This is a genomic window from Gammaproteobacteria bacterium (assembly GCA_040183005.1).
Lineage (GTDB): Bacteria > Pseudomonadota > Gammaproteobacteria.
This window is the reverse complement of the sequence record JAMPIW010000007.1, coordinates 1152776-1210446: the sequence shown is the minus strand read 5'-3', so window position 1 is coordinate 1210446 and position 57671 is coordinate 1152776. Positions and strand designations below refer to the sequence as shown.

At 56.1% G+C, this 57671-nt stretch carries 47 protein-coding genes, 2 tRNA genes and 1 pseudogene (1 of these 50 cut by a window edge); 43 read left to right on the top strand and 7 right to left on the bottom strand.

Annotated features, from left to right (window positions below; genetic code table 11):
- The 20 genes from M3A44_11620 to pnp all read left to right on the top strand — a co-directional run.
- Positions 1-364 carry the end of a DegQ family serine endoprotease gene (locus M3A44_11620; protein ID MEQ6342272.1) on the top strand. It extends 1070 nt beyond the left edge of the window, so the window shows 364 of its 1434 coding nt (coding positions 1071-1434); the start codon falls outside the window, past its left edge; the stop codon is at positions 362-364.
- Positions 365-493: 129 nt separating this feature from the next.
- Positions 494-2290: a translation elongation factor 4 gene (lepA, locus tag M3A44_11615; GenBank protein ID MEQ6342271.1), complete on the top strand. Its 1797-nt coding sequence runs from the start codon at positions 494-496 to the stop codon at positions 2288-2290.
- Positions 2287-3195 (top strand): signal peptidase I, encoded by a 909-nt coding sequence (gene lepB / locus M3A44_11610; protein ID MEQ6342270.1) that lies wholly within the window; start codon positions 2287-2289, stop codon positions 3193-3195. The genes lepA and lepB overlap by 4 nt, the downstream gene beginning before the upstream one ends.
- Positions 3196-3219: 24 nt before the next feature.
- On the top strand, positions 3220-3600 hold the full coding sequence (locus M3A44_11605) for a DUF4845 domain-containing protein (protein MEQ6342269.1): 381 nt from the start codon (positions 3220-3222) through the stop codon (positions 3598-3600).
- Positions 3597-4307, top strand: a complete 711-nt coding sequence (gene rnc / locus M3A44_11600; GenBank protein MEQ6342268.1) for a ribonuclease III — start codon at positions 3597-3599, stop codon at positions 4305-4307. Before M3A44_11605 ends, rnc begins: the two co-directional genes overlap by 4 nt.
- Entirely contained in the window at positions 4307-5224 is a 918-nt protein-coding gene (gene era, locus M3A44_11595) for a GTPase Era (protein ID MEQ6342267.1), read from the top strand. The genes rnc and era overlap by 1 nt, the downstream gene beginning before the upstream one ends.
- A 279-nt stretch (positions 5225-5503) precedes the next feature.
- Complete coding sequence (gene recO, locus M3A44_11590) at positions 5504-6256, top strand: DNA repair protein RecO (GenBank protein ID MEQ6342266.1); 753 nt, start codon at positions 5504-5506, stop codon at positions 6254-6256.
- Positions 6253-6996, top strand: coding sequence for a pyridoxine 5'-phosphate synthase (gene pdxJ / locus M3A44_11585; protein MEQ6342265.1), 744 nt, complete (start codon positions 6253-6255; stop codon positions 6994-6996). Before recO ends, pdxJ begins: the two co-directional genes overlap by 4 nt.
- On the top strand, positions 6993-7403 hold the full coding sequence (gene acpS, locus M3A44_11580) for a holo-ACP synthase (GenBank protein ID MEQ6342264.1): 411 nt from the start codon (positions 6993-6995) through the stop codon (positions 7401-7403). Before pdxJ ends, acpS begins: the two co-directional genes overlap by 4 nt.
- 238 nt (positions 7404-7641) lie before the next feature.
- Entirely contained in the window at positions 7642-8667 is a 1026-nt protein-coding gene (locus tag M3A44_11575) for a hypothetical protein (GenBank protein MEQ6342263.1), read from the top strand.
- A complete protein-coding gene (locus tag M3A44_11570; GenBank protein MEQ6342262.1) occupies positions 8664-9128 on the top strand; it encodes a hypothetical protein in 465 nt (154 codons plus the stop codon). Before M3A44_11575 ends, M3A44_11570 begins: the two co-directional genes overlap by 4 nt.
- Positions 9107-10987 carry an EAL domain-containing protein gene (locus tag M3A44_11565; protein ID MEQ6342261.1) on the top strand — a complete coding sequence of 627 codons (1881 nt, stop codon included), beginning with the start codon at positions 9107-9109 and terminating at the stop codon, positions 10985-10987. Before M3A44_11570 ends, M3A44_11565 begins: the two co-directional genes overlap by 22 nt.
- A 111-nt stretch (positions 10988-11098) precedes the next feature.
- A tRNA-Met gene (locus M3A44_11560) sits at positions 11099-11175 on the top strand.
- A gap of 221 nt (positions 11176-11396) precedes the next feature.
- Entirely contained in the window at positions 11397-11858 is a 462-nt protein-coding gene (gene rimP, locus M3A44_11555; protein MEQ6342260.1) for a ribosome maturation factor RimP, read from the top strand.
- Positions 11859-11918: 60 nt separating this feature from the next.
- Entirely contained in the window at positions 11919-13409 is a 1491-nt protein-coding gene (gene nusA / locus M3A44_11550) for a transcription termination factor NusA (GenBank protein ID MEQ6342259.1), read from the top strand.
- A 27-nt stretch (positions 13410-13436) separates the two neighbouring features.
- Entirely contained in the window at positions 13437-16001 is a 2565-nt protein-coding gene (infB, locus tag M3A44_11545; protein MEQ6342258.1) for a translation initiation factor IF-2, read from the top strand.
- A 67-nt stretch (positions 16002-16068) separates the two neighbouring features.
- The gene (gene rbfA, locus M3A44_11540; protein MEQ6342257.1) at positions 16069-16446 is read left to right on the top strand and encodes a 30S ribosome-binding factor RbfA; all 378 of its coding nucleotides are present in this window, start codon (positions 16069-16071) and stop codon (positions 16444-16446) included.
- A 57-nt stretch (positions 16447-16503) separates the two neighbouring features.
- Positions 16504-17427, top strand: coding sequence for a tRNA pseudouridine(55) synthase TruB (gene truB, locus M3A44_11535; protein MEQ6342256.1), 924 nt, complete (start codon positions 16504-16506; stop codon positions 17425-17427).
- A gap of 163 nt (positions 17428-17590) precedes the next feature.
- Positions 17591-17860 carry a 30S ribosomal protein S15 gene (gene rpsO / locus M3A44_11530; protein ID MEQ6342255.1) on the top strand — a complete coding sequence of 90 codons (270 nt, stop codon included), beginning with the start codon at positions 17591-17593 and terminating at the stop codon, positions 17858-17860.
- Positions 17861-18016: 156 nt separating this feature from the next.
- Positions 18017-20110 carry a polyribonucleotide nucleotidyltransferase gene (gene pnp / locus M3A44_11525; protein MEQ6342254.1) on the top strand — a complete coding sequence of 698 codons (2094 nt, stop codon included), beginning with the start codon at positions 18017-18019 and terminating at the stop codon, positions 20108-20110.
- A 98-nt stretch (positions 20111-20208) separates the two neighbouring features.
- On the opposite strand, the gene M3A44_11520 is transcribed toward pnp, so the two are convergent.
- The 3 genes from M3A44_11520 to M3A44_11510 all read right to left on the bottom strand — a co-directional run bounded on the left by M3A44_11520 (position 20209) and on the right by M3A44_11510 (position 22368).
- Positions 20209-20538, bottom strand: a complete 330-nt coding sequence (locus M3A44_11520) for a 4a-hydroxytetrahydrobiopterin dehydratase (GenBank protein ID MEQ6342253.1) — start codon at positions 20536-20538, stop codon at positions 20209-20211.
- A 4-nt stretch (positions 20539-20542) separates the two neighbouring features.
- Positions 20543-20836 carry a cytochrome c gene (locus M3A44_11515; protein MEQ6342252.1) on the bottom strand — a complete coding sequence of 98 codons (294 nt, stop codon included), beginning with the start codon at positions 20834-20836 and terminating at the stop codon, positions 20543-20545.
- A 278-nt stretch (positions 20837-21114) separates the two neighbouring features.
- Positions 21115-22368 carry a M48 family metallopeptidase gene (locus M3A44_11510; protein MEQ6342251.1) on the bottom strand — a complete coding sequence of 418 codons (1254 nt, stop codon included), beginning with the start codon at positions 22366-22368 and terminating at the stop codon, positions 21115-21117.
- A gap of 91 nt (positions 22369-22459) precedes the next feature.
- On the opposite strand from M3A44_11510, the gene orn reads away from it, so the two are divergent.
- Entirely contained in the window at positions 22460-23020 is a 561-nt protein-coding gene (orn, locus tag M3A44_11505) for an oligoribonuclease (GenBank protein MEQ6342250.1), read from the top strand.
- A gap of 75 nt (positions 23021-23095) precedes the next feature.
- On the opposite strand, the gene M3A44_11500 is transcribed toward orn, so the two are convergent.
- Positions 23096-23278 (bottom strand): hypothetical protein, encoded by a 183-nt coding sequence (locus M3A44_11500; protein MEQ6342249.1) that lies wholly within the window; start codon positions 23276-23278, stop codon positions 23096-23098.
- Positions 23279-23677: 399 nt separating this feature from the next.
- Here M3A44_11500 and M3A44_11495 point away from each other — a divergent pair, with 399 nt between their 5' ends.
- The 22 genes from M3A44_11495 to M3A44_11390 all read left to right on the top strand — a co-directional run bounded on the left by M3A44_11495 (position 23678) and on the right by M3A44_11390 (position 52969).
- Positions 23678-24619, top strand: a complete 942-nt coding sequence (locus tag M3A44_11495) for a hypothetical protein (protein ID MEQ6342248.1) — start codon at positions 23678-23680, stop codon at positions 24617-24619.
- A gap of 39 nt (positions 24620-24658) precedes the next feature.
- A complete protein-coding gene (locus M3A44_11490) occupies positions 24659-31723 on the top strand; it encodes a calcium-binding protein (GenBank protein MEQ6342247.1) in 7065 nt (2354 codons plus the stop codon).
- 211 nt (positions 31724-31934) lie between these two features.
- Entirely contained in the window at positions 31935-34007 is a 2073-nt protein-coding gene (locus tag M3A44_11485) for a type I secretion system permease/ATPase (protein MEQ6342246.1), read from the top strand.
- 159 nt (positions 34008-34166) lie between these two features.
- The gene (locus tag M3A44_11480) at positions 34167-35591 is read left to right on the top strand and encodes an HlyD family type I secretion periplasmic adaptor subunit (GenBank protein ID MEQ6342245.1); all 1425 of its coding nucleotides are present in this window, start codon (positions 34167-34169) and stop codon (positions 35589-35591) included.
- A gap of 154 nt (positions 35592-35745) precedes the next feature.
- Positions 35746-36501, top strand: coding sequence for a triose-phosphate isomerase (gene tpiA / locus M3A44_11475; GenBank protein MEQ6342244.1), 756 nt, complete (start codon positions 35746-35748; stop codon positions 36499-36501).
- Between the two features lie 47 nt (positions 36502-36548).
- On the top strand, positions 36549-36926 hold the full coding sequence (secG, locus tag M3A44_11470; GenBank protein MEQ6342243.1) for a preprotein translocase subunit SecG: 378 nt from the start codon (positions 36549-36551) through the stop codon (positions 36924-36926).
- A 39-nt stretch (positions 36927-36965) separates the two neighbouring features.
- Positions 36966-37050, top strand: a tRNA-Leu gene (locus M3A44_11465).
- Between the two features lie 401 nt (positions 37051-37451).
- The gene (locus M3A44_11460; GenBank protein ID MEQ6342242.1) at positions 37452-37808 is read left to right on the top strand and encodes an NADH-quinone oxidoreductase subunit A; all 357 of its coding nucleotides are present in this window, start codon (positions 37452-37454) and stop codon (positions 37806-37808) included.
- On the top strand, positions 37799-38278 hold the full coding sequence (locus tag M3A44_11455) for an NADH-quinone oxidoreductase subunit B (GenBank protein MEQ6342241.1): 480 nt from the start codon (positions 37799-37801) through the stop codon (positions 38276-38278). The genes M3A44_11460 and M3A44_11455 overlap by 10 nt, the downstream gene beginning before the upstream one ends.
- Before the next feature lie 14 nt (positions 38279-38292).
- Entirely contained in the window at positions 38293-38910 is a 618-nt protein-coding gene (locus M3A44_11450; GenBank protein ID MEQ6342240.1) for an NADH-quinone oxidoreductase subunit C, read from the top strand.
- The gene (locus tag M3A44_11445; GenBank protein ID MEQ6342239.1) at positions 38903-40156 is read left to right on the top strand and encodes an NADH-quinone oxidoreductase subunit D; all 1254 of its coding nucleotides are present in this window, start codon (positions 38903-38905) and stop codon (positions 40154-40156) included. The genes M3A44_11450 and M3A44_11445 overlap by 8 nt, the downstream gene beginning before the upstream one ends.
- Positions 40156-40650 carry an NADH-quinone oxidoreductase subunit NuoE gene (gene nuoE / locus M3A44_11440; GenBank protein MEQ6342238.1) on the top strand — a complete coding sequence of 165 codons (495 nt, stop codon included), beginning with the start codon at positions 40156-40158 and terminating at the stop codon, positions 40648-40650. The genes M3A44_11445 and nuoE overlap by 1 nt, the downstream gene beginning before the upstream one ends.
- Positions 40651-40655: 5 nt before the next feature.
- On the top strand, positions 40656-41948 hold the full coding sequence (nuoF, locus tag M3A44_11435; protein ID MEQ6342237.1) for an NADH-quinone oxidoreductase subunit NuoF: 1293 nt from the start codon (positions 40656-40658) through the stop codon (positions 41946-41948).
- 21 nt (positions 41949-41969) lie between these two features.
- The gene (gene nuoG, locus M3A44_11430; protein MEQ6342236.1) at positions 41970-44225 is read left to right on the top strand and encodes an NADH-quinone oxidoreductase subunit NuoG; all 2256 of its coding nucleotides are present in this window, start codon (positions 41970-41972) and stop codon (positions 44223-44225) included.
- On the top strand, positions 44218-45264 hold the full coding sequence (gene nuoH / locus M3A44_11425) for an NADH-quinone oxidoreductase subunit NuoH (protein MEQ6342235.1): 1047 nt from the start codon (positions 44218-44220) through the stop codon (positions 45262-45264). Before nuoG ends, nuoH begins: the two co-directional genes overlap by 8 nt.
- Before the next feature lie 47 nt (positions 45265-45311).
- Positions 45312-45800: an NADH-quinone oxidoreductase subunit NuoI gene (nuoI, locus tag M3A44_11420; protein MEQ6342234.1), complete on the top strand. Its 489-nt coding sequence runs from the start codon at positions 45312-45314 to the stop codon at positions 45798-45800.
- Positions 45801-45983: 183 nt separating this feature from the next.
- The gene (locus tag M3A44_11415) at positions 45984-46586 is read left to right on the top strand and encodes an NADH-quinone oxidoreductase subunit J (GenBank protein MEQ6342233.1); all 603 of its coding nucleotides are present in this window, start codon (positions 45984-45986) and stop codon (positions 46584-46586) included.
- Positions 46587-46652: 66 nt separating this feature from the next.
- Positions 46653-46958, top strand: a complete 306-nt coding sequence (nuoK, locus tag M3A44_11410; GenBank protein ID MEQ6342232.1) for an NADH-quinone oxidoreductase subunit NuoK — start codon at positions 46653-46655, stop codon at positions 46956-46958.
- A gap of 13 nt (positions 46959-46971) precedes the next feature.
- Positions 46972-48921 (top strand): NADH-quinone oxidoreductase subunit L, encoded by a 1950-nt coding sequence (gene nuoL, locus M3A44_11405; GenBank protein ID MEQ6342231.1) that lies wholly within the window; start codon positions 46972-46974, stop codon positions 48919-48921.
- 24 nt (positions 48922-48945) lie between these two features.
- Complete coding sequence (locus M3A44_11400) at positions 48946-50457, top strand: NADH-quinone oxidoreductase subunit M (GenBank protein MEQ6342230.1); 1512 nt, start codon at positions 48946-48948, stop codon at positions 50455-50457.
- Between the two features lie 124 nt (positions 50458-50581).
- A complete protein-coding gene (nuoN, locus tag M3A44_11395) occupies positions 50582-52018 on the top strand; it encodes an NADH-quinone oxidoreductase subunit NuoN (GenBank protein MEQ6342229.1) in 1437 nt (478 codons plus the stop codon).
- Positions 52019-52213: 195 nt separating this feature from the next.
- The gene (locus M3A44_11390; GenBank protein MEQ6342228.1) at positions 52214-52969 is read left to right on the top strand and encodes an IS5 family transposase; all 756 of its coding nucleotides are present in this window, start codon (positions 52214-52216) and stop codon (positions 52967-52969) included.
- Between the two features lie 377 nt (positions 52970-53346).
- On the opposite strand, the gene M3A44_11385 is transcribed toward M3A44_11390, so the two are convergent.
- The 3 genes and pseudogenes from M3A44_11385 to M3A44_11375 form a co-directional block, all read right to left on the bottom strand.
- Positions 53347-54057 carry a PEP-CTERM sorting domain-containing protein gene (locus tag M3A44_11385; GenBank protein MEQ6342227.1) on the bottom strand — a complete coding sequence of 237 codons (711 nt, stop codon included), beginning with the start codon at positions 54055-54057 and terminating at the stop codon, positions 53347-53349.
- A gap of 423 nt (positions 54058-54480) precedes the next feature.
- Positions 54481-56250, bottom strand: a complete 1770-nt coding sequence (locus tag M3A44_11380; protein ID MEQ6342226.1) for a S8 family serine peptidase — start codon at positions 56248-56250, stop codon at positions 54481-54483.
- A gap of 216 nt (positions 56251-56466) precedes the next feature.
- Positions 56467-57547: pseudogene (locus tag M3A44_11375) on the bottom strand (IS66 family transposase).
- Positions 57548-57671 lie beyond the last annotated feature (124 nt).

The following is a 57671-nucleotide window of genomic DNA, read 5'->3' as shown; positions in this document are numbered from 1 at the left end:
CGGCGAACTTCCGGCGGAGGAAGAAGAGGCCAAAGCCTTCGGCGAGCCCGCATCTGAAGGGGGTGTGCTTGACAAGCGGCTGGCGATTGCGGTGGCCGACCTTACCCCAGAGCAGCGTAAGGAAATGGAAGGTGAGGCCAAGGGCGGCGTGGTGGTGCAGCGTATCAAGGACGGTCCGGCGCAGAAGGCGGGCGTGCGTAGCGGTGACATTATTCTCATGCTGAATGGTGTCAAGGTGGAAAACCCGGCGCATTTCAAGAAACTGTCCGCTGAACTGCCGGTGGGTAAGGCCGTCCCGTTGCTAGTGCAGCGCCGTGGCGATCCGATATGGCTGGCGCTGAAGATTCCCGAGGCTAAAAAATAAGAAATGCGGGGGCGGGTTTAACCCCGCCCCCGCAATCAATTTTTGCCATGGGGATGTAAGCGCACCCAAAAAAAGTATAAAATCCGGGGGTAACAACCGTTTTTCTTCCTCCTTCCCGGTTCCCACTACATGAAGTATATCCGCAACTTTTCAATTATCGCCCACATTGATCACGGCAAATCTACCCTTTCCGATCGCCTGATTCAGATATGCGGTGGCCTGAGCCAGCGTGAGATGTCCGCCCAAGTGCTGGATTCCATGGATCTGGAGCGGGAGCGTGGCATCACTATCAAGGCCCAGAGTGTTTCCCTCAACTACAAGGCGAAAGATGGTCACACCTATCACCTGAATTTCATCGACACGCCAGGGCATGTCGACTTCTCCTATGAGGTGTCGCGTTCATTGGCCGCCTGCGAGGGCGCATTGCTGGTGGTCGATGCCGCGCAGGGTGTTGAGGCGCAGAGCGTCGCCAATTGCTATACAGCGATTGAGCAGGGATTGGAGGTTGTCCCGGTTCTGAATAAGATCGACCTCCCCTCGGCAGAACCCGAGCGTGTGATCAAGGAAATCGAGGAAATTATTGGCATCGAGGCCGGTGACGCCGTGCTGATCAGTGCCAAAACCGGCGTCGGAATTCCAGATCTGCTGGAGGAAATTGTCACCCGCATCCCTGCGCCGCAGGGCGATCCCGAAGCCCCCTTGCAGGCGCTGATCATCGACTCCTGGTTTGACAATTTTCTGGGTGTTGTCTCGCTGGTACGCATCAGGAATGGCACGCTTTTGCCCAAACAGAAGATCAAGGTGATGTCCACGGGCAAGATCTTTCAGGTTGAGAAGGTGGGTGTTTTTACGCCCAAGCGCAAGGAAACGGACGGGCTTCATGCGGGCGAGGTGGGCTATATCATCGCCGGCATCAAGGACATCAACGGCGCGCCAGTGGGCGATACGCTCACCCATGCTGACCGGCCTGCCAGCGAGCCTTTACCCGGTTTCAAGGCGATCCAATCCCAGGTGTTTGCTGGCCTGTTTCCGATCTCGCCGGAAGATTACGAGGCCTTCCGCGACGCGCTATCCAAGCTGCGTCTGAACGATGCCTCGCTATTTTACGAGCCCGAAACCTCCCAAGCGCTGGGGCTCGGATTCCGCTGCGGCTTTCTCGGCATGTTGCACATGGAGATCGTGCAGGAACGGCTCGAACGCGAATACAATTTGAATTTGATCTCCACCGCCCCCACCGTGGTGTATGAAGTGGTCACCAAAAAGGGCGAAGTGCTGCGTGTGGACAATCCGTCCAAGCTGCCGGATATCGGGCAGATCGCCGAAACGCGCGAACCGATCATTTTGGCTAACATACTGGTCCCGCAGCAATACCTCGGCGCCGTGATTACACTGTGTGTTGAGAAGCGCGGCGCACAAAAGAGCTTGCAGTACCTCGGCAATCAGGCAGTGCTCTCATATGAGCTGCCGATGAACGAAGTGGTGATGGACTTCTTCGACCGCCTGAAATCGGTGAGCCGTGGCTATGCCTCGCTGGATTATGCTTTCGCGCGCTATCAGACTGCTGACCTGGTGAAGCTGGACGTGCTTATCAATGGCGAAAAAGTGGATGCGTTGTCGATCATCGTGCATCGTGAGCAAAGCCAGTATCGTGGTCGGGAGCTGGTGGAGAAAATGAAAGACGTGATCCCGCGCCAGATGTTCGAGGTCGCCATCCAGGCGGCGATAGGCGGGCATGTCATCGCGCGCCAGACCGTCAAGGCTATGCGCAAGAACGTCATAGCCAAGTGCTATGGCGGCGATACGTCGCGTAAAAAGAAGCTATTGGAAAAACAAAAGGAAGGCAAGAAACGGATGAAGCAGTTGGGTTCCGTGGAGATTCCGCAGGAGGCATTTTTGGCCGTGTTGCAGACAGGTAAGGGTAAATGAACTTCGATTTTCCAGCCATTATGACGCTGGCGGTATTTGTGACTGGCGCGATTTGGGCGTTGGATGCCGTCACGGGAGCGCCCAAGCGGCGGCGGGCATTGGCGCAATATCTGGAATCCACTGGCGCACCGATGGATGAGAAGGCTGTGAAGCGCATCGCCACTGAGCCGGCCTATCTCGATGAGGTAATTAAAGCGTCGGAAGGCAAATTGACGAAAGATGCGATTAATGGCGTCGCCAAAGAGCCTGTGCTGGTGGAATACGCGCGCTCCTTCTTTCCAATCATCCTGATTGTGCTGCTGCTGCGCTCGTTCCTTGTAGAGCCATTCCGTATTCCGTCGGGATCCATGATGCCGACCCTGTTGGTGGGCGATTTTATTTTGGTGAACAAGCACACCTATGGTATTCGGTTGCCGGTGCTTAACAAGAAAGTTGTCGGGATCGGAGAGCCGCAGCGCGGTGATGTTGTGGTGTTTCGCTACCCCAAGGACCCTTCCGTGGATTACATCAAACGTGTGATCGGGTTGCCGGGTGACAAGATAGGTTATTACCAGAAGAAGCTCTATGTTAATGGACAGCCTGTCGAGCAGACCTTGACGGGGGCGTATACCGGCGTGGGTTCCGGCCTGTCCATGTCAGGCGCCAACTTGCGTGTGGAACAGTTGGGCAACGTGAAGCATGATATTCTCATTGTCCCCAACCAGCCTTCGATGGAAGGTGATGTTGAAGTCCCCGCAGGGCATTATTTCGTGATGGGCGACAATCGCGACAACAGTAATGACAGCCGGTTCTGGGGTTTTGTGCCGGAAGAAAATCTGGTCGGCAAGGCCTTTATGATATGGATGAACTGGGATTCAGCGAACGGTGGCGTAGCCTGGAGCCGGATTGGCTCGAAAGTTGAGTAAGGCTTTAATAAGCTGGAGCATGTGATGAGAATAAACAACAAGAAACAGCATGGAATGACGGCGATAGGCTTTGTGATGCTGCTGGGCATGATCGCCTTTTTTACCGCTATCGCCCTGAAATTGACGCCTTTGTACCTGGAGCATTTCGAGGTGTCCTCCGTTTTGAAATCCCTTGCCCAGGAGCCGGGTATTGCGAACAAAAGCGCAGCGGAAATCGAAGACATTATAATGAAAAGATTGGGTATTAACGATGTGACCCACGTTACCAAGGACGATATCAACATTTCCAAAGAGGATGGAAAAGTAACCATTGCTATCAGCTATGAAGCTCGCGTGCCTATGCTTGCCAATATTGATATTGTCGCCAATTTCAAGAATGACAAGGTTGAGGTGGCACCACGTTGAGTGATCAAGGATATGGCTTTGCAGCGGGCGCTGTTCATGCCTCCCCGGATAGCCTGAGCCGCAAACTGGGCTACCAATTTTCACGTCCCGATTTGTTGGAGTGCGCGCTCACGCATCGCAGTGCCGGCAGCAACAATAATGAGCGGCTTGAATTTCTTGGTGACGCGATATTGAATTTTCTGATCGCCGACGAGCTTTACCAGCGTTTCCCCGGCGCAAGCGAAGGCGAGTTGAGCCGCGCCAGGGCCAATCTGGTGAGAGGCAGCACACTCGCGATACTGGCGTCGGCATTCGAGCTTGGCAATTTCCTCAGGCTGGGTCCGGGGGAGTTGAAAAGCGGCGGTTTTCGCCGTGAATCCATTCTTGCGGGTACATTGGAATCCGTGATCGGTGCGGTTTATCTGGATGGCGGATTTGATGCCTGCCGCACACTGGTGCTTGCCATCTACAAGGAACGCCTTGCCGTCATTTCTCCGGAAACCCATCCCAAGGACCCAAAAACCCGTTTGCAGGAATATCTCCAGGCGCAAAAGAGGCCTTTGCCATTTTATAATGTATTAGACGTTGAAGGTGAGGCGCACAAACAGATGTTCAAGGTCGAGTGCATTGTAGATGGCATTTCTCCCTGCCAGGGGCGCGGCGCGAGCCGCCGCCTGGCGGAGCAGAATGCGGCGCAACAGGCGCTGCAACTTTTGGGTTGCGAATAATGGATAAAACTTCAGGCAATGCGCCCGCAATCCGTTGCGGTCATGTCGCGATTATAGGTCGCCCCAACGTCGGCAAATCCACCTTGCTTAACCGTATTCTCGGCCAGAAGATCAGCATCACCTCGAACCGCCCCCAAACCACTCGGCACCGCATTCTCGGTATCAAGACAACCCAGGATGCGCAAGTTGTTTATGTGGATACGCCGGGCCTGCATCGAGCGGCTGGGCGCCCTATGAACCGCTATATGAACCGTGTTGCCGGTGCGACAATCCAGGGTGTTGATGTCATCATTCTGGTCGTCGAAGGCCTACGCTGGGCTGATGAAGATCAGGATATTCTTGAGCGCCTGAAAGCCGTATCCACGCCGGTGGTGCTGGTGGTCAACAAACTGGACAAGGTGACGGATAAAGGGGCGCTGCTGCCGCACTTTCAGAAATTGGCGGAGATCCGGGAGTTTGCGCATATTATCCCGGTGTCCGCGAAATCCGGCAAAAATATCGAAACTCTGGAAAAAGAAATCATCGCCCTGCTGCCCATCGCGCCGCTGATCTATCCTGAAGACCAGGTGACCGACCGCAGCGAACGTTTTCTTGCCGCCGAGTTGATCCGGGAAAAGCTGATGCGCCGCCTGGGCCAGGAATTGCCTCATGCCGCAGCCGTGGAGATCGAAAAATTTTCCATGCAGAATGAGGTCGCGCATATCAATGCACTCATTTGGGTGGAGCGCTCAGGACAGAAGGCTATAGTCATAGGCAAAGATGGTGCGGTGCTGAAAGAGATAGGCACGCAGGCCCGGCAGGATATGGAAAAGATCTTCGGGTGTAAGGTTTTCCTGCGATTGTGGGTCAAGATCAAGGAAGGATGGTCCGAGGATGCGCGGGCGTTGCGCAGCCTGGGTTATGATGAAAATTTGTAATCACCGTAAATCCCCGTGATCACCGTAAAGGTGACAATGAGGGGACAATGGGTGGCAATGCCACCGTAAATCCCCGTGAACCTGGAAAAAGCTATTGAACCGCAGAGAACGCGGAGGACGCAAAGGAATTCAGAGGGTTAGCGTAACATGCGCCCTCACCCAGCGGGTGGTTTGGTACATCTTGCCAAGCCCTTGTTTTTCCTCTGTGTTCTCTGCGTCCTCTGCGGTGAATCGCCGTTTTAGGGTGAAGGGGGCAATGGGTGGTTCACGTTCTGACTTATGACGCTTTCTAAAAGCCAAATCACCCTGCAACCAGCCTATGTGTTGCATAGCAAACCTTATCGTGACACCAGCCTGCTGATCGAGGCGTTCACGCCCGAGTTTGGCAGGATTGGTCTGGTGGCGCGCGGTGCTAGGGCGGCTAAATCGCGCATGCGGGGGCTACTGCAACTGTTTCGTCCGCTGCTGATCTCATGGGTTGGCCAGGGCGATCTCGTCACTCTGGTCGCGGCTGAAGAGCATGGGCGGACTCCCTCCTTGAGCGGCCCCGCGCTATTGAGCGGTTTTTATCTCAATGAGTTGCTGTTGCGCCTGTTGCATCGTCATGATCCGCATCCGGCCATGTTTCACATATATCACGCCGCGTTGTGTGGCTTGGCCGGGCAGGTGGATGGCGGCGTTCATCTGCAGCAGACATTACGCACTTTTGAAAAACACCTGCTTCAAGAGATCGGTTACGGGCTGGTGCTGGATCATGATGTAATTACAGGCTCATCCATCGAGGTGGACGGGAAATACCGCTATCATTTAGAGAAAGGGCCGATACAACTTGCCGGGCCGGAAGTGGAAAAAGGTGTGGGCATATCGATTCAAGGGAGAAGTTTGATTGCCCTGGCGCAAAATGATTTGGGTGATGCGTCTGTCTTGCGTGAGACCAAGCGTTTGTTGCGGGAGGCGTTAGCGGTTCATTTGGGACCTAAACCTCTGCGCAGCCGTGAGCTATATGGTGAGTTAAAAGGTGGATTGACATGAATCAATATCGGGACATTTTGCTGGGGGTCAATATCGACCATGTCGCCACGCTGCGCCAGGCGCGCGGCACCCGTTACCCCGAGCCCATTCAGGCAGCTATTGAGGCCGAGCAGGCAGGTGCGGACAGCATTACGCTCCACCTGCGGGAGGATCGCCGCCACATCCAGGAGCGCGACGTTGAGTTGCTCAAGGGGATACTGCTCACCCGCATGAATCTGGAAATGGCGGTTACCGACGCCATGCTAGGAATCGCCGAGCGTATCAAGCCTGAAGACTGCTGTCTTGTGCCCGAGCGCCGTGAAGAATTGACGACGGAAGGCGGGCTGGATGTGGCCGGGCAACTGCCGCGCATCACCGATGCCTGTGCGCGGCTGCGCGAAGCAGGCTGCCGCGTCTCGCTGTTTATCGACGCCGATGCCTGCCAGGTGGATGCCGCCGCGCGTGCAGGTGCCCCTGCGATTGAGATTCACACCGGCCATTATGCCGATGCCACGGATCACATTGCGCGCGAGCGGGAATTGCAACGCATCGGCGCGGCGGTAGAGCAGGGTATCAAGGCTGGCCTGCAAGTCAACGCCGGGCATGGTCTGAACTATCAGAACATTTCCCCAATTGCCGCACTGCAAGGCGTCCGTGAGTTGAATATCGGCCATGCCATTATCGCCCGCGCCCTGTTTACCGGCCTGCAAGATGCTGTTAGAGAGATGAAGCGACTGATGATGGAGGCGCGTCGGCCGTGATCTTTGGTATCGGCACGGACATCGTCCGCGTTGACAGGATGCGCGGCAATTTGGAACGCTATGGCGACAAATTTGCGCGCCGCATATTGACCGACGATGAGTTTCGGGAGTTTTCCGCAGCCGGCCGCCCCGCTCATTTTCTCGCCAAACGTTTCGCCGCCAAAGAGGCCGCCGCCAAGGCCATGGGTACCGGCTTCAGCGATGGGATGAGCTTGCGCCATATCGGGGTGGCCCACGATGGAAAGGGCAGGCCGTTGCTTGTATATAGCGGCCGGGCGGAACAGCTAAGATATGAAATGGGTATAGGCGAGGGGCATCTTAGTCTTGCAGATGAGCAAGACTACGCCATCGCATTCGTTACCTTGCTTGTTGCTCGCCACCAGAAGAGCATTGCGGATTTAACCTAAAAACGGTAAGGCCGATGGTGATTCCCTTCACACTGCTACTGCTCATTCTAACGGGAGCATGGCTTATCCAATCATTTGATGTTGCCGATAGCCATTCAGCGGTTTTCTAAACGAAGTACTATAGACCGTTGTGCTATGCCGGGATGTGATACCTGGTATGGGGGTTTTTCTATTTTGTTGGACCTGTAAGTGGAGTGTTCGGGTGAGAGGAAAAGCGCAAAATATCCTATCTGTTTTTATGTTGTTTGCCGTTGTGCATGCAGCGCCGACCAGTGCCGCTAACGAATTTATCCTCTTCCCTGAAGTCCGTCTGTCCAGCCAATCCCCCCATTCCTCAACTAATGACACGAGCAGCAAGGTTATTGCCGGGGTAGACCTCTTTTATGCGCATGACAGCGGCAAGCTGCGGCTTCTGGGTGAAGCGGTTTTATATAAGCATGAGCAGGAGGTGGAACGTCTCCAAGCGGGTTGGCGGCTGCAGCCGGAAACTACCCTCTGGCTGGGGCGCTACCATAACCTGCTGGGCAACTGGAATTCGCATTTCCATCATGGGGCATATTTCCAGACTTCGATAAGCCGGCCGGGGATCGCCGAATTCGAAGGAGAAGGCGGGGCGCTGCAAACCCATATTACAGGCGCTCTGCTGGAGGGGGTGGTGGCCACCGGCGCAGGCGGGTTGAGCTATGCTGTGGCTGTGGGCGCGGGTTCGGGCTTCAGTGTGGGTCGGGGTCTGGAACCGTTGGACGTGCTGCGTCCCGGTGTCGGCCAGCACAGGCTTAGCGTGGCTGCGCGAGCTGCATATCGCGCTGATGCCGATGGTATGGATGAGGCCGGGGTATTCGCCAGCCATGCGCGCATCCCCTCTGACGGTATTGCGCCGCTGGATATTGAGCAGGTCGTGGGAGGTGGCTATCTCAACTGGGAATGGGAGCGGCTGCGGTTGCTCTCCGCCGCGTATTGGGTACGCAATACACTGGGTTTCCCAAGCGGGCGCAATTCTGATGCGTTCAGAAACGGCTATGCTCAACTGGAACACGAGGGATGGGTGGACTGGACGTTCTACGGTCGGCTGGAGGGTACACAGGGTGGTGGCCATGACGCCTATCTGACCTTGTTTCCCGATTTTGTCCGTGCGCGCAATCTGGGTGGCGTGCGTTTTGACTTCATGCGCCGGCAATCCCTAAAACTTGAAATCTCCAACGTTCACCTGCAAGGCCGTACTTACCGCCCCATTGTCCTGCAATGGAGTGCGAGGTTCCCATGAGGCGTGTCCGGCAGTTGATCGGATTGTGCTGTGTGTGGTGGCTGTGCTGCGCCGTGGGGAATGCCTGGTCATCCGAAGAACAGATAGTGGTGCTGGTGACCAGCGCCAATACTATAGTGCCGCAGCTCTCCCCCATTGAGGTGCGCAAGCTGTTTCTGGGTATTCCGGTGATCAAGAACGGCCAGCGCATCGAGCCGTTGCTCAATCAGAGCGATCCTTTGCTGTATGAAGTGTTTCTGCAGAAAGTTATGTTCATGTCGGCGTCTGGTTACGAGCGGCGTTTGCTTTCCCGGACGTTCCAGCATGGCGATGCACCTCTGCTCGAATTTTCGGATTTGGCGGCATTAAGCAATGCTCTACGCAACAGGCCGGGCACGGTTAGTTTTATGTGGGAACAAGTTACACGCGCCAGGCCAGGGTTGAGGGTGGTACAGGAATTATGTCGCAATCCAGCGGAATAGCGCACCTCTTCCGCAGTCTGACGGGGCGTTTGGTGACGGGTGTCCTGGTGGCTCACGCAATCCTGATTCCGCTGCTGTTCGGCGGCGTTCTTTATATTGTGAAGGAAGGGTATCAAACCCAGTTTATTGATCAGGCACGTTCCTATTCCCACCTGCTTGCCATTCTGGCGAGCAAAGACATACGCATGGTGCCTTTGCAGGCATTGATCGATGAAGTCCTGTTGAGCGGCAATATCGCGTTTGTAGAGGTGATAGATGATTCTGGCAAGGTGGTTTCCAGAGGGGCTGCCGGAGTGATTGCGAATTTTCGCGAGGATTTTTTCTTTAACCAGCATGACGATTCAGTTTATTTTATTTCGCTCCCGATCCGTGATGCCACTGGAACGAGTGCCGCGTTGCGAATCGGGTACGACGAGATACCAACCCAGCAGCAGATTGATCTCGCCGAGCAGCGGGCTTTATATCTGGCTGCGGGATATCTCTCTTTAGTTTTGTTCCTGGTGTTCTTTGGGGGTAGAGCCCTCAATCTTATGCGCCGGAAATTGGTCAGCCAAGCCAGCGTTCTGGAGCATCAGGCATTGCATGACGCCTTGAGTGGCCTACCTAATCGTGCCTTAATGCATGACCGCTTGCACCAGATGATTCTCACCGCTCAGCGTGATATGACGACGTTTTCCATATTGTTGATGGATCTGGATCATTTCAAGGAGGTGAATGATACGTTGGGACACCATGCAGGGGATATTATCTTGCAACAGACCGCTTCCCGCCTGCGCGATGCGGTCCGGGAGTCTGATACTGTCGCACGGCTGGGGGGCGATGAATTCGCCATAGTGCTGCCTAGGGTGGATGCGAGAGACGCCACTGCAATCGCAGAAAAGATTCTGAAGGCGCTCCAGGAACCTTTTGATCTGGATGGCAGGATTCTGCATATTGGGGCTAGTTTGGGAATTGTCTTGTTTCCTGCGCATGGCGGTGACGTTGTCAATCTGCTGCGGCGCGCGGACGTGGCCATGTATGCCGCCAAAAGGGCGGGCGGCGGTCTGATCCTTTACGATGCCAGTCTGGATCAGCACAGTCTGGACCGGCTGACACTGGCCACTGAGTTGCGTCAAGGGGTCGGGCAGGGCGAAATTGAGGTGTATTATCAGCCTAAGGTGGACCTGCGCAGTGGTCAAGTTTGTGGTGTCGAAGCGCTGGCGCGATGGCAGCATCCGCGGCGAGGGCTCGTCCTGCCAGAGGAGTTCATTCCGGTGGCGGAACGCACGGGAATCATCAATACGCTGACGCTGCATGTTCTCGAGGCGGCGGTACGCCAGTGTGATCTTTGGCATCGCAGCGGCTGGCAAATAAGCATGGCCGTAAATCTCTCGCCCTTGAGCTTGCTGGATGCGCAGTTCGCGGAGAGGGTGCGTGAAATTCTACATGGCGCTGATCTACCTCCTTCCTTCTTGATTCTGGAGATTACAGAAGAAGCTATCATGGCGGAGGGGCTACAGTCGCAGGAAACACTGACGCGCTTGGCTGCCATAGGGGTGGGGATTACGATTGATGATTTCGGCACAGGTTATTCTTCACTGGGGCGCTTGAAAAAACTGCCAGTGTCGGAAATCAAGATCGACAAATCTTTTGTCATCGATATGCTGGTCGATGGCAACGATGCCGCCATCGTTCAAGCCACCATTGATTTGGCGCGTAATTTGGGGCTTAGAGTTGTGGGGGAGGGTGTAGAGACGCAGCAACACCAGGAGAAGCTGTCAGCTTTTGGGTGCGACATGGCGCAAGGTTACTATATCAGCCGTCCGTTGCCGGCGCTTGAAATCCAGCATCTGTTCATGACAGGCAAAGCGGGGGGGTAGCTCGCGGACGATATATATGGAACTTTCCGCGAGCCCCCCATTATTTTTGTTGAAGACTGATATAAGACTTGAATGAACCTCCCCTGCTCGTGTACTATATGCACATGTTGATGCGGGGTGGAGCAGTCTGGCAGCTCGTCGGGCTCATAACCCGAAGGTCGCAGGTTCAAATCCTGCCCCCGCTACCAAAATAACAACAAAAAGCCCCGTTATTCGGGGCTTTGTTTTTTGTCGGCCTGTGGCGTGTTGCTGAAAAAAGCGGAGACGGTTTGTTTTCGGTAACTGGTTGGGGTGAGTGCCTTGGTCGTTGGTTTCCCGGCGACAAACCGTTATAATCGCCCCTGAAAGAGCGCTGGTTTTTTGGAGTGGGCCGTTGGCCCTTTTTTTGTTTTAGCGGGTCGTTCAAGAGATGATACGTCAGGCACCGTTAGGCTTGCAGAAGCTGATTGAACCGGCGGTAACCGTACTTGGGTACGAGCTCGTCGGCATAGAATACTTGCCGCAGGGGCGGCATTCCCTGTTGCGCATATATATTGACGCCCCAGATGGCGTTACTGTTGATGATTGCCAGCGCGTCAGTCATCAGGTGGACGGTTTGCTGGACGTGGAAGATCCAATCTCCGGCCAGTACTCTCTGGAAGTGTCGTCGCCTGGGGCGGATCGATTGTTGTTCAATGTTGAACACTTTATCCGCTTTACGGGAAGGCGGATAAAGCTGCGTTTGGACTCTTTGCTTGAGGGGCGGCGCAACTTCACTGGCGTGCTGCAGGGCGTGCAGGATGGCAATGTGCTGATTGAAGAGGATGGCAAGGTTGCGTCTTTGCCGCTGGACAAGATAGAAGTGGCGCGTTTGGTGCCCGAATTTGATTAGACCGGGATGCGTTAAAGCCCGGTTGCTGTATTGTGAGCGAATGATCCAAGGGCGGGAGTCATGAACAAAGAAATTTTGCTGGTTGTTGATGCGGTGTCCAACGAGAAGGGCGTCGGCAAAGAAGTGATTTTCGGTGCCATCGAGGCTGCGCTTGCGATGGCGACCAAGAAGCGCTATGAGAGTGAAGTCGACGTGCGCGTTGCGATTGATCGTGCGACGGGTGATTACGAGACATTCCGCCGCTGGCTGGTGATCGATGATGCCGCGGAGATCGAGTATCCTGAAAAAGAGATTGCCCTGAGCGAGGCGCGCAAGAAAGATCCCGCGGCGGTTGTTGGCGGATACATCGAAGAGTCGATGGAATCTATCTCCTTTGGCCGCATAGCCGCACAAACTGCCAAACAGGTGATTGTGCAAAAAGTGCGCGAGGCAGAGCGCTCGCAGGTCGTGGATGCCTATAAAAGCCGCATAGGCCAGTTGGTGACGGGTGTAGTTAAGCGCGCGGATCGCAGCGGTATCACCCTTGATCTGGGCGGCAATGCCGAGGCGCTCATCAACCGCGAAGACATGATTCCTCGCGAGGCTGTGCGGGCCGGCGACCGCCTGCGCGGCTATCTGCGCGAAGTACGTTCAGAGAGCCGTGGTCCCCAGATTTTCATAAGCCGCACAGCGCCCGAATTTCTCATCGAACTGTTCAAGCTCGAAGTACCCGAGGCGGGCGAGGGGTTGATTGATATCATGGGTGCGGCCCGTGATCCCGGCTTGCGGGCGAAGATCGCGGTAAGGTCGAATGACCCGCGTATTGACCCGGTGGGTGCCTGTGTCGGTATGCGCGGTTCGCGTGTGCAGGCGGTTTCCAATGAGCTGGCGGGTGAGCGCATTGATATCGTGCTGTGGAACGAAAACCCTGCGCAGTTTGTGATTAATGCCATGTCGCCAGCGGAGGTCACGTCCATCGTGGTGGATGAAGATGCGCACAGCATGGATGTTGCGGTAGCGGAGGACAATCTTTCGCAGGCGATAGGCCGTGGCGGACAGAATGTACGTCTGGCCAGCTATCTGACGGGCTGGGAGCTGAATGTCATGACCGAAGGCCAGGCGGAGGCCAAGAGCGAGGCCGAGGCTCAGTCGACACTGGCGATATTCGTGGAACAGCTTGATGTTGACGAGGAAGTGGCGGCTATCCTGGTGCAGGAGGGATTTTCCAGCATCGAAGAGGTTGCGTATGTTCCCGTCCACGAGATGTTGCAGATTGAAGAGTTTGATGAGGATATTGTCAATGAGCTGCGCAACCGAGCGCGGGATGTGTTGTTAACCCGCGCCATTGCCAGTGAAGAGAATCTGGAAAAGGCCGCCCCCGCCCCTGATTTGCTTGAGGTGGAGGGCATGGATCCGCGTTTGGCCTACCTCCTCGCCGAGCGTGGCGTGGTGACGCGGGAAGATCTGGCGGAACAGTCGGTGGATGAGCTGACGGCGATTGAAGATGTGGACGCGGCTCTTGCAGGCAAGTTAATCATGGCCGCGCGTGCACATTGGTTTGCGGCTCAGTAACCGAATTGTAAAGGGCAGGAGATAGGAATGTCGCAAGTAACAGTTGAGCAGTTTGCCAATGCCGTAGGCATCCCTGTTGATCGCCTGCTGACTCAGCTAGGGGCGGCAGGATTGCCGGTAAAAGGCGCAGATGAACCGATCAGCGACAAGGAAAAGCTGCTGCTGTTGGGCTACTTGCGCCAGGCGCATGGGGCAGACGAGTCTCTCGCCGTGGCGGAACCCAAGAAGGTGACGCTGAAGCGCAAGATTGTCAGTGAATTAAAGCAGGCCGGCGCACCGGGCAAGGCGAAAACGGTTAACGTCGAGGTGCGTGGCAAGCGTACCTATGTCAAGCGCAGTGTTGTTGCCGCTGAAGAGATGGCGCGCATTGAAAGTCAGGCCGCCGAGCGCGGGGAAGTTGCGGGTCGGAGCTTGCAGGAAGAGGCTCAGCAGCAAAGAGAGCTGGAAGAAAAACAAAAGGCCGAGGCGCTTGCAAGGCAGGAGCAGGATGCGAAACTCCAGGCTGAGCAGGAAGCGAAGCTCAAGGCGGAGCAGGAGGCCAAGCTCAAGACCGAGCAAGAGACGCGTTTAAAGGCTGAACAAGAGACAAAGCGTGTCGCTGAGCAAGCAGTAAAGCCAGCGGTGGTGAAGCCTAAAACAGAGACTGCCGAGCGTGAGCAGGCGGCCAAAAAAGTCAAGCATCGTGACGAGAAGGACGAGCGATCGACCAAATATGGCCGCAGTGAGTTACACGTATCAGCGGATAAGTCCGGCCATCGCAAAAAGAAAGTCAGGGGCAGGCCTGCCACGTTTGGCGCCCCCACCGCCAAGCACGGTTTTGAAAGGCCCACCGCGCCCGTTGTGCGCGAGGTCAGCGTGCCGGAGACCATCACGGTTGCCGAACTCGCTCAAAAGATGTCTGTCAAGGCAGTTGAAGTGATCAAGCTCATGATGAAAATGGGCAGTATGGTCACGATCAACCAGGTGATTGATCAGGAGACGGCGGCGGTTGTTGTCGAGGAGCTGGGGCATGTCCCCAAGCTGTTGCGTGAGAGTGCGCTGGAAGAGGATCTGGCCAAGAGCGAGACCGTGACGGGAGAGCAGGCGACACGCGCCCCGGTGGTGACCATAATGGGCCATGTCGATCACGGCAAGACCTCATTGCTTGATTACATTCGCCGCGCCAAAGTCGCTGCAGGCGAAGCAGGTGGCATTACCCAGCATGTCGGCGCCTACCATGTGGAAACCGACAAGGGAATGATCACTTTCCTGGATACGCCGGGTCATGAGGCGTTTACCGCGATGCGTGCCCGTGGCGCAAAGGTCACCGATATCGTGGTGCTGGTGGTGGCCGCCGATGATGGGGTCATGCCGCAGACTATCGAGGCCATCGAGCATGCCAAGGCGGCAGGCGTTGCGCTGGTAGTGGCTGTGAACAAGATCGACAAGCCGGGCGTCGACCCGGAGCGCGTCAAGCAGGAGCTGGTGCAGCGCGGAGTGGTCCCCGAGGAATGGGGCGGCGATACGATCTTCACCAATGTGTCTGCCAAGACCGGTGAAGGGGTTGATACCTTGCTGGATAATATCCTGGTTCAGTCGGAAGTGATGGAGTTGACCGCAGTAAGGGATTGCCCCGCATCGGGTGTAGTGATCGAATCCAGTCTTGACAAGGGGCGCGGCCCGGTAGCCACCGTCTTGGTGAAGAACGGTACGCTGCGTAAGGGAGATATCCTGCTGAGTGGTCAGGAATATGGGCGAGTGCGCGCCATGTTCGATGAAAACGGCAATAACATCGATGAGGCCGGGCCGTCTGTTCCGGTAGTGGTGCTCGGTTTGTCCGGCACCCCCAATGCGGGTGATCATGCCATGGTAGTGGCTGAAGAACGCAAGGCACGTGAGATCGCATTGTTCCGCCAAGGCAAGTTCCGCGATGTGAAGCTTGCCCGCCAGCAGGCGACCAAGCTGGAAGATGTTTTCTCGCAAATGGAGAAGGGCAAGGTCAATGCGCTGAATCTGGTTATCAAGGCGGATGTGCAGGGTAGCGCCGAGGCGCTCAGAGAATCACTGACACGGCTTTCCAGTGACGAGGTGCAGGTAAGGGTTCTCGCCAGTGGTGTGGGTGGCATTAACGAATCGGATGTCAATCTGGCGATTGCCTCGCAGGCGATCCTGATCGGTTTCAATGTGCGCGCCGATGCCTCAGCGCGCCGCTTGACTGCAGATTCGGGAGTTGACCTGCATTATTACAGCGTGATTTATGATGTTATAGACGAGGTCAAGCGCTCTATCTCTGGCATGCTTGCGCCCGAGATCAGGGAGCAGATCGTCGGCCTTGCCGAAGTGCGTGATGTGTTCAAGTCACCGAAGCTGGGAGCGATTGCGGGCTGTCTGGTAGTGGATGGTTCTGTGCGACGCAATAACCCGATACGCGTATTGCGCAACAATGTGGTGATTTTCGAAGGGCAGTTGGAATCGTTGCGCCGCTTTAAAGACGATGTAAACGAGGTTCGAGCCGGCACGGAATGCGGTATCGGCGTCAAGGATTACAACGACGTCAGGCCGGGCGATCAAATCGAGGTATATGAAAGGGTGCAGGTTGCCAGAACGTTGTAAAGCAGGAGTCGGTGCAAGGGGGAGGCGGGGATCGGTTGTCCGCCGCTGACCCCGACATTTAAAATTTATGGCAAAAGAATACAGTCGTACCCGGAGAGTTGCCACCCTGTTGCAGCGGGAGCTGGCGATATTGATTCAACAGGAGATCAATGATCCTGGGCTCGGTATGGTAACCGTGTCAGGCGTGGATCTTGCCTCGGACATGAAGCACGCCAAAGTATATGTGACCGTGTTCGGCAACACCCGCCCTGTTGATGAAGTGCTGGAAGTGCTGAAGGGGGCGGCGGGCTTTTTGCGCCATGAGGTGGCGCAACGGGTGCTAATGAGGGTAAATCCAGCGCTATCTTTTATCTATGATGCTTCTGTGGAAAAGGGGGCTAATCTGAGCGCCCTGATTGATGAGGCGGTAGCTAAGGGGCGGAATCCGTCTGACAAGCCCGAGTAATGATGTTTGCCGATTGTACATTACCTGCCATCCTGATTTATTGAGCCTGACATACGCATGAACCATCCCCGTCAGCCGCGCCGTGATGTTCATGGCATTATTCTGCTTGACAAGCCCTACGGCGTTAGCTCCAACTCCGCTTTGCAGCGAGTAAAACGTCTTTTCCAGGCGCGCAAAGCCGGGCACACGGGCAGTTTGGATCCACTAGCTACCGGCCTGCTGCCGGTTTGCCTGGGGGATGCCACCAAGATGTCGGGCTTCCTGTTGGATGCCGATAAATCCTATCGTGTCCGAATCAAGCTCGGCATCAAGACCGCCACCGGCGATGCCGAAGGTGCGGCAGTGGCCATTCGTCCTGTTGCTGATATCGACGAGCCGCGCCTGCTGCGCGTGCTGGCGGATTTTACCGGGCAGATTGAGCAGGTGCCGCCAATGCACTCCGCGATCAAACAGAATGGCCAGCCTTTATACAAGCTGGCGCATCAGGGTATCGTCGTTGAGCGCCAACCACGTAGTGTGATCATTCACAAGATCTCCCTGTTACAGTTTGATGGTGATCTGGTGGAGGTCGAGGTTGACTGCTCCAAGGGGACTTACATCCGTGTCTTGGCAGAAGATATCGGCGAGGCACTGGGGTGCGGCGCCCATGTGGCAGAATTGCGTCGCACCAGGGCGGGTCCGTTTGATGGCGTGCAGATGCTGACCCTGGATGCGCTGGAAGAACGCGCGAAAGAAGATTTGTCGTGTCTGGATGGCTTGTTGCTGCCGATGGATAGCGCATTGGCGCACTGGCCGGATGTTTTGCTGCCCGACGACGCAGCCTATTTTTTGCGTCAGGGACAGGCGGTGCGGGCCTCCCAGGCTCCGCTTAGTGGTTGGGTGAAGCTTTACACCCGCCAGCGACGCTTTCTGGGCGTGGGCTGTATGCTTGAGGATGGTCGGGTTGCCCCCAAGCGGCTTGTTGGCAGCATGGATGGTTAATCAGGGGGGGCAGTTAGAGTGGCTTTAAATAGACTTCTAAATTGCTGTTCTATTTTTTTTGGTGCAAATCTCATAAGGTTTGACCAAGTTTGTCTTGTAACCCGACATGCTGCGCGGGTACAATATTCGTTTTCGATTTTGTGAGCATAATAGAGGAGTTACCATGCCACTGAGCGCTGAAGGTAAGAGCGGAGTTGTAAAGCAGTACCAACGCACGGCCACTGACACAGGGTCGCCGGAAGTCCAGGTAGCGCTGCTGTCCGCGCGCATCGACCAGTTGTCGGGTCATTTTAAGGCCCATAGCAAAGATCACCATTCTCGTCAGGGTCTGTTGCGCATGGTGAGCCAGCGCAGAAAGCTGCTGGACTATGTCAAGAAAATCGATCTTGGTCGTTATCGCGATCTGATTGCGCGCCTTGGTTTGCGCCGATAACGTCTGCTACCCCCCCTTGAAAAAAGGGGTTTTTTATATCTGTGTTCTCTTCCGGGGCGCATGGGTGGGCTTTAAGCCCGTCCCTGTGCTTGCAGCAAGCGCGGGAGGTACCTGTGATTGCTGATGTCTCCTGGCGGTTATTTTAAGGAATTGGATGTGACCCTCATCAAAAAAGTTTTCCAGTACGGCGCTCACGACGTTACGATTGAAACAGGCGAAATTGCCCGCCAAGCCACAGGTGCCGTGATGTGCAGCATGGGCGACACGGTGGTTATGGTGACCTGTGTTGGAGTTAAAACAGCCGTGCCAGGCCGGGACTTCTTTCCGTTGACGGTCAACTACCAGGAGCGCACTTACTCCGCTGGCAAGATCCCTGGAGGATTTTTCAAGCGCGAAGGACGCCCCACCGAAAAAGAAACCCTCACTTCCCGCCTGATTGACCGCCCGCTCCGCCCCCTCTTCCCTGAAGGGTTTATCAACGAAGTCCAGATTATCGCCACGGTAGTTTCGCTGGACACCAATATCGACCCTGATATCCCCGCTATGCTAGGTGCGTCTGCGGCGGTTGCGATCTCCGGCATCCCCTTCGCTGGCCCGGTGGGCGCCGCCCGTGTGGGTTATAAGAATGGTCAATACATTCTCAACCCTGGCAAAGATCAGCTCAATGATTCCGAACTGGATCTGGTAGTGGCCGGTACGGAAAGCGCGGTGTTGATGGTGGAGTCCGAGGCCCGCGAACTGTCCGAGACAGTGATGCTGGATGCCGTGATGTTCGGCCATGAGCAATTGCAGATCGCGGTTAATGCAATACGCGAACTGGCCGCCGAGGTGGGTACGCCTGCCTGGGATTGGCAGCCTCCGGCAGCGGATCTTGATTTGCAGGAAGCGGTCAAGAGCGCCTGCGGTGGAGCGATTGCCGAGGCCTACCAGATTAAAGAGAAGCGTGTCCGTCAGCAGCGCCTTGCAGAGATTCGTAAAGATGTGGTTGCCAAGCTGTGCACCGAAGGCGCTCAGCCTGTTTGGGCTTCTGATGCCGTCAAAGGCGCCGTCGAGTCACTGGAAAGCGGTTTGGTGCGCAATAGTATTCTGGAAGGTGCGCCGCGTATCGATGGGCGTGACACCCGCTCTATCCGCCCTATCACCATCCGCACTGGCGTATTGCCTCGTGCCCATGGCTCCGCGTTGTTTACTCGTGGTGAGACCCAGGCTCTGGTAGTAGCTACGCTCGGCACTGCGCGTGATGCCCAAGTGATCGACGCGATTGAGGGTGAGCGCAAAGAGCCTTTCATGCTGCACTACAACTTCCCGCCGTCATGCACAGGCGAGACCGGCATGGTCGGCAGCCCGAAGCGCCGCGAGATCGGCCATGGCCGCCTTGCCAAGCGGGGTGTTATAGCGGTGATGCCGAACATGACCGATTATCCTTACGCAATCCGCGTGGTCTCCGAAATCACCGAGTCCAACGGTTCCAGCTCGATGGCTTCGGTGTGCGGCAGCAGCTTGGCGCTGATGGACGCTGGCGTGCCGATCAAAGCGCCGGTGGCTGGTATTGCTATGGGGCTGATCAAAGAGGGCGAGCGCTTCGCGGTGCTCAGCGACATTCTGGGTGATGAAGATCATCTGGGCGACATGGATTTCAAGGTTGCCGGGACCACGGGGGGCGTTACCGCCCTGCAAATGGACATCAAGATCGATGGCATTACTCGTGAGATCATGTCGGTTGCCTTGGATCAGGCCAAAGAGGGGCGTCTGCACATCCTGGGCAAGATGAATGCAGTGCTTTCCCAGCCGCGCGGCGAACTGTCTGAATACGCGCCGCGTTATGTCACCTTCAAGATCAATCCCGAGCGCATCCGTGATGTGATCGGCAAGGGCGGCGCCACCATTCGCGCGTTAACCGAAGAAACCGGCACCAGTATCGACATCACTGATGACGGCACGGTGAAAATCGCCTCTGTAGACAAGGCCGCCGGATTGGAGGCGCGTCGCCGCATCGAGGAGATCACTGCCGATGTGGAAGTGGGCAGGGTCTATGAGGGCAAGGTGTCAAAACTGATGGATTTCGGTGCCTTCGTAACCATACTTCCTGGTAAGGATGGCTTGGTGCATATCTCCCAGATCTCAGATGACCGCGTTGAGAACGTTAGTGATAAGCTGACCGAAGGCGAAGTAATCAAGGTCAAGGTGCTGGAGATAGACAAGCAGGGACGTATCCGTCTGAGCATGAAAGCTGTTGGTAAAGACGGCTAACAAAGCCGTATAAGTATCAAAATAAGTATCAAAAAAGGCCGGGGCGAGATATCGCCCCGGCCTTTTTTGTGGGTCGCGCGTAGCGCGCCATTTCCAGGTTAAAGCAAGGCGTCAATCTTCGCCGCGCAGATAAAATCATTTTTCGACAATCCATTGATTGTGTGGGTGCTGTAGCGCACCTCGCAGTTGCTGTAATGCACGGTGAGGGTGGGGTGGTGATCTTCCTGGTGGGCTATCCACGCCAAGGCATTCACGAACGCAATAGTTTGGTAATAGTTCTTGAAGTTAAAGATCCGGCTGATTTCGGTGCCAGTATCGTTGATCTCCCAGTTATTCAAATGCTTGAGCAGCGCCAGCGCTGCCGCCTTGGCAAGCGGCGCTTCACCGGCTTGGCAGGGGCGGCAATGCCTGGCGATAAGGTCTGTCATGGTGTTATTTAAATTTGTAAAAGGTCGCGTTCAAGTAGGCAACGACATCCCCTTTTTGTGCGTCAGACCAGCCCAGCTTGTTCATGCTTTCGCAGAATTGCACGCGTTTTTTCAGTGCGGATAGCGAGTGAATAATGCTGTTCGGTCGCGTATGTATGCTGGAATCGTGACAGGAAAAGCAGTTGGCTTTGTAGAGTTTCTCACCTTGATTGAGGTCTGTGGCCTTGGCATGGCCCGCATAAAACATCAGCGCGGCCAGAATCAGGGTGGTGTTCAGTATCAAACGAGGTTGGTCCATGGCGATCTCCTTATATGTGCCGGTTTAGAGCCTGCCTGTGAATAAATCATCCCTGCGTTGCCGCCCCAAAACACGCCAAGCAAGGCGCGAGACGCGAAGTTTGGTGATTCCAAATGAGCGGCGAGCAACGCCGCATGGCGTGTTTTGGGGCGCAACCCGGAGGGACGGGGCTGGTTTTGCGCAGTGCGGCGTCACGCTTCGCTCATGTGCAACAAGCACACTGCGCTCAGTGTTCCTTGTCCTGCGCAAAACCAGCCTCCGTCGCAGGGATGATTTATTCACAGACAGGCTCTTAATTTAGCAGATAAGTTCGCAATTCGCACGGGGGCCGGAGGGTGAGAGTCGTGGTACGCCGAATAGAGCGGATCGGGCGTTAGCGTGGCGGCGTTCTCCTTATAGAGCTTGACCAGTGCGCGGATCAAATCGTTTGGGTCGGTTTGCGCAGCGGCAAAGTCGTCGGCCTCGAATTCATGTTTACGCATGAAATAGGCCGTCACCGGCTGCATGAAAAAATTGAATACCGGCGCCACCAGTAAAAACAGCATTAATCCCATGTAAGGGGAGGGCTGTGTTACTCCCAGTCCGGCATAAAACCACGCCTGATCCAGCAGCCAGCCGAGCAGGGCAAGCCCGGCCAGCGCCGCCACCGCAGCCAGGGCGATGCGTTTGTGGATGTGGTGGCGCTTGAAGTGGCCCAGTTCGTGGGCCAGCACCGCCTCGATCTCATCGGCACTCAGCGCGTTAATCAGGGTGTCGAAAAAGACAATGCGCTTATTTGTACCCAATCCCGTGAAATAGGCGTTGCCATGCCCGGAGCGGCGCGAGCCGTCCATGACAAAGATGCCCTGGCTGGCGAAGCCGTTGCGGTTCAGCAAGGTCATCACGCGATCCCGCAGCGCGCCGTCCTGCAAGGGCTTGAATTTATTGAACAACGGCGCGACTACTGCAGGATAGGCCCACATCATCAGCAGTATAAATCCCATCCACACCGCCCAGGTGTACAGCCACCATAAACTGCCGCTATTTCCCAGCAGCCATAGAACAAGCCACGCCAGTGGCGCGCCCAGCACTAGCAGCAGGACGCTTTGCTTGATGAGGTCGATGATGAACAGCTTGGGCGTGGTGTGATTGAATCCAAAGCGTTGTTCAAGCCTGAATGTCTGGTAGACAGACATCGGCAAATCAAGCAATTGTGTCAGTATAAATACGCTGGTCAGCACGCCCACACCAGTTGCGAGCGGGGTGAAATGCAGGTTGCGCCAGACATGGTCCATGAGGTCCAGCCCGCCACCAAGCGTCCATCCCACTAATAAGAGGGTGCCGATGCAGATTTCTGCCGTCTCCAGCCGCGTTTTGGCGACCGTATAATCCGCAGCGCGCTGATGGGCGGGTTCGGGGATCGTATCGCGGAAGGCGTCAGGCACGTGCTTGCGGTGGGTCAGGACATGGGCCTGTTGGCGGTGCGCCAGCCACAGGCGTATAACGGCGCTGAGCGTCAGCATAGTGAGAAATATCAGGGTAAAAACAGTCATGGGCTAAAATAATCTCCGGTTTTTTTCCGCGCAGGGGAATCTGTCTCTGATAGAATGCGGAACATTGAAATTGCTATGACGAGAAGGCTTTATGGCGCAAAACCCCAGCAACCTTATCTGGATCGACCTGGAGATGACAGGCCTGGATACAGAGCAGGATTATATCATCGAGATTGCCACGATCATTACCGATGCTCATCTAAATGTTCTAGACGAAGGTCCCGTGCTGGCGATACACCAGAATGCGGCGGTGCTTAATAGCATGGATGCCTGGAACCGCACGCAGCACGGCAAATCCGGTTTGATCGACAGGGTGCGCGCCAGCCCCTTGACGGAAATCGACGCCGAACAGCAGACGCTGGAATTCCTGAAAAAATATGTTCCGCCCAACAAATCCCCCATGTGCGGTAACAGCATATGCCAGGACCGGCGCTTCCTGCATCGCGCCATGCCCGACCTGGAAAAATATTTCCACTACCGCCACCTCGATGTCAGCACGGTCAAGGAGCTAGCATTGCGCTGGGCACCCACCGTCGCCGCCGGTTTTGCCAAGAACAAGGAAGCAAGCCATCTGGCGCTGCAGGATATACGCGACTCCATTAGTGAGCTGAAATACTACCGGGAGCATCTTTTCAAACTGCCGCAGAGTTGATTGACTGGAAGATGGCGTGAGATTCCGTTCGGGGTAATACTGTTAGCGACACTTTGAACGGAATGAACCGCGATCTCAGCGCCACCCGCACCCCACCGCGACCTGAGCCAGGATGCGGCGCGCCAAGCGAATGAACCGTTCACGCTGAACACGTTCGGCATTATTTCGCTTGATCTGGGCTATACCTCGCCCAATACCAACCTTGGCAACGGTAACTCGATTGCTTGCTGTTGCGTGCGCGATTTTCATTATTGACATGGCTATCTGGTCATGCTAATTTTCGGAAAAAAACGGGGTAATAAATAATGAAAATAAAAAACGCAACCTCGCAACCTCGCAACCTCGCAACCTCGCAACCTCGCAACCTCGCAACCTCGCAACCTCGCAACCTCGCAACCTCGCAACCTCGCAACCTCGCAACCTCGCAACCTCGCAACCTCGCGGGTGCGGTGTCATGATGTTTCCTGGAATGGTTCGAAATGCACGATCCTTTTTTCACCATCTTGAGATAATTGCCGCATGAGACTGAGCCATTTTTGGCAAGGATGGGGCATCTGGCATGGAAAGCTAAAAGAATTCTGGTCGTGCGAGCGGCACACATTGTGCTGGCTTTGTTTCAGTGCTCTGATCTCCTATTCCCTCATTGGATGTACCTATATGGACTCACAGAAAGATCGTCTTAAAGTGAATTCTCCGGATTTTTCACCGGATAACAAAACGCTCCTGTTGGCCTATTGCCCCCCGCGATCAAACTGTACCTTGGCTTTGTATGAGCTCGGTTCTGGACGGTTATCGGTTTTTCAGCCTCCGCAAGGAGAAGAGTGGGGGATGGGAAAGTTTTCGGCGGATGGTAAAAAGATCGTGTTCGTTGTTGGTCTAGGTAACGATGCGGTCACGCAGATTGCGACCGTAAATCTAGACGGCACAGGCTATCGCGCACTGACAACCACAAAAGATCGTAAGGACACTCCGGACTTTTCCCCCGACGGCAAGCGCGTCATATTCGCTAAGGCGAGACGGGAGAGAGAATCAGGAAGGACGCGCTTTTCCGATAGCGATATCTATGAGCTTGATATTGCCAGCAAGCAAGAGACGCGACTTACGGAGTTTGAATTTTTTTCGGCTAACCCCCCGGCATATCTCCCCGATGGGAGGCATTTCATCTTTTCTGCGGAGCCGCTAAGTAATTTCCGGGACTACAAGGAAAAATTCCAAGATAACACCATCTTCATCATGAGCAAGACGGATCACACCCTGCAACCGGCCTTTACGCGAGGAGATCACTCTTACGATCCAAGTGTTAGCACTGATGGGTCAAAGATCCTGTTCAATTCCATATCAAATGACCTGGATGGGGTAAAGGGTAATTACAATTATGATCTTTTCCTGAAAACACCCGGGGGAATAGCGCGCCTAACCAAGCTTGAGTCGATGATAACGCAAGGGAACATTTCTCCCGATGGGCGCCGTGTGGTGTTTTTGTCTGATAAGGAACGCAACCACAGGGAGGACCTCATGGTGATGAATAGCGATGGCACGGGGTTGCAGAAAATCGAGTTGTCGGTACCGGATCGGGTAATTACCGTGAGAAGCGATTGAAAGTCTTACACATCATTTTAACCAAGAAAGGGGGAAGCTATGCCATTTGTATCTGGGTTGCCAACATATGGAGACTGGGGCGGGCCGGGATGGAGCGCCGGCATCGAAACCAATGGCGAGCAGCTTACACCTGCACAAAAGGCGGCTCCATGGCAAGACCCTCTCGATAAGCTGTTCAAGACCCATGACTTGGCCTATGAGGATGCGATGAAATTGCCGACTCGATACGACCAAAGCATGGCCATCACGCGCGCCGACCGCGAGTTGATCATGACGATGCTTCAAATGGATATCTCCGGATTGTCGGTCTATGGGTTGCAGTACCGGAAAAACGCGATAGTAGCTTTTACGCTCAAGCTTGCATACGACGAATGGTCCGTCATGGGTAACGGCGTGATGAAGAACATGTCCGACCGTTTCAACGCCGCCAAAGCCCCACCACCGCGCCGCGACCCCCTGGCCCTCGATCTCGACGGCGACGGCATAGAAACCGTAGCAGAGAACGGCTACCAGGGCGTGTTGTTCGACCATAACGGCGATGGCGTGAAGACCGCCACGGGCTGGGTGGGGGCGGATGATGGGTTGCTGGTGTGGGACCGCAACGGCAATGGCATGATCGACAACGGCGCCGAGCTGTTCGGCGACAACACGTTGCAGAGTACGAGCACTGCTGCCAGTGGCTTTAACGCGCTCAGGGATCTGAATACTAACGGGGACGGCAGGATTGATGCCGCCGATGCCCAGTTTGCGAATCTGCGTGTCTGGCGCGACCTCAACCAGGATGGCGCGAGCCAGGCGAATGAACTGTTCACGTTAGGCACGTTTGGCATCACTTCGCTGGATGTTGGCTACACATCACCCAACACCGCTCTTGGCAACGGTAACTCGATTGCCCGCCAGGGGAGTTTTACCCGGGCGGATGGTTCGACGGGAACAATGGGTGACATGGTTCTGCGCGAGAGCACGCTGGAGCGGGAGTTTGTCACGCCGGTGGCAATAACGGCCCCGGCGGCAGCGTTGCCGGAACTGCAGGGCGCGGGCATGGTGCGGGATTTGCGGGAAGCCGTGAGTCTGGACAGTACAGGCCGGCTTGTACCGGCTTTAACGGCTTACTCTTCCGCTACGACGCGTAGCGGGCAGCTCGCACTGATTGATGATGTGATCAAGGCTTGGGGCGAGACGAGCACGATGAAAACGAGTCTCGCTAATGCAAGAGAGCCATTCAGGTTTGTTTTAGACCCGTCCAATCCTGATTGGACTCCGACGCTGGCTACTTTTGGGGGCAGCCCTCCTTTGGTGGCTATTGTGGGATTTAAAGTATCTCATCCCGAGATGTATCAGCGAATTATCGCGTTGGAACAGTTTAACGGGACTACTCTTTTGGAGCATTGGATAATACAAGTTCCGACGGGTAGTGGTAACATGATCGGGGCGCCTATGTCTGTGCTTATTTACACTCCAGAGCAGGAGGCCCTTGCGCAAAATAGTTACAACTTGTTGCGCGATTATGTCTATCAGGGGTTGCTGTTCCAAACCCGCCTGAAACCCTATGCCGACGCCATCGGCGTCGTCGTGAGCAACGGCCAGTTTGCGCTGGATTTTTCCCCCGTCGAGGCGATGTTTGCGCAAAAATTGACCGGCGACTCCGTCAACGGACTTACTGACATTATCGAGTTCGTGAAGTATGGGCAAGGTATGTTCACCGGTAGCAGTTGGGACGGTTACGGTTATCTGCTGAACACGTTGCGCTCCGTTCCCATGACGGATGCAGTGCAAGGTGTGTTGGCCGAATTCAATGTGCGAATGGACGGCGCTGCCGGTACTGTTATCAACGGTACTGCCAAAGATGACATCACCCTGGGCGGTGGAGGTAACGACAATCTTTCCGGGCAGCAAGGCAATGACCTGCTTTTTGGTGAGGCTGGCAATGACTATTTGTTCGGAGGGGAGGGTAATGATGCCTTGCTCGGTAGTGCCGGCAATGACGCGCTTTACGGTGGTGCCGGTAACGACATTCTGGAGGGTGGGTCAGGTAATGACTCTCTCATGGGAGACGCAGGCGCCGACACCTACCTGTTCGGCAAGGGCTCGGGCCAGGATACGATCTACAACTACGATAGTGACGCGCTGGGCACCAACACCGACACCGTGCTGCTGGGCGCGGGTATCACCACCACGGACGTGACGCTGACCCGCTTGAACGACAGCCTTTATATCGGCATCAACGGCACGGACGACCGGCTGGAAGTGCAGAGCTACTTCTCCCAGGACGGCGTGTCCAGTTATGGGCTGGAGGCCATTAAGTTTGCCGATGGCACGACGTGGGACGTGGCCGCCGTCAAGGCCAAGGTGCTGATCCCCACCACGGGCAACGATATGCTGACCGGCTACGCCAGCAACGACACCATCAGCGGTGGCGACGGCAACGACACGCTCAGTGGTCAGGCGGGCGATGATGTGCTCGACGGCGGCACGGGGGCGGACAGCGTGCAAGGCGGTGACGGCAACGACACCATCAAAGGCGGCAGCGGGGTCGACTATCTGTCTGGCGGTAACGGCAACGACACGCTGCAGGGCAACGAGCACAACGACACCCTGTACGGAGACGCGGGCAACGACACGCTGGATGGCGGCAGCGGCAACGATTACCTCGGTGGTGGCACGGGTGCCGACACCTACCTGTTCGGCAAGGGCTCGGGCCAGGATACGATCTACAACTACGATAGTGACGCGCTGGGCACCAACACCGACACCGTGCTGCTGGGCGCGGGTATCACCACCACGGACGTGACGCTGACCCGCTTGAACGACAGCCTTTATATCGGCATCAACGGCACGGACGACCGGCTGGAAGTGCAGAGCTACTTCTCCCAGGACGGCGTGTCCAGTTATGGGCTGGAGGCCATTAAGTTTGCCGATGGCACGACGTGGGACGTGGCCGCCGTCAAGGCCAAGGTGCTGATCCCCACCACGGGCAACGATATGCTGACCGGCTACGCCAGCAACGACACCATCAGCGGTGGCGACGGCAACGACACGCTCAGTGGTCAGGCGGGCGATGATGTGCTCGACGGCGGCACGGGGGCGGACAGCGTGCAAGGCGGTGACGGCAACGACACCATCAAAGGCGGCAGCGGGGTCGACTATCTGTCTGGCGGTAACGGCAACGACACGCTGCAGGGCAACGAGCACAACGACACCCTGTACGGAGACGCGGGCAACGACACGCTGGATGGCGGCAGCGGCAACGATTACCTCGGCGGTGGCACGGGCGCCGACACCTACCTGTTCGGCAAGGGCTCGGGCCAGGATACGATCTACAACTACGATAGTGACGCGCTGGGCACCAACACCGACACCGTGCTGCTGGGCGCGGGTATCACCACCACGGACGTGACGCTGACCCGCTTGAACGACAGCCTTTATATCGGCATCAACGGCACGGACGACCGGCTGGAAGTGCAGAGCTACTTCTCCCAGGACGGCGTGTCCAGTTATGGGCTGGAGGCCATTAAGTTTGCCGATGGCACGACGTGGGACGTGGCCGCCGTCAAGGCCAAGGTGCTGATCCCCACCACGGGCAACGATATGCTGACCGGCTACGCCAGCAACGACACCATCAGCGGTGGCGACGGCAACGACACGCTCAGTGGTCAGGCGGGCGATGATGTGCTCGACGGCGGCACGGGGGCGGACAGCGTGCAAGGCGGTGACGGCAACGACACCATCAAAGGCGGCAGCGGGGTCGACTATCTGTCTGGCGGTAACGGCAACGACACGCTGCAGGGCAACGAGCACAACGACACCCTGTACGGAGACGCGGGCAACGACACGCTGGATGGCGGCAGCGGCAACGATTACCTCGGTGGTGGCACGGGTGCCGACACCTACCTGTTCGGCAAGGGCTCGGGCCAGGATACGATCTACAACTACGATAGTGACGCGCTGGGCACCAACACCGACACCGTGCTGCTGGGCGCGGGTATCACCACCACGGACGTGACGCTGACCCGCTTGAACGACAGCCTTTATATCGGCATCAACGGCACGGACGACCGGCTGGAAGTGCAGAGCTACTTCTCCCAGGACGGCGTGTCCAGTTATGGGCTGGAGGCCATTAAGTTTGCCGATGGCACGACGTGGAATTACGTCACCGCCAAGAGCAAACTCTCAACAGCCACAACGCCTGCGAGTGTGACGGTCTCTGGTACTGCCGCCAGTGAGGTTCTCACGGGCGGTCTTGGGAAAGACACATTGTATGGTCAAGTTGGCAACGACACGCTGGACGGTGGCGCCGGCGACGACATGCTTGATGGTGGTGCGGGCAACGACACTTACCTGTTCGGCAAGGGTTCGGGCAAGGACACCATCAGCGCCAACGACGGCACAGTGGGCAAGCTCGACGTGATCCAGCTTGGTGCCGACGTGCTGACCACCGACGTGGCGCTCAAGCGTGACAGTGATGCGCTGGTGCTGTCGATCAATGGCACTGCGGATGCCCTGCGGGTCAACAACTACTTCTACAACGACGCCACCTACGGCTTCCAGGTCGAACAGGTCAAGTTTGCCGATGGCACGGTGTGGGACGTGGCAGCGATCAAGTCGAGAGTGGCGACTGGCAGCGGTGAGAGCGACATGTTGTACGGCTACGCCACGGCGGACACGCTTTCGGGTCTGGCCGGCGACGACACCCTCTATGCCAAGGCGGGCAACGACACGCTCGACGGCGGCGCGGGCGAAGACCGGCTGTTCGGTGAAGACGGCGACGATATCCTCAAGGGCGGCACGCAAAACGACACCCTGTACGGCGGCAATGGCGCGGACAGCCTTCAGGGTCAAGAGGGCAATGACCCCCTTTCTGGGGACGCGGGCAACGACACGCTGGACGGTGGCGCCGGCGACGACATGCTTGATGGTGGTGCGGGCAACGACACTTACCTGTTCGGCAAGGGTTCGGGCAAGGACACCATCAGCGCCAACGACGGCACAGTGGGCAAGCTCGACGTGATCCAGCTTGGTGCCGACGTGCTGACCACCGACGTGGCGCTCAAGCGTGACAGTGATGCGCTGGTGCTGTCGATCAATGGCACTGCGGATGCCCTGCGGGTCAACAACTACTTCTACAACGACGCCACCTACGGCTTCCAGGTCGAACAGGTCAAGTTTGCCGATGGCACGGTGTGGGACGTGGCAGCGATCAAGTCGAGAGTGGCGACTGGCAGCGGTGAGAGCGACATGTTGTACGGCTACGCCACGGCGGACACGCTTTCGGGTCTGGCCGGCGACGACACCCTCTATGCCAAGGCGGGCAACGACACGCTCGACGGCGGCGCGGGCGAAGACCGGCTGTTCGGTGAAGACGGCGACGATATCCTCAAGGGCGGCACGCAAAACGACACCCTGTACGGCGGCAATGGCGCGGACAGCCTTCAGGGTCAAGAGGGCAATGACCCCCTTTCTGGGGACGCGGGCAACGACACGCTGGACGGTGGCGCCGGCGACGACATGCTTGATGGTGGTGCGGGCAACGACACTTACCTGTTCGGCAAGGGTTCGGGCAAGGACACCATCAGCGCCAACGACGGCACAGTGGGCAAGCTCGACGTGATCCAGCTTGGTGCCGACGTGCTGACCACCGACGTGGCGCTCAAGCGTGACAGTGATGCGCTGGTGCTGTCGATCAATGGCACTGCGGATGCCCTGCGGGTCAACAACTACTTCTACAACGACGCCACCTACGGCTTCCAGGTCGAACAGGTCAAGTTTGCCGATGGCACGGTGTGGGACGTGGCAGCGATCAAGTCGAGAGTGGCGACTGGCAGCGGTGAGAACGACATGTTGTACGGCTACGCCACGGCGGACACGCTTTCGGGTCTGGCCGGCGACGACACCCTCTATGCCAAGGCGGGCAACGACACGCTCGACGGCGGCGCGGGCGAAGACCGGCTGTTCGGTGAAGACGGCGACGATATCCTCAAGGGCGGCACGCAAAACGACACCCTGTACGGCGGCAATGGCGCGGACAGCCTTCAGGGTCAAGAGGGCAATGACCCCCTTTCTGGGGACGCGGGCAACGACACGCTGGACGGTGGCGCCGGCGACGACATGCTTGATGGTGGTGCGGGCAACGACACTTACCTGTTCGGCAAGGGTTCGGGCAAGGACACCATCAGCGCCAACGACGGCACAGTGGGCAAGCTCGACGTGATCCAGCTTGGTGCCGACGTGCTGACCACCGACGTGGCGCTCAAGCGCGACAGTGATGCGCTGGTGCTGTCGATCAATGGCACTGCGGATGCCCTGCGGGTCAACAACTACTTCTACAACGACGCCACCTACGGCTTCCAGGTCGAACAGGTCAAGTTTGCCGATGGCACGGTGTGGGACGTGGCAGCGATCAAGTCGAGAGTGGCGACTGGCAGCGGTGAGAACGACATGTTGTACGGCTACGCCACGGCGGACACGCTTTCGGGTCTGGCCGGCGACGACACCCTCTATGCCAAGGCGGGCAACGACACGCTCGACGGCGGCGCGGGCGAAGATCGGCTGTTCGGTGAAGACGGCGACGATATCCTCAAGGGCGGCACGCAAAACGACACCCTGTACGGCGGCAATGGCGCGGACAGCCTTCAGGGTCAAGAGGGCAATGACACCCTTTCTGGGGACGCGGGCAACGACACGCTGGATGGCGGCGCTGGAAACGACACCCTCAACGGCGGGTTGGGCAACGATAGCTACCTGTTTGGCCGTGGCTTGGGACAGGATACAATCAACGACTACGACAGCACCACGGGAAGTGCCGACCTATTACAGTTTGGTGCGGGTATCTCCAGTGATCAGCTTTGGTTCCGCCGCGTTGGTTCGAGTCTCGAAATAAGCGTCATAGGGACTGACGACAGGACTACGATTCAAAGCTGGTACAGTGGTAACGCTTATCACGTCGAACAGTTCAAAACGGCGGACGGAAAGATGCTGCTCGATGGGCAAGTTGAATCCCTGATTTCGGCGATGGCAGCCTTTGAGCCACCGGTCTCCGGTCAGGCCACCTTGCCACCGTCCTACCAGGCAACGCTCACCCCGGTTATTGCGGCGAACTGGCAGTAATCCCGATCGTAGTCTTTTGCCCCTCATCCTCCAGGAAGGCGGATGAGGGGTTTATTTTGGAATGCATAACATGACGGAGCCCACTCCGCAACTGACACTCATTGCGTCGGGGGAACCCCCGGCTGAACAAACAGAACATACCCCACACGCACCCTTTCAGGATGAGGCAGAACCTGCCAAAGCCATCGACACTGGCTTGGCCTGTCTGGTTATGCTGGCCCGCTTTCACGGGCTGGCGGCCGATCCGGATCAGATTGCCCATGAGTTCAGGGAAAGCGGCACGCGCTTCGGCACGGCTGATATCCTGCTGGCGGCGAAGAAGCTGGAATTAAAGGCCAAGGTCGTCAAGCCGTCGTTGGCACGGTTGGCCCATACGCCGTTGCCCGCCATCGCTGTAGATAGGGACGGCCGTTATTTCATCCTTGCCCGCATCGAGAGCGACAAGGTGTTGATTCAAGACCCGCAATCGGAGCGGCCCGAGATCATCGCCATTGATGCCTTTCAGGCGCGCTGGTCGGGCGAGTTGATCCTCTTTACATCGCGCGCCTCACTGGCTGGTGATCTGGCCAAATTCGATTTCACCTGGTTCATCCCGGCGGTCGTCAAATACCGCAAGCTGCTGGGTGAAGTGCTGCTGGTGTCGTTCGTCTTGCAGTTTTTCGCCCTCATCACGCCCCTGTTCTTCCAGGTGGTGATGGACAAGGTGCTGGTGCACCGGGGATTCACCACGCTGGACGTGATCGCCGTGGGCCTGTTGGCCGTGGTGACCTTCGAGGTCATGCTGACCACGCTGCGCAGCTATGTGTTTGCCCATACCACCAGCCGCATCGACGTGGAACTGGGTGCGAGGTTGTTCCGGCATCTGTTGAATCTGCCGCTGGCCTACTTTCAGGCGCGCCGTGTGGGCGACTCGGTGGCGCGGGTGCGGGAGCTGGAGAACATCCGCTCCTTTCTCACCGGCAACGCGATTACATTGGTGCTGGATCTGGTTTTCTCCGTGGTGTTCCTGGCGGTGATGTTTTACTACAGCGGCTGGCTGACGCTGATCGTGGTGTTGTCGCTGCCGTGCTATGTCCTGGTGTCGGTTCTTTCCACGCCGCTGCTGCGCGCGCGGCTGAACGAGAAGTTCAATCGTGGCGCGGAGAATCAGGCATTCCTGGTGGAGACCCTTGGCGGCATCGACACCGTGAAGAGTATGGCGGTTGAGCCGCAATGGACGCGCACCTGGGACAACCAGCTGGCGGCCTACGTCTCGGCCAGCTTTCGCACTGCGACCATTGGCACACTGGCTGGTGGCGGCGTGTCGTTGATCAGCAAGCTGGTGACGGTGGCGACCTTGTGGGTCGGTGCCCGGCTGGTCATCGATGGTCAACTCACGGTCGGCCAATTAATCGCCTTCAACATGCTGGCCGCGCAAGTGGCCAACCCGGTGATTCGACTGGCGCAGTTGTGGACCGACTTCCAGCAGACCGGCATTTCGGTGCAGCGCCTGGGCGACATCCTCAACACCCGCACCGAGATCGCCGGCGCCAAGAGCGCGCTGCCGCCGATTCAGGGGCGCATCGAGTTCGACCAGACGGTGTTCCGCTACCGGCCGGACGGCCCGGAAGTGCTGCGCGGCGTCAGTCTCGTGATTCGCCCCGGTGAGGTAATCGGTATTGTCGGCCGCTCCGGTTCCGGCAAGAGCACGCTCGCTAAGCTGGTGCAGCGCCTTTATGCGCCTGAGCGCGGCCGGGTGTTGATCGACGGCATCGACCTCGCCCTGGCCGATGCCTCCTCACTGCGCCGCCAGATCGGCGTGGTGCTGCAAGAGAATGTATTGTTCAACCGCAGCATCCGCGAGAACATCGCCCTGGCCGATCCGGGCGCTGCACTTTCGGCGGTCATCCACGCAGCCAAACTCGCCGGCGCCCACGAGTTCATCACCGAGCTGCCGGAGGGTTACGATACGATGGTCGGCGAGCACGGTTCGACGCTCTCCGGCGGCCAGCGCCAGCGCATCGCCATCGCCCGCGCGCTGATCACCAACCCGCGCATCCTGATCTTCGATGAGGCGACCAGCGCGCTGGACTATGAATCCGAGCGCATCATCCAGAACAACATGAAGGCGATCTGCAAGGGCCGCACGGTGATCGTCATCGCCCATCGCCTGTCTGCGGTACGGGATGCGCACCGCATCATCGTCATGGAGCGCGGCCAGATCGTCGAGGAAGGTCCCCATGCCGAGCTGGTCGGCCGGGATGCCGGGCACTATGCCCATCTTTATCGTTTACAGCAGGGGTGACCATGGGTACCTCTAAAAATTTGCTGAAGTCGCGCTGGCTGCGTTGGAAACGCACTCAAAATGCGGAGCCGGGAAGCGGCAGACTCCGTGTAAACTGCGCTTTTTCGCGCGTTCCCGCCTTGCCATCATCGGCTTGATCGAATTTTTAGAGGTACCCATATGACCATGCCCCACTTTCAGGCATCCCGTGATCTGTTGAAGCGTTATGCCTCGATTTTCCGCCATGCCTGGCGCGACCGCAAACAGCACGATGGCCGCGCGCGCCTGCCACACGAGGCGCAGTTTCTCCCGGCGGCGCTGGCGTTACAGGAAACGCCCGTCTCACCGCTGCCCCGTGTGGCGATGTGGCTGCTGATGGCGTTCGCCCTCATTGCGCTGCTGTGGGCGGTGTTCGGCAGGATCGACATCGTCGCCACCGCCCAGGGCAAGATCGTGCCCAACGACCGCACCAAGGTCATCCAGCCGATGGAGACCGCCACCGTGAAAGCGATTCATGTCGCCGACGGGCAGGTGGTCAAGGCGGGTGAGGTGCTGATCGAGCTGGATGCCACCAATGCCCAGGCCGACATGGACCGCTTGGCGAGCGACCTGGCGGCGGCACGGTTCCAGATTGGCCGGGCGCGCGCGCTGCTCGTGGCGCTAGAAGAGGGCCGTCCACCCGTTCTTAGGAAAGCCGATGGAATCAATCCGGCTCAGTGGCAGGAGGCCCAGCGCCTTCTTGAAGGGCAATTCGGCGAATATCTGGCAAAGCGCGCCCGCATCGAGGCCGATATCGCCCGGCGCGAGGCCGAGCGGCGCTCCACCCTGGAACTGGTACACAAGCTGGAGCAGACCGCGCCGATTGCCCACCAGCGGGCGCAGGACTATAAGGATCTGGTGGACAAGAGCTTCGTGCCCCGCCACGGCTATCTGGAGCGTGAACAGGAACGCATCGAGAAGGAGGGTGACCTGGCAACGCAACGCAGCCGGTTGCAGGAGATCGACGCCGCCCTGATCGAGGGCCGGAGCGAGAAGGCGGCGCTGGCTGCCGAGACCCGGCGGCTGACCCTGGACAGCCTGAACGAAGGTCTGCAAAAGGCGCGGGCGCTGGAGCAGGAGTTGGTGAAAGCGGACACGCGCGGCAGGCTGATGACGCTCGTCTCGCCGGTGGACGGCACGGTGCAGCAGCTCGCCGTGCATACTGTCGGTGGCGTGGTCACCCCCGCCCAGCCGGTGATGATGATCGTGCCAGGGGATCATCCGCTGGAAGTCGAGGCCTTTGTCGAGAATAAGGATATCGGCTTCGTCAATGCCGGCCAGAACGCAGAGGTCAAGATCGAAACCTTTCCCTACACCAAGTATGGCACCATCCACGCCAAACTCACGCATCTCTCCCATGACGCGATCAACGACGAGAAACGCGGCCTGATCTACTCTTCGCGAGTGAAGATGGACAGGGCCACCCTGGCTGTCGAAGGCAAGCAGGTGAACCTGACGCCCGGCATGGCCGTGACGGTGGAGATCAAGACCGGCAAGCGGCGGGTGATCGAGTATTTCCTCAGCCCGCTGTTGCAGTATGGGCAGGAGAGTTTGCGGGAGCGGTAGCCGGGTCGGGAGAATACGCACCATCTATCGCGGGCATCCACTGAGAAACACGATGCGATTGCCCTGGACTCCATGGTTCCGTTAATAAAATTGATTTCTTACGTTACTCGCTGTAACATTCGGCACCTTGTTCGCACTGTCTTGAGGTAGAATAATGCGGCAGCCTTTAGTCGCTGGAAATTGGAAAATGAACGGTTCCCGCGCGAGCGCCAAGGAGCTGGTCGAAGGTATCAAGGCGGGTGTTACCGGCGCCGTCAAGACGCAGATTGCCTTGTGCCCTCCGCACGCCTACCTTGCGGATGTTGCGGTCATGCTGCAAGGCACGCCTATGGCGTTGGGCGCGCAGAATCTTTGCTACGCTTCTTCGGGCGCCTATACCGGCGAAATATCGGCGACGATGCTCCTGGATTTCGGTTGTACCTATGCTATCGTAGGTCACTCGGAGCGGCGGGCGCTGTTTGGTGAAGACAACAAAATAGTGGCGCGCAAGTTTCTCGCGGCAAGCAGGGGTGGACTCACGCCGATTTTCTGTGTCGGAGAGATGCTGGAAGACCGTGAAAACGAGCTGACTGAGGCCGTCGTTGCGCGTCAGCTCGATGCAGTGCTGGATTCGCCGGAGTGCCTGGCGGCACTTGGAGGCGCGGTGATTGCTTATGAGCCGGTATGGGCGATAGGTACAGGAAAAACTGCATCACCCGATCAGGCGCAGGAGGTTCATGCCTTTATCCGGCGGCAGATTTCTGCGCATAGTGCGGAGATTGCGGGTAAAATCCAGATTCTCTACGGTGGAAGCGTGAAGGGGGCTAATGCGGCGGAGTTGTTCGCCAAGCCGGATATCGATGGCGGCCTGATAGGTGGTGCTTCCCTGGACGTTAGTGAGTTTCTGACGATCTGCCATGCGGCAGAATGAGTTCCAGCTGGGCAGGATTTCTCTGGATTTTATTGGCGTAATTTAAAATGTATACTATTTTGTCGATTGTTCTCGTGATTGTGGCGGTTGCTCTGGTCAGTCTGGTGCTGATTCAGCAGGGCAAGGGCGCTGATATAGGCGCCGCGTTTGGAAGTGGCGCATCACAGACGGTATTCGGTAGTCGCGGCTCGGCGTCGTTTATGACGCGAGCAACGGCTGTTCTTGCTGCGTTGTTTTTTATTCTCTGTCTGTCTCTGGCGTACCTGTCCGGCAATAGAACGGAACGGAAGAGCGTTACGGATATGGCGGTTCCGGTCCAGCCTAAGCCTGCTCAGCCAGTGGGGGTGACGCCAATGGTTCCTGCGATGGCGCCCAGCGGCGGTACTCAGCAGTCACCGGTTGTGCCGGCCAAGCCTACGCAATAAGAGAGTAGAGGTGCCCATCATAGGTTCCTTGAGATTTAAGCCGATGTGGTGGAATTGGTAGACACGCTACCTTGAGGTGGTAGTGGCGCAAGCTGTGCCGGTTCGAGTCCGGCCATCGGTACCATACAAAAAAACCAACAATAACCTTTTTTAAGGTTTTTTAGGTAAACTTAAGTAAAGCAGCCAAAATATGATTTTGGCTGCTTTTTTTTGCAATAAAATCAAAGGCAGGTGTATTCTATTATGGGGAGAGGATGTTTCCTGTCGCGCGTACTCTCGGTACGTTCAGAAGTATTAAAAAGCGGTATCTGAGATTTGTTGCAGCCAAGCTCTTTATGCTTCTTGCGTAACCGCATGAATTGTATGGTAGTAGGCTTGCATTAGCTGCTTGACAGCATCTTGTTTCCTAGCCTAGACTCGAAAACTCGATAAATATTTTTGTGAGCAAAAATTGATGACGTCCCTTTGTCTAGCGCAAAGAGGGCGTCCGTGGGTATTGTGTCTTTTGGGTGGGGGATAGCGGCAATGTTGGAAAACTATTTGCCAATCTTGATTTTTCTCGGGCTTGGCATCTTTTTTGGGGTCGCACCGGTAGTCGCCGGCTTTTTGGTTGCGCCGAATCGCCCTGACAGCGAAAAGCTCTCTCCCTATGAGTGCGGCTTCGAGGCATTCGAAGATTCGCGCATGAAGTTCGATGTGCGCTATTACCTCGTGGCCATCCTGTTTATCGTCTTCGATCTTGAAATTGCTTTTCTGTTTCCCTGGGCTGCGGTGCTGGGTGAGATAGGCATGTTTGGTTACATCGCCATGGTGGTGTTTCTCGGCATCCTCGTGATCGGGTTTATCTATGAGTGGAAGAAGGGAGCCCTGGAGTGGGAATAATAGAGGGCGTTCTTGAAAAGGGTGTGGTCACGACCACTGCCGATTCACTCATCAATTGGGCGCGCACGGGTTCATTGTGGCCGATGACGTTCGGTTTGGCCTGCTGCGCTGTGGAAATGATGCACGCGGGCGCCGCCCGCTATGATTTGGATCGTTTTGGCGTAGTGTTCCGTCCCAGTCCGCGCCAATCCGATGTGATGGTGGTGGCGGGAACTCTGGTCAACAAGATGGCCCCTGCGCTACGCAAGGTGTATGACCAGATGTCCGAGCCGCGCTGGGTGATCTCGATGGGGTCCTGTGCCAACGGCGGTGGCTATTATCACTATTCCTATTCGGTGGTGAGAGGGTGTGACCGTATTGTGCCGGTCGATATTTATGTCCCCGGTTGCCCGCCTACGGCGGAGGCGCTGTTGTACGGCATTATTCAGTTGCAAAATAAAATCAAACGTACCAATACGATCGCCCGCTAAAGAGTTATTGATTGATGTCTGATATAAAACAGGATCTGGCGGCGAGCCTTCAGGAGCGTTTCGGTGACGCACTGGCCGATTGCCGCGTGGCGGTTGGCGAGGTGACCGTGGATGTGCATTGCGAAAAACTTTTAGAGGTATGCGCGGCATTGCGTGACGAACCCGCGTTCGGTTTCGAGCAGCTCATCGACCTGTGCGGTGTGGACTATCTGGAGTATGGCGAAGGAAGCTGGCAAGGCCCGCGCTTTGCCGTGGTTTACCATTTATTGTCTGTTCAGAACAATCAGCGTTTGCGTCTCAAAGTGTTTCTTGGCGATGAGCTGCCTCGGCTGGATTCGGTTATTGATATCTGGGCTGTGGCGAATTGGTTCGAACGTGAGGCATTTGATCTGTTCGGCATCCTGTTCGACGGCCATCCCGACCTGCGCCGCTTGCTCACTGATTACGGCTTTATTGGTCATCCGTTTCGCAAGGACTTCCCGCTTATCGGCAATGTCGAGATGCGTTACGACCCCGAGAAGAAACGCGTTGTGTATGAGCCGGTGAGCATAGAGCCGCGTACCTTGGTGCCGCGCGTAATCCGCCATGACAGCAGGTATGAGACGGGCACGAAGGAGAGCAAGCGTGGCTGAGATACGCAATTACACAATGAATTTTGGGCCGCAACACCCTTCCGCACATGGTGTGCTGCGTCTGGTGCTGGAGCTGGATGGCGAAGTCATCGAACGCGCCGATCCGCATATCGGCCTGTTGCACCGGGCCACCGAGAAGCTGGCGGAGAGCAAGCCGTACAATCAGAGCGTTCCCTATATGGATCGCCTCGACTACGTGTCCATGATGTGCAACGAGCATGGCTATGTGCTGGCCATGGAGAAGTTGCTGGGCATCGAACCGCCATTGCGTGCGCAGTATATCCGCGTGATGTTCGATGAGATCACGCGCATCCTGAATCATCTGCTATGGTTGGGCGCGCACGCGCTCGATATCGGAGCGATGACGGTGTTCCTCTATGCCTTTCGTGAGCGTGAGGACTTGCTGGATTGCTACGAGGCGGTGTCCGGCGCGCGCATGCACGCAGCTTACTACCGCCCTGGCGGCGTTTACCGGGATCTTCCGGAAACCATGCCGCACTATCAGACATCCAAGTGGCATAACCAGAAGGAAGTGAATCAGCTCAATCTCAATCGCCAGGGTTCGCTGCTGGATTTTATCCAGGATTTCACTGAGCGTTTTCCCAGGTATGTTGATGAATATGAAACCCTGCTGACAGACAATCGCATCTGGAAACAGCGTACCGTGGGTATCGGCGTGGTATCGCCGGAGCGCGCCTTGCAGCTAGGGTTTACCGGCCCGATGCTGCGCGGCTCTGGTATCGCCTGGGATCTGCGTAAGAAACAGCCCTATGAAGTGTATGACCGCCTGGAGTTTGATATTCCGGTCGGAGTACAGGGAGATTGCTATGATCGCTATCTGGTGCGTGTCGAGGAGATGCGCCAGTCCAATCGTATTATCCGCCAGTGTATCGACTGGCTGCGCAAGAACCCCGGCCCTGTGATGATCGAAAATCACAAGATTGCGCCGCCGCCGCGTGTGCAGATGAAGGGTGACATGGAAGCGCTGATCCACCACTTCAAGCTGTTTACGGAAGGCTTTTGCTTGCCCGAGGGTGAGGCCTATGCTGCGGTGGAGCATCCCAAAGGTGAGTTCGGAATTTATCTGATATCCGATGGCGCCAACAAGCCCTATCGCATGAAAATCCGCGCGCCGGGGTTTGCCCATATTGCCGGGCTGGACGAGATGGTGCGCGGTCACATGATTGCGGACGTGGTGGCTATTATCGGGACACAGGATATCGTATTTGGTGAGGTTGATCGTTGATGTCGCAAGCGAATCTGAATCTGCTCTCCGGCGAAGTGCGCGCTGGAATCGACCGGTGGGTCGCTCAATACCCATCCGAGCAAAAACAGTCCGCAGTGATCCCCGCGCTGCATATCGTGCAGGATGCAAACGGCGGTTGGTTGACCAAGGACTTGATGGACGCTGTAGCTGGTTATCTGGAGATGGAGCCGATCTCGGTTTACGAGGTGGCAACCTTTTACTCCATGTATTCGCTGAAGCCTGTTGGTCGTCACAAAATAGCCGTTTGCACCAACATTTCTTGCATGCTGTGTGGCTCGGATGAAATCGTGACGCATCTTGAGAAGAAGTTGGGTGCTCGTATGGGTGAGACCACCCCCGATGGCAAATTTACCCTCCGTGAGGTGGAATGCCTGGGGGCATGTGCAGGCGCGCCGATGTTTCAGATCGGCAAACAATACTACGAGAATCTGACCCCGTCGAAGATTGACGCAATCCTCGATAATCTTGAGTAACGGCCATGACTAACGAAGTCTGTTTCAATACATTGCACCTTGACCGGCCCTGGACTCTGGCGACTTACCAGAGTGCGGGTGGTTATGAGGCATGGAAAAAGATCCTGGCGGAAAAGACGCCGCCCGATGAGATTATAGCCGAACTCAAAACCTCGGCCTTGCGCGGGCGAGGCGGGGCAGGGTTTCCCACTGGCTTGAAATGGAGTTTCATGCCGCGCAATGTCCCCGGCCAGAAGTATATCGTGTGCAATTCCGACGAGGGCGAGCCGGGCACGTTCAAGGACCGCGATATCCTGCGTTATAACCCCCATGCGCTGATCGAAGGAATGGCGATTGCCGCCTATACCATCGGTGCCACGGCGGGCTATAACTACATGCGCGGTGAGTTCTGGGAACCCTATGAACGCTTCGAGGCGGCATTGGCCGAGGCTCGTGCGGCCGGATTGATCGGCAAGAATATCCTGGAGTCGGGCGTCGACTTTGAGTTGTATTCGCATCTGGGCGCGGGCGCTTATATCTGCGGTGAGGAGACGGCGCTGCTCGAATCCCTTGAAGGCAAAAAAGGCCAGCCGCGTTTCAAGCCGCCGTTTCCCGCCAGCTATGGTCTGTACGGACGGCCCACCACGATCAACAATACCGAAACACTGGCTTCAGTGCCGGCCATCATGCGCAACAGCGGGCGTTGGTTCCTGGAGTTGGGCAAGCCCAACAACGGCGGTACCAAGATCTTTTCCGTATCGGGCCATGTGAACAAACCGGGGAACTATGAAGTGCCGATGGGTACGCCTTTTTCCCAGTTGCTGGAAATGGCTGGCGGAATGCGCGGCGGGCGCAAGCTAAAAGCCGTCATTCCGGGCGGCTCTTCCGTGCCGGTGGTACCTGGCGACATGATGATGAATGTCAATATGGATTACGACTCCATAGCTAAGGCAGGCTCAATGCTCGGCGCTGGCTCGGTGATCGTCATAGATGACACCGCTTGCATGGTCAAGGTGTTGGCGCGCCTCGCTCATTTTTATTATGAGGAGTCGTGCGGTCAATGTACGCCGTGCCGCGAGGGGACGGGCTGGCTGTCTCGCGTACTTCATCGTATTGAGCATGGGCAGGGCAAGCCGGAAGATCTGGATATGCTGGTGGATGTCTCCAACAAGATTCAGGGCCGCACTATTTGCGCCTTGGGCGATGCTGCGGCAATGCCGGTGATTAGCTTCATAAAGCATTTCCGCGATGAATTCCAGTACCACATCGACCACCGTCAGTGTATGGTGGGTAAGGCAGCGCCAGCCGCAGCGGCATAATTGAGTGACGGACAAGCAGTCATGGTAAATATTGAGATTGATGGGAAGCTGGTAGAGGCGAAAGACGGCGCGATGGTTATCGAGGCTGCGGATGACGCCGGTATTCCTATTCCGCGCTTTTGTTATCACAAGAAGCTGTCGATCGCGGCGAATTGCCGCATGTGTCTGGTCGAGGTTGAAAAAGCCGCTAAACCCTTGCCCGCCTGCGCCACGCCGGTGACCGAGGGGATGAAGATATACACCAAATCTCCCCGCGCGCTTGATGCGCAGAAGGGCGTGATGGAGTTCCTGTTGATTAATCACCCGCTGGATTGCCCGATCTGCGATCAGGGCGGCGAGTGTGATTTGCAGGAAATGGCCTTGGGTTATGGTGCCAGCAATTCGCGTTTCATGGAAAGCAAGCGCGTCGTCAAAGACAAAGACATCGGCCCCCTGATTACCACGGAGATGACACGCTGCATCCATTGCACCCGCTGCGTGCGTTTTGGCGAGGAAATTGCCGGTATCAAAGAGCTTGGCGCCACCGGGCGCGGTGAACATATGGAAATCGGAACCTATGTCGAAAAGGCGTTGGCATCCGAGATGTCCGGCAACGTCATCGACTTGTGCCCGGTGGGCGCGCTGACCTCCAAACCTTTCCGGTATGCCGCCCGCGCGTGGGAATTGGCGAGGCGCGATACCGTTGCGCCTCATGATTGCATTGGCTCCAATCTCCATGTGGATGTGCGCGGCAATCAGGTAATGCGTGTTCTACCGCGTGAAAACGAAGCGATCAATGAAACCTGGATTTCCGACCGCGACCGCTTCAGCTATGAAGGGTTGAGCAGTCCTAATCGTCTGCGCGTGCCGATGATCAAAAAGGACGGCCACTGGCAGGAAACCGATTGGACCACGGCGTTTGAGTTCACCGTGGCCGGGCTGAAGTCCGTGCTGACCCGTCATGGCGCCGGCCAGTTGGGCGCATTGATTTCTCCGATTGCCACCACGGAAGAAATGTACCTCACCCAGAAACTGGTGCGAAGTCTGGGCGGCTCCAACGTTGACCATCGCCTGCGCCAGCGTGATTTCAGCGACCAGCAGATTGCGCCGGTCTATCCTTGGCTCGGTCAGGCGATACCGGATCTTGAACATGTTGATGCCGCGTTGCTGATCGGCTCCAACGTGCGCAAAGAGCAGCCTATTGCTGCTCACCGCTTGCGCATGGCTGCGCTGGTAGGCGCCAGCGTGATGTTTGTCAACGCCGCAGATTATGAATTCAACTTTCCGGTTAAGGCCAGGTTGATCTCTGGCGTTGGGGATATGGAGCGTGACCTTGCCGGGATTGCCAAAGCGTTGCTGCATCTGACTGGCGGGCAAGCGCCAGAGGGATTGGATGCGCTGCTGGCGGACGTGGCTGTGAATGATACCCACAAGATAATTGCCCAGCAGTTGCGCCAGGCGAACAAGGCGACAGTGCTGATGGGCAGCCAGGCGTTAGCCCATCCCGCCATGTCCACGCTGCGCGCACTTGCGGGCGTGATCTCGCAGTTGAGTAACGCGGTGTTCGGCTACTTGCCGGAGGCGGGCAATAGCGTGGGAGGCTGGTTGTCGGGTGCGCTGCCGCATCGTGGTGCCTTCGGGGAATCCATAGCGACCCCTGGTCTGGACGCGCGCGCCATGCTGGATTCCAGGCTGAAAGCCTACCTGTTGCTCGGTATCGAGCCGGAGTTCGATTGCGCCGATCCCACAACAGCGCTGACGGCACTGACTGGCGCCGATTTCGTGGTGTCGCTGTCGTCCTATAAAAGCGAGCTTATGCAGCGCTATGCCAATGTCATTTTGCCCATCGGTCCGTTCACCGAAACCTCGGGCACCTTTGTCAACGCCGAAGGCCGCTGGCAGAGCTTCGCGGGCGTGGTGTCACCGCTGGGTGAATCCCGTCCAGGCTGGAAAGTGTTACGCGTGCTGGGTAATCTGTTTGGTCTCGATGGTTTTGACTATTTTTCATCGGAAGAGGTGCGTGACGAACTGCGCGCCACGGCCACGGAGACCAAGGTGGACAACACAATGATTTGGTCTTGTCCGTCCAAGCTGGGTGTTGAAGCCGTATCGGGCACGATTGACACGCCCATGTATGCCGTCGACGCCATCGTGCGCCGCGCCCCCTCTTTGCAAAAAACCGCAGACGGGCAGGTGGCAGCGAACTATTTTACTGAGATTGAGACTATAAAGGCGCGTTTGGGGCTGCAAGGCACTGAGAGCGCCGTGCCGTCCGGCAAGGTGGCTGCCCATGCTTGAGATGCTGCAAGCCGTGTGGAGCGGGATTCCCGAAATCCTCCAGATTGTGCTCAAGATTGTGGTTATTGTGGTGCCGATCATGCTCTCGGTTGCCTATCTCACCTTGGCCGAACGCAAGGTGATCGGTTATATCCAGGTGCGCATCGGCCCCAATCGCGTCGGGCCGTTCGGACTGTTGCAGCCGATCGCAGACGGTTTGAAATTGGTGCTCAAGGAAATCATTGTTCCCACCAATGCCAACCGGTTCCTATTTCTTCTTGGGCCAATCGTGGCGCTTGCGCCGGTGCTCGCTGCATGGGCGGTGATCCCTTTCGACAGCAATCTGGTGCTTGCCAACGTCGACGCAGGCTTGTTGTATATTCTGGCTATGACCTCGTTGGGCGTCTACGGCATCATCATTGCCGGTTGGGCATCCAACTCCAAGTATGCATTTCTCGGCGCGCTGCGTTCCGCCGCACAGGTGGTGTCCTACGAAATCGCCATGGGGTTTGCCCTGGTCGGTGTGCTGATTGCCGCCGGAAGCCTGAACCTGCGCGAGATTGTGCTTGCACAGCAGGGCAGCGTGATACATTGGTTCTGGCTGCCGTTGCTGCCGTTGTTTCTTGTGTATTTCATTTCCGGTGTAGCGGAGACCAACCGTGCGCCGTTTGACGTAGCCGAAGGCGAATCCGAGATCGTCGCCGGTTTTCATGTGGAATATTCAGGAATAGCGTTTGCGCTGTTCTTCCTGGCCGAGTACGCCGCCATGATTCTGGTGTCGGTGCTGACATCTGTCATGTTCCTGGGTGGCTGGCTGTCCCCATTCGAAGGTATCCCGATCCTTGCCGACGCCTTCGCCTGGGTGCCTGGTATAGTCTGGCTGCTCGGCAAAACGGCGGTATTCCTGTTTTTATTCCTGTGGTTCCGGGCTACCTTCCCGCGCTACCGCTATGACCAGATCATGCGTCTGGGTTGGAAGATATTTATCCCTATCACCATAGTCTGGCTGCTGGTGGTGGGAGCTGCGGTATTGGCTGAAATAGGCCCTTGGTTTGATTAGAAGTGTTGGGCGCGTATGGCGCACCCCGCATTGAATGGAGAACGCCGATGAACGCGATCACAAACTATTTTAGAAGTCTGCTGCTGTGGGAGCTTTTTATTGGGCTGAAGCTCACGGGCAAGTACTTTTTTGCAAAAAAGATTACCGTGCAGTATCCCGAGGAAAAGACCCCGCAGTCATTCCGTTTTCGCGGGTTGCATGCGCTGCGCCGCTACGCCAATGGCGAGGAGCGCTGCATTGCGTGCAAACTGTGCGAGGCAGTGTGCCCGGCGCTGGCCATCACCATTGATTCCGCGCCGCGTGATGATGGCACACGCCGTACCACACGCTATGATATCGACCTGTTTAAGTGCATTTACTGCGGTTTTTGCGAGGAAGCGTGCCCGGTGGACGCCATCGTCGAGACGCGCATCTTCGAATACCATTTTGAGAGCAGGGAAGGCACCATCATGACCAAGGACAAGCTGCTGGCAATGGGCGACCGTTACGAAAAACAGATTGCCGCAGATCGTACCCATGATGCGGCTTACCGTTAAGTATTTTACTGTGTCACAAAGCGATCAAGGGATGCAGTGCAAGGCAAAATCGGGCGAAAAAGCGGAGTTTACAGTTAGTAAATGAGCTTTTGAGTCCGATTTTAACGCCGCAATGCGCCCTTCAGCGCTTTGTGACACAGTAAACTTATCAAGTTAGGCAGACTCTACACATACACTATGAGCATGGAACAGATCGTTTTTTACGCTTTTGCGGCAATTTTGGTGGCTGCGTCGGTAGCGGTGATTACCGTGCGCAACCCCGTACATGCCGTGCTCTTTCTGGTGCTGACCTTTTTTACCAGCGCTGCGCTATGGATGCTGCTCGAAGCGGAATTCCTCGCCATTACCCTGGTGCTGGTATATGTTGGCGCGGTGATGGTGTTGTTCCTGTTCGTGGTCATGATGCTGGATATCAATATCACAGTACTGCGTGAGGGCTTCATCAGATACCTTCCGGTGGGAATCATTGTCGCGCTGGTTGTGATGGTGGAAATGACGATTGCGGTAGGCCCTAAGTATTTTGGGCTGGAGCATTTCGCCGAACCCACCAGGCATATGGCCGATTACAGCAACACTAAGGAATTGGGGCGAATACTTTATACGGTGTATGTATATCCGTTTGAAATTGCCGCCGCGATTTTGCTGGTGGCGATTGTCGCGGCCATTGCCCTGACGTTGCGCAGACGGCCACAGACCAAGTATCAGAATGCGGGATGGCAGGTTGCGACGCGCCGCAATGATCGTGTGCGCATCGTCAAGATGGAAACGGAAAAGAAAGAAAGTTGAACTGCTTTACTGGGTTGAGCAGGCTCTTGAGATTTACAATAAAAGATTACAAAGGGTGGGGACGCAATGATCGCGTTATCGGATTTTCTAATTCTGGGGGCTGTATTGTTCAGCGTCAGCCTGGCAGGGATATTCCTCAATCGCAAGAACGTTATCATCCTGCTCATGGCGATTGAGCTCATGCTGCTGGCAGTGAATATGAATTTCATCGCCTTTTCCCACTATCTTGGCGATAGCGCTGGGCAGGTATTTGTCTTTTTCATACTCACGGTTGCTGCCGCCGAGGCAGCCATCGGCTTGGCGATTCTGGTCGTGCTGTTCCGCAATAAGCGCACCATTAATGTCGAAGATCTTGATACCTTAAAGGGATAGGGACGCCAGAATCATGCAGAATATTTCTCTTGCCGTTGTCTTGGCGCCACTGTTCGGTGCGATTATCGCCGGCCTGTTCGGCAAGGTCATAGGCCGCGCCGGGGCGCATTGGACAACCATAATCGGGGTTGCCATTTCCTTTGGATTGTCGCTGGTGGTCTTCAAGCAGATCATCCTGGATGGTGCGGATCCGTATAACGGTGCGGTCTATACCTGGCTGGTCAGCGACGGAATCAAATTCGAAGTCGGCTTCATGATCGACCAGCTCACCGCATTGATGATGGTAGTGGTGACCTTTGTGTCGTTGATGGTGCATATCTACACCGTCGGCTATATGCGCGATGATCCCGGTTACCAGCGTTTTTTCAGCTATATTTCGCTGTTTACCTTCTCCATGCTGATGTTGGTAATGGCCAACAATTTTATGCAGTTGTTCTTCGGGTGGGAAGCGGTGGGTCTGGTGTCTTACCTGCTGATTGGTTTCTGGTATCAAAAAGAATCGGCGATTTATGCCAACCTGAAGGCATTCCTGGTCAACCGTGTCGGTGATCTGGGTTTCCTGCTCGGCATCGCGGCAGTGCTGATGTACTTCAATACCCTGGATTATGCTGATGTATTCAGCGCGGCTCCGTCGATGGCGAATGTCACTGCCGAAGTTGCCATGAATCAGCAATGGTCCGTGATAACAATGATCTGCATCCTGCTGTTCATCGGCGCCATGGGTAAATCGGCGCAGGTGCCGTTGCATGTGTGGCTGCCGGATTCGATGGAAGGCCCGACACCGATTTCGGCCCTCATCCATGCCGCTACCATGGTGACTGCCGGTATTTTCATGGTGGCGCGCATGTCGCCGTTGTATGAATTGTCGCAAACCGCACTGAGCGTGGTGATCGTCATCGGCGCAATCACGGCGCTGTTTATGGGGTTCCTCGGCCTTGTGCAGAACGATATCAAGCGCGTTGTGGCGTATTCGACGCTTTCCCAATTAGGTTATATGACCGTGGCGCTGGGTGCGTCGGCCTATGCGACAGGTATTTTCCACCTGATGACCCACGCCTTCTTCAAGGCGTTGCTGTTCCTGGCCGCAGGCTCGGTGATTATCGCCATGCATCATGAACAGGACATCACAAAAATGGGTGGCCTGAAAAAATACATGCCGATCACTTATTGGACATCGCTAATCGGCGCACTGGCCTTGATCGGTTTCCCCGGATTTTCCGGGTTCTTTTCCAAGGACAGCATTATTGAGGCGGTTCAGATCTCGACTGTACCGGGCGCCGGGTTCGCCTATTTCGCCGTTCTGTTGGGCGTGTTTGTCACGGCCCTGTATACCTTCCGCATGTTCTTCCTGGTATTCCACGGCAAGGAGCGCATGGACGAGCACACGCGCAGTCATTTGCACGAATCCCCTGCGGTGGTGACTGTGCCACTGATCCTGCTGGCGATCCCCTCGGTAGTGATAGGTGCTATTGCAATAGGTCCTCTCCAATTTGGTGATTTCTTCGGCCGTGCCATCTTTGTGTTGCCTGAGCATGATGTGCTGGGGGTGTTGCGTGGTGAGTATCATGGCTGGGTTGAGTTTATCATTCATGGCCTGATGGCCCCTGCGGTTTGGCTATCCGCTGCCGGCGTCACCGTGGCCTGGTTCCTGTATATGAAGCGTCCCGAGATTGCCGAGAGCCTTAAGGAGCGCTTCTCCGGGATATACAACATCCTCGATAAAAAATATGGTTTCGATAGTTTCAACGATGCTGTATTTGCGGGTGGTGGGCGTAGCGTGGGGCGTCTCTTCTGGCGCTTTGGCGACATCAAGCTGATCGACGGTGTGATGGTGAACGGCACAGCAAACGGCATCGGCTGGATCTCGGGTGTTATACGTCGTGCCCAATCGGGCTATATGTATCACTACGCCTTCGCTATGATCATTGGTCTTGTGGTGTTGCTGACCTTCTTTGTGTATTAAGAACAAAAAACAGGATAGTTTTGCATGTTTTCTGATTTGCCACTCCTGAGCCTGGTTATCTGGCTGCCGATCATCGGCGGACTGGTGGTGCTTGCCGCCGGTAAAAACGATGTATTGGTACGCTGGCTGGCGCTGATATTTTCAATTCTCACCTTTGTGGTGTCCCTGCCGCTGTATACCGGCTTCGACAATGGCACGTATCAGATGCAGTTTGCCGAGCAGATGCCGTGGGTCGCTACCTTTAACATCAATTACTCGCTGGGCATCGACGGCATATCCATGCCGCTTATTCTGCTGACCAGTTTTACCACGGTGCTGGTGATCATTGCGAGCTGGGAGGTCATCCAGAATAAAGTTTCGCAATACATGGCAGCCTTCTTGATCATGGAAGGACTCATGATCGGCGTGTTTGCCGCCCTCGACGCCGTGCTGTTCTACGTGTTCTGGGAATTCATGCTGGTGCCGATGTTCCTGATTATCGGCATCTGGGGTGGACAACGGCGCGTCTATGCCGCGATCAAGTTCTTTCTGTATACCTTCCTTGGTTCGGTGCTGTTGCTGGTTGCCGTGCTGTACCTGTACTTTCAGTCCGACAGTTTCTCGATCCTCGACTTCCACGACCTGCGCATCGGCATGACTGCCCAGGTGCTGCTGTTTTTTGCGTTTCTCATCGCCTTTGCTGTCAAAGTGCCGATGTGGCCGGTGCATACCTGGTTGCCCGATGCGCACGTCGAAGCACCCACCGGCGGTTCGGTGATCCTTGCCGCCATCATGCTCAAGCTCGGTGCCTATGGTTTCGTGCGCTTTATCCTGCCGATCGTGCCCGACGCCAGTCATGAGCTGGATTGGCTGGTGATTGCCATGTCGCTGGTCGCGGTGGTCTATATCGCGCTTGTCGCGCTGGTGCAGGAGGATATGAAGAAGCTGATCGCGTATTCGTCGATCTCACACATGGGCTTCGTCACGCTGGGATTCTTTCTGGTGTTCAGCATCTTCGACAATACGAACAGCGTCGCCGGGGCGGCGTTGGGCCTGGAAGGCGCGCTGGTGCAGATGGTCTCGCATGGCTTTGTCTCCGGCGCGATGTTTTTGTGCGTGGGCGTAATGTATGACCGTCTGCACAGCCGTAATATCAGCGATTATGGCGGCGTGGCCAATACCATGCCGGTATTTGCGACGTTGATGGTATTTTTCGCCATGGCCAATGCCGGTTTGCCGGGTACGTCGGGATTTGTCGGCGAGTTCATGGTGATCCTCTCTGCATTCAAGGCGAACTTCTGGATAGCCCTGCTCGCCAGCACCACGCTGGTGCTGGGTGCGGCCTATACCCTGTGGATGGTGAAGCGTGTCATCTTCGGCCCGGTTGGTAACCAAAACGTCGCGGCTTTGCAGGATCTGAATGGCCGTGAGGCTCTGGTGCTGGGAACACTGGCCGTGTTGGTTCTGCTGCTGGGTGTTTATCCCGCCCCTCTGGTTGAGGTGATGCACTCGTCGGTCGGTCATTTGCTTGAACAGGCGGTGAGTTCAAAATTGTAAGATTCTTGCCACGGAGGCTCAGGGTTCACAGAGAAATTTTGAATTCATTAAAAACTCTGTGTCTCGGTGGTCAACTTAGTACAAATCAAGATAAGAAGCTTGGGATTGAAGATTGATGTCTAATATGAATTTCGAGATGCCCAATTTTGCGCTGGCCCTGCCGGAGATCTTTGTGCTGTGCATGGCCTGTGTGGTGTTGCTGGCTGATCTCTTTGTGGGTGAGCGAAACCGTGTCGTCACCTACTTGATGTCGCAAGCGACCCTCGTTGGCGCTGCGATTTTGACGGTTGGCCTGCATACCGGCGAGACGCAGATGACATTCGGCGGCAGTTTCATCAGCGACACCATGGGGGATGTGCTCAAGGTCTTTATCTATCTTGTCACCGCCGTGGTATTTTTGTACTCGCGTGAATATTTGCGTGTACGGCAGCTTTTTACCGGCGAATATTTTGTGTTGGGGCTGTTTGGTGTGCTGGGCATGATGGTGATGGTCTCCGCGCACAGCTTTCTCACTATCTACCTCGGTTTGGAGCTGCTGTCGTTGTCGCTCTATGCGATGGTCGCCTTGCAACGGGATTCCATCGGCGCCACCGAGGCAGCGATGAAGTATTTTGTGCTCGGTTCGCTGGCCTCCGGCATGCTGCTCTATGGTATGTCGATGTTCTATGGTGTGACCGGCAGCCTCGATATCACCGAGGTGAGCGCCTATCTTGCGCAGAGCCATGACAAAAACATCGTGCTGGCATTTGGCGTGGTGTTTGTGGTGGTGGGCCTCGCCTTCAAGCTGGGCGCGGTGCCGTTTCATATGTGGGTGCCGGATGTCTATCACGGCGCGCCCACCAGCGTGACGCTCTATATTGGTACCGCCCCCAAGATCGCCGCGTTCGCCATGGTGATGCGTCTACTGGTAGAGGGCTTGGGTGATTTGCATATGCAGTGGCAGGGCATGCTCATTATGCTCGCCATCGCCTCGATGGCGGCGGGCAACATCATCGCCATTGCCCAGAGCAATATCAAACGCATGCTTGCCTATTCCACTATCGCCCACGTCGGATTCCTGTTACTGGGTATACTGGCCGGCACGGAAAACGGCTATTCCTCCTCGATGTTTTACATCCTCGTCTATGCCTTGATGGGATTGGGTGGCTTCGGTATGGTGATACTGCTCAGCCGCGCCGGTTTCGAGGCGGACCGTTTGGAGGACTTCAAGGGGCTGAATCAACGCAGCCCGTGGTTCGCCTTTATTATGCTGATCCTGATGATCTCTATGGCCGGCATCCCCGTCTCCGTGGGTTTCTGGGCCAAACTCGCCGTGCTCCAGGCCCTTATCAGGGCTGATATGACCTGGCTGGCGGTGGTGGCAGTGCTCTTCTCCGTGATTGGCGCTTACTACTATCTGCGTATCGTCAAATTGATGTACTTCGACAAGCCCGAGGACACCAATCCGATCAAACCCGCCTTGGATATGCGCGTGGTGATGAGCGCCAACGGCCTTGCTGTGTTCGCCCTGGGCATCTACCCCAGCGCGCTCACTGCACTGTGTGTTGCTGCGTTGAAATGACGCTCTACACAACGACATGAATAGTAGCGTGTGCTGTGCGCACCTGCATGGATACATCCGGTAGTTGGTGCTCCATTCATCCTGTAAAAAACAGTTGGCCACAGAGAACTCTGTGGCCAATTGTTTTTATCTCCCCTCTTCCTAGGTTCTGTTGACGTTTCGCGGTTTTGGTAGAATCCGCCGTTTTAGGTTGGCATGGACAGAACCAAAATAAGCGATAGTGAGTGGGTGCGTATATTGTCACACTTAACTAAATTGACGGGCGTGCATCTCGGATCGCCCGATAAATGCAGGCGATTTATGGGCGCATCATTGTGGATACTGCGCACCGGCGCGCAGTGGCGGACGCTGCCGCCAGAGCATGGCAAATGGAATAGCGTCTTCAAGCGATACTCACGTTGGTGTGCGAATGGCGCATGGGATAGATTGCTCACTTATTTTTCTGAAGATGCTGATTTACAAGATGTTTCTATTGATGGAACGGTGACAAGAGCGCACGCCTGTGCCGCAGTCGCGGCGGGCAGTTCGGCTGAAAAAGAAGCGCTGGGGCGCTCCAAAGGTGGGTTTAGCTGTAAGATTCATGCGGCCTGTGATGCACTTGGCATGCCGATTGAATTCATTCTGACGGGTGGCCAAACGGCGGAGTGCACGGTCGCAATACCGCTGCTGGAAGGCATCCAAACATCAGCACTTCTGGCGGATAAAGGCTACGACACAAACGAGCTGCGCGCGTGGTTAAAGGCGCGTGGGATAGAGGTTGTGATTCCGCCGAAGTCGAACCGAAAAGAGAAAATTGACTGTGATTATTGGCTTTATAAGGAGCGACATGCCGTCGAATGCATGTTTGGCAAGCTCAAGCATTATCGCCGGATTGCTACTCGATATGAGAAAAAAGCTGTTAATTACATGGGAATGCTATCTTTTGCGGCGGTACTTTTGTGGCTGAGATGAAACGTCAACAGAACCTAACCCTCCCCGCTTGCGGGGAGAGGGGATGATTAAGTACAACCGCAGATGCAAGCCACAGAGAACACAGAAGTGATACGGATTCTCGTAATTTATTTCTGATCACCGAGCGGGTGAGGGCAATATTTTACGGTAACCCACTCGTTTTTTTTCTGTGAACTCTGTGGCTAACTGCTTTTTATAGGTTGAAATGGCAAGGCTTATTTTGGATTTATAGACGCGAAATGGACAGGGTGCGCGAGCAAAACAACTGGCGGCTACCCAGCGATGACGGTGAGGTGACTATAGAAAAAGGGCATCCTTGCCTCGTTTTTATTACTATACGGTGAGAACCTTCTGACAGGTCAACCACGGAAGGTTGATCAGGAAGTACGGCGGACGACCCTGCGGGTGAATAGCAGGCCAAGAAGTCCTAGGCCTAACAGCAGGTGTGTGGTGGGTTCGGGGATTTCACTGGGGTTTACACCAGATTCGTAGTCTCCAAAGGCAAATCCACTATCGCTCTGTCCCTGTGATGCATTCAAACTCTGTAAGTGCGCCCCCATTTGACCGGATCCGGCATCGTTACTGTTGGAGATTGGAGCATTGAGAAAGTCGTTTGCTGTGAAGATTCCCGTCGACAGAATCATATTGAATGTCAGATTCTGACTGTTGGTTACATCAATTTTATTATTGCCCGTAGCACCATTTAGGGCTTCGAATTGAAAGGTTGCTCCCCCGACCCCTTGCACTACTACATTCGAAGAGTTAATCGCCCAACCTAACGGATTGAATCCAGAGAAAGTGAGGTTGCCCGGGGCTATTGTGCTGGCGAGGTTAAAGTAAAACTCATCCAGCTTCACCTTTGGGTGCAGGGGTGAGTTGATATCTACAACCCATGATGCGGTATTTTTCGTGGCATCATTCACGGTAATCGTTACATCGACAAACAGATTATCAGGATTCGCCGTGCGAATATCCCCTGTAAGCTGTCCCGTGATGACAAACGCATGGGCTGTGGTGACTGGCAGGAACAACATTCCGGCGCTTACCATAATGAGTGCGCCGACGGCATGTGTGATGGACTTTTGCATGTTTTTCACCTTGAGAGCAAGTATATTTTAGCCCTCTTGGCCAACATTTTTTCCTTATGCCGATATTAATGCATAACACGTGCCAACATAATTTATATATATGTTTTATAAGAATTAAACAAATTTAAATATTCCCTCGTCATTTCATGGAAGATTGGAGTGTAAAATATTTCGACACTTCACTGTAGTGCGCGAATTAACGATTCATTTATAAAAAACTATTAAAAACATATTGTTGTGTATTTTGTGCGCTGCAATGGTGGCGAAAAAAGGGGGCTGTGAACTGTAAAGTATCCCGACATATTGGCGCTATTTAATGTTATCAGATTGAATTTAAATAAGTTATTGTTGATATATGCAAAAAACGCTGGTCATCCCAAGGAATGGCCAGCGTTTTTTAAAGTGAGGGTGGTGGCCGGTTCTTTACCTTAAAACCTGTATGGAAGTAGTGGTTTTGTTCCCCGCAGCATCTTCTGCCACTGCGCTAATAGTATTCCAGCGGTTTAACGCTTGCCCCGTTTTCCATCTGTAGGACAGCGTGCTGCCGGTGGTGACACTCCTTACTGCTCCATTGATGTATAAGCTTAGTTTGGAGACGGCTACATTGTCGGCTGCCGCCAGCCGGATGGTGACGGCTGAGCCCACAGTGCTGCCGTTAGTGGGAGAAGTGATGCTGACAGTCGGCGGGGAGGTGTCCGCTGTGGTCAATGTATTGGCAACGGTGACGCTGACCGATTGGGATGTGCCTTGGTTGCCTGCGGCATCCACTGCGTTGGCTGTCAGTTTAGCTGCTCCGCTTGGGGTGAGCGTGGAATCCCAGCTAAATGAATAGGGCGCGGTGGCGTCGCTGGCCAGTAATTTTCCATTGGCAAAGAGATCCACACGGGTGACGCCGATGTTGTCACTTGCGTTTACGGTCACGGGGACTATACCGGAAACGGTGCCGCCAGTGGGTGAGGCGATGGCGGCTGTGGGAGCTTGGGTATCAAGCGCTTGGGTTTGAGTGGCCTTGAGTACTGCTGCCGTGGCGTTGATTCGTCCATAGCCGTAATAGGTATCGTAACCGGCTGTGCCCAGGTCATCTGCGGTTGAAGTCATGATGTTCTCCACCTGGGAAGGCTGAAGAGCGGTGTTGGCGGCCATGACGAGTGCGACCACGCCAGCAGTTGCAGGGCTGGCAAACGAGGTGCCGGAGGGCGCCGAGTAGCCACCGCCTCTTGCTGTGGTCCAGATACCCGCGCCGGGGGCCGAAATATCAATGAATTCTCCATAGGTTGACCAGCTAGTGTGAGTGTCGCTGCTGTCAGTGGCGGCCACGGAGAGCATGGCCGCATTTGGCGCGGTGGCGTCATAAACGCCGCTGTTGCCGCCAGCAACCACCACGACACCTCCTTTGTTTCTCATGTATTGGGCTGCACTTTGTATGGCTGCACTGCCGGATACGCCATAACTGATGTTGGCAACGCGTGCGCCGTTGTCCGCTGCCCATGTGAGGCCACTGGCGATAGTGCTATAAGTGGCGTAGCCGTCCGGCTGGCTGATGCGCACCGGCATGATCTTGGTCTGCCAGGCAATGGATGTGACACCTGTGGCGTTATTGCTGGCGGCTGCCACCACGCCGGCGACCTGCGTGCCATGGCCGTAGACATCCGAGGTGTCGCTGTTGTTGTCGTACATATTCCAGCCTGGCACCATTTGCCCAGCCAGATCCGGATGGTTTGGATCAACGCCAGTGTCGAGGATGGCCACGGTGATGCCTGTGCCGCGCGAGGTATCCCATGCAGTGGGGGCCTGGATCTTCGATAGATGCCATGCGTTGCCATAATAGGGATCGTTGGCGTTGGTCGCTGTCAGGGACACTAACCGGTCGAGTTCCGCAAATTTTATATGACGATGGCGTGACAATGCTCGCGATATTGCAACTTCATCTGCTTGGGGTGGTAGTTCCACGACTTGGAAGCTGGTGCGAGGGATGTGTCGCATGGCGCGTCCGCCGTGGGGTTTGATGATTTTGTCCAGTTCAAGACCCGATAACCCGGCGCGTGGCTGGATGAGTATCCTGTGTGGTACCCATTGCTCAGGCGCTGTAGCGGCGGTGGCCGTGGCCGTCATTGCTGCGGTCATCAGGGTAGCAGTTGTGATCATGGCGGATAGCGTCGCTACGGATGCTAGGCGTGACTTTAGGCTGTTCATGCGATGGGTGTTCCTGGGTAAGTTTGCTGGTGTTGCTAAGTTACTGGTAGGGCGATTTTATTTCTGCCTAAGGAGTCACGCTGGAAATGTGATGCGGTACACAGTTTGGGAATTTAGTCTGTACGGTAAGCTCAGAGGTGTAGCCTTTTTGGTGTGGAATTATTTCAAGGCTAACGTTGGTTGGCGGTAAGCGTCCAGCCGCCCCATCTATACAGCTCAGCCTGATGCCTGCACAGACCGCAACGGCAACAGCTCATCAATGCGGCTGTTAGGCCAGGTCGGCAGTTTCTCCAGCGTATCCTTCAGCCAGGCAGCCGGCTCGATGCCGTTGAGTTTCGCCGTTGCGAACAGGCTCTGGATGGCGGCGGCGCGGCGGCCCGCGCGTTCACTGCCGGTGAACAGCCAATTCTTTTTACCAAGCGCAATAGGACGGATAGCATTTTCCACCGGGTTGTTATCGATGGGGTAACGGCCATCCCCGAGGTAGCGCTTGATTGCATCCCAGCGTTTGAGGCTGTAGTCGATGGCCTTGGCGGTGCCGCTACCCGTGGCGGTGGTGAGCCGTGTGCGCTGGAGCCAGGCATGGAATTCGTCCAGCTTCGGCTTGGCGTGTTGCTGGCGTAATGCATGACGATCTTCGATGCCCAGGGTCTTGCCCTGATCTTCGATGGCGTAGAGTCCGGCAATGCGCTTCAATGCCTCGGCCGCAATCGGGCTCTGATGGGCGGCATGCAGATCGTAGAATTTCCGCCGCGCATGGGCCAGGCACGCCAGTTCCACCACGGCGTGGGCGAACAGGCCTTTGTAGCCGGCATAATCATCGACCATCGGTCTCACAAGCACGGCAAGCATACTGCGGACGAATGTGGCGATGCACGAAGAAGCGGGCGGGCTCGACATCCAGTTGCTCGCTGATGTCTTCGCCGATATTGACCAGATCCTTGCCGCACTGGCCGCAGGTGCAACCCTCAGGTTCATGGCGGTGCTCGATACGCGGGAGATGATTCGGCAACGGCTGGCGACCGGCGCGTTCGCGCTTGGGTTGCTGGGTAGATGCCAGCTGTTCCACTTCGGCTTCCAGCGCACTGGTGTCGGTATTCCAGCTTTCCTCGAACAACTCGCGCTGCTCCAAGGAGAATTGTTCGCTCTTGTTGGCAAAGCGAATGCGCTTGTAGTAGGCGAGTTCGAAGGTCAGGGCCTGGATTTTGAGGTCGGCGTGTTTGAGCTGCTGGTCGCGCAGTGACAGTTGATCGCTTAACTGTTGTACTTTGTTACTCTTTTCGTCGAGCTGCTGCATCGCCAGCACAGCCCAGTTTTTGAGAGCGGCAGGAGCGTCTTGCAGGGCTGCTTCGGCAACGTTTTTCATGACAAAATTATACCATGAAACACCGCAGAAAGCCGCATAAATACAGGTTTTTATT

Coding starts and splice junctions, on each gene's coding strand:
- rpsO (MEQ6342255.1), top strand. CDS start 17,591: ATGCCACTGAGCGCTGAAGGTAAGAGCGGAGTTGTAAAGCAGTACCAA.
- M3A44_11575 (MEQ6342263.1), top strand. CDS start 7,642: ATGTTGTTTGCCGTTGTGCATGCAGCGCCGACCAGTGCCGCTAACGAA.
- orn (MEQ6342250.1), top strand. CDS start 22,460: ATGGCGCAAAACCCCAGCAACCTTATCTGGATCGACCTGGAGATGACA.
- M3A44_11415 (MEQ6342233.1), top strand. CDS start 45,984: ATGGAACAGATCGTTTTTTACGCTTTTGCGGCAATTTTGGTGGCTGCG.
- M3A44_11570 (MEQ6342262.1), top strand. CDS start 8,664: ATGAGGCGTGTCCGGCAGTTGATCGGATTGTGCTGTGTGTGGTGGCTG.
- nuoN (MEQ6342229.1), top strand. CDS start 50,582: ATGAATTTCGAGATGCCCAATTTTGCGCTGGCCCTGCCGGAGATCTTT.
- M3A44_11485 (MEQ6342246.1), top strand. CDS start 31,935: ATGCTGGCCCGCTTTCACGGGCTGGCGGCCGATCCGGATCAGATTGCC.
- M3A44_11380 (MEQ6342226.1), bottom strand. CDS start 56,250: ATGAACAGCCTAAAGTCACGCCTAGCATCCGTAGCGACGCTATCCGCC.
- M3A44_11450 (MEQ6342240.1), top strand. CDS start 38,293: ATGTCTGATATAAAACAGGATCTGGCGGCGAGCCTTCAGGAGCGTTTC.
- recO (MEQ6342266.1), top strand. CDS start 5,504: ATGACGCTTTCTAAAAGCCAAATCACCCTGCAACCAGCCTATGTGTTG.
- M3A44_11500 (MEQ6342249.1), bottom strand. CDS start 23,278: ATGTCAATAATGAAAATCGCGCACGCAACAGCAAGCAATCGAGTTACC.
- M3A44_11515 (MEQ6342252.1), bottom strand. CDS start 20,836: ATGGACCAACCTCGTTTGATACTGAACACCACCCTGATTCTGGCCGCG.
- nuoE (MEQ6342238.1), top strand. CDS start 40,156: ATGTCGCAAGCGAATCTGAATCTGCTCTCCGGCGAAGTGCGCGCTGGA.
- M3A44_11565 (MEQ6342261.1), top strand. CDS start 9,107: ATGTCGCAATCCAGCGGAATAGCGCACCTCTTCCGCAGTCTGACGGGG.
- lepA (MEQ6342271.1), top strand. CDS start 494: ATGAAGTATATCCGCAACTTTTCAATTATCGCCCACATTGATCACGGC.
- M3A44_11510 (MEQ6342251.1), bottom strand. CDS start 22,368: ATGACTGTTTTTACCCTGATATTTCTCACTATGCTGACGCTCAGCGCC.
- tpiA (MEQ6342244.1), top strand. CDS start 35,746: ATGCGGCAGCCTTTAGTCGCTGGAAATTGGAAAATGAACGGTTCCCGC.
- M3A44_11520 (MEQ6342253.1), bottom strand. CDS start 20,538: ATGACAGACCTTATCGCCAGGCATTGCCGCCCCTGCCAAGCCGGTGAA.
- nuoG (MEQ6342236.1), top strand. CDS start 41,970: ATGGTAAATATTGAGATTGATGGGAAGCTGGTAGAGGCGAAAGACGGC.
- nuoF (MEQ6342237.1), top strand. CDS start 40,656: ATGACTAACGAAGTCTGTTTCAATACATTGCACCTTGACCGGCCCTGG.
- M3A44_11390 (MEQ6342228.1), top strand. CDS start 52,214: ATGGACAGAACCAAAATAAGCGATAGTGAGTGGGTGCGTATATTGTCA.
- pdxJ (MEQ6342265.1), top strand. CDS start 6,253: ATGAATCAATATCGGGACATTTTGCTGGGGGTCAATATCGACCATGTC.
- nuoK (MEQ6342232.1), top strand. CDS start 46,653: ATGATCGCGTTATCGGATTTTCTAATTCTGGGGGCTGTATTGTTCAGC.
- rimP (MEQ6342260.1), top strand. CDS start 11,397: ATGATACGTCAGGCACCGTTAGGCTTGCAGAAGCTGATTGAACCGGCG.
- lepB (MEQ6342270.1), top strand. CDS start 2,287: ATGAACTTCGATTTTCCAGCCATTATGACGCTGGCGGTATTTGTGACT.
- M3A44_11605 (MEQ6342269.1), top strand. CDS start 3,220: ATGAGAATAAACAACAAGAAACAGCATGGAATGACGGCGATAGGCTTT.
- M3A44_11495 (MEQ6342248.1), top strand. CDS start 23,678: ATGGACTCACAGAAAGATCGTCTTAAAGTGAATTCTCCGGATTTTTCA.
- rbfA (MEQ6342257.1), top strand. CDS start 16,069: ATGGCAAAAGAATACAGTCGTACCCGGAGAGTTGCCACCCTGTTGCAG.
- infB (MEQ6342258.1), top strand. CDS start 13,437: ATGTCGCAAGTAACAGTTGAGCAGTTTGCCAATGCCGTAGGCATCCCT.
- M3A44_11460 (MEQ6342242.1), top strand. CDS start 37,452: ATGTTGGAAAACTATTTGCCAATCTTGATTTTTCTCGGGCTTGGCATC.
- secG (MEQ6342243.1), top strand. CDS start 36,549: ATGTATACTATTTTGTCGATTGTTCTCGTGATTGTGGCGGTTGCTCTG.
- era (MEQ6342267.1), top strand. CDS start 4,307: ATGGATAAAACTTCAGGCAATGCGCCCGCAATCCGTTGCGGTCATGTC.
- nuoH (MEQ6342235.1), top strand. CDS start 44,218: ATGCTTGAGATGCTGCAAGCCGTGTGGAGCGGGATTCCCGAAATCCTC.
- nuoL (MEQ6342231.1), top strand. CDS start 46,972: ATGCAGAATATTTCTCTTGCCGTTGTCTTGGCGCCACTGTTCGGTGCG.
- M3A44_11385 (MEQ6342227.1), bottom strand. CDS start 54,057: ATGCAAAAGTCCATCACACATGCCGTCGGCGCACTCATTATGGTAAGC.
- M3A44_11490 (MEQ6342247.1), top strand. CDS start 24,659: ATGCCATTTGTATCTGGGTTGCCAACATATGGAGACTGGGGCGGGCCG.
- M3A44_11400 (MEQ6342230.1), top strand. CDS start 48,946: ATGTTTTCTGATTTGCCACTCCTGAGCCTGGTTATCTGGCTGCCGATC.
- nusA (MEQ6342259.1), top strand. CDS start 11,919: ATGAACAAAGAAATTTTGCTGGTTGTTGATGCGGTGTCCAACGAGAAG.
- nuoI (MEQ6342234.1), top strand. CDS start 45,312: ATGAACGCGATCACAAACTATTTTAGAAGTCTGCTGCTGTGGGAGCTT.
- M3A44_11480 (MEQ6342245.1), top strand. CDS start 34,167: ATGACCATGCCCCACTTTCAGGCATCCCGTGATCTGTTGAAGCGTTAT.
- truB (MEQ6342256.1), top strand. CDS start 16,504: ATGAACCATCCCCGTCAGCCGCGCCGTGATGTTCATGGCATTATTCTG.